We start from the raw sequence: 57671 nt of genomic DNA on the forward strand, positions 1-57671 counted from the left end.
TCGTACAGGCCGACACATCGGTTGAAGACAGGGACTGTTTAAGCGTCGTATTCTTTTTCATGGACTCGCCCTCGCTGCCGTTGGCTTCTTAGACTGCCACCGTGGCGCATTGACGCCTCGGCGTGGGCGAGTCCATCCAATTACAGGGGGATTATTTGCAGACTTCAGCAATGGCTTCGGCCAGCAAATCCAGACGTGTCGCATCAATCCCCGCCACGTTGGCCCGGCCGGAGTTGACCATGTACACGCTGTGATGATCACGCAGCTGTTTAACCTGCTCCGCCGTCAAGCCGGTGTAGGAGAACATCCCGCGTTGTACGCCAATGTGCGCAAAACGCTCGCGCAAACCATAGGGTTCCAGCGCTTCGACCAGACCGCTACGCAACTGGGCGATACGCAAACGCATGGCTTCCACTTCGTCGGCCCAGAGGCTTTTCAGCTCTGGATCGCCAAGAATGGTCGCCACTACGGCTGCACCGTGATCCGGCGGCGTCGACCACAGATTACGGGCGATGTTGGCCAGTTGGCTGCGGATGTCCACGAGCTTGTCAGCGGTTTTTGCGCAGACAATCAGCGCGCCGGTGCGGTCGCGGTACAAACCGAAGTTCTTCGAACACGAACTGGTGATCAGCACTTCCGGCAACGCGTCAGCGAACAAACGGGTCGACCAGGCATCCTGCTCCAGTCCATCACCGAAGCCTTGGTAGGCGAAGTCGATCAACGGCAACAGATCGCGACTGCGCACCACGTCCAGCACACGGCGCCAGTCGTCATGGGAAAGATCGAAACCGGTCGGGTTGTGGCAGCAGGCGTGCAGCAACACGACGTCGCCCTTCGGCGCTTCACTCAGTATCGCGAGCATGGCGTCGACGTCGAGGCGGTTGTCGCTGCCAACGTACGGGTAATGGCTGACCTTGACCCCGGCCGCCGCGAAAATGGTTTCGTGGATCGGCCAGGTCGGATTGCTCAACCACACGCCACGGCCCGGCAGGCACTGGGCGATGAAATCGGCGCTCAAGCGCAATGCACCGGTGCCGCCCGGGGTCTGGGTCGCCCCAGCGCGTTGCCCGGCGATCAGCGCGGAGTCCGCACCGAGCACCAGCTCGCTGATGGCTTTGCCGAACGCCGGTTCACCGTGACCACCGATGTAGGTTTTGGTGGTTTGACGATCCACCAGACGCTGCTCGGCAAGCTTCACCGATTGCGGAATTGGCGTCAGGCCCTGGGCGTCTTTATAGACACCCACGCCGAGGTCGAATTTGCGCGGGTTCGGGTCCTGCGCATAGGCTTCCATCAAACCGAGAATCGGATCGCCGGGGACTCGACCTATGGCGTCGAAATGCATTATTTGCGGCCCTCGGCGTCCTTGGCCACTTCATCAGTGCGCGCGGCCATGATGAAGTCGTTGCGGTGCAGGCCCTTGATGGAGTGGCTCCACCAGGTAACGGTGACTTTGCCCCACTCGGTCAGCAGGCCTGGGTGGTGACCTTCAGCCTCGGAGATTTCACCGACGGCGTTGGTGAACGCCAGGGCGTGTTTGAAGTTTTTGAACAGGAACTGTTTTTCCAACTGCATCACGCTGTCGCGGACTTCGATGTTCCAGTCCGGGATCTGCTTGATCAGTACCGGCAATTCTTCGTCGCTGACCTGAGGGGCATCGGCGCGGCAGGCTTCGCAGTGGGCTTGGTTCAATGTGGACATGATGAATTCCTGAAATCGAATTATTGGAAATCGGCCGTCAGTGTCACCACGCTAAACCAAAGCGTCGGTTCCTGACAGGCTCACTTGATTCTAAAAGCAGCGGATCACGCAGCCTTTGGCGGAAATTTTGGTGTGTGCAAGCCCAGCTGCATGCCTTGTTTGACCATGCTCATGATGTCTTCATGAGCCACATCAAACAGACGCTTGAGGTTCGGCAAGACAAAGTACAGCGGTTGCAGGATGTCGATGCGATATGGCGTGCGCATGCATTCCAGCGGATCGAAGGTCTGATGGTCAGGTTCGTTCGACAGGCAGTAAACGGTTTCTTTTGGAGAGGAAAGAATGCCGCCGCCGTAAATGCGCAGGCCTTCAGCTGTATCGACCAGACCGAACTCGATGGTCATCCAGTACAGGCGAGCCAGGTACACGCGTTCTTCCTTGGTCGCTTGCAGGCCAAGTTTGCCGTAGGTGTGGGTGAATTCAGCAAACCAGGGGTTGGTCAGCAGCGGACAGTGGCCAAAAATCTCGTGGAAAATGTCCGGCTCTTGCAGGTAATCCAGCTCTTCGCGGGTACGAATAAACGTCGCCACCGGAAACTGCTTATTGGCCAGCAATTCGAAAAAAGTCTGGAAAGGAATCAGCGCCGGGACTCGGGCCACTTGCCAGCCGGTGGTTTCACCGAGGACTTTGTTGATTTCACCGAGTTGCGGAATGCGGTCGTGGGGCAGACCGAGTTTTTCGATACCGTCCAGGTATTCCTGGCACGCACGACCCTCGATCACTTTCAATTGACGAGTGATCAGCGTGTTCCACACCGCGTGTTCTTCAGCGGGGTAGTCGATAAAACCTTGCGCATCGGGCTCGCGAGCCACGTATTGCGTCTGCTTCATGCTGCTCTCCTGCTAGGGGATTCGTTCTTGTTATGTACTGCTATTGACCTAGAAATACCCCAAGGAGTGCGGCGTTGCAGCAGGCGTTCTGCGCTTTGCGTAGGAATATTCGCCATTTTTCGTAAAGTATTCGTTACGGAATCACCGCAATGGCGCAGCTACTGAGATTTTCCGGTTTGAAAAGGCGTTGGGGTGTCACATAATCTTGACGACTACTTTGGCGCCAGCGCAGAAAAATTCTTGCGCGGGGCCTCGATTCCCCCTTTCTTTGGGCCTTTATATGCGTATCAAAGTCCACTGCCAGAACCGCATCGGTATCCTGCGCGACATTCTCAACTTGCTGGTGGAATACGGGATCAACGTCGCTCGTGGCGAGGTCGGCGGTGAGCATGGCAATGCGATCTACCTGCATTGCCCGAACCTGATCAACATTCAGTTCCAGGCCCTGCGTCCGAAATTCGAATCGATAGCCGGCGTATTCGGCGTCAAGCGTGTAGGGCTGATGCCCAGCGAGCGTCGGCACATGGAGCTCAATGCCTTGCTCGGTGCCCTGGAGTTTCCGGTGTTGTCGATCGACATGGGCGGCTCCATCGTCGCGGCGAATCGTGCGGCGGCGCAGTTGCTCGGGGTGCGGGTGGATGAAGTGCCGGGGATTCCGCTGTCGCGTTACGCCGAGGATTTTGATTTGCCGGAGTTGGTGCGGGCCAACAAATCGCGCATCAACGGGCTGCGGGTCAAGGTCAAGGGCGACGTGTTTCTGGCCGACATCGCGCCGTTGCAATCGGAGCATGACGACAGTGAAGCCATGGCCGGTGCGGTATTGACGTTGCACCGCGCTGACCGGGTGGGCGAGCGCATCTATAACGTACGCAAACAGGAACTGCGCGGGTTCGACAGCATCTTCCAAAGCTCGAAAGTGATGGCAGCGGTAGTGCGCGAAGCACGCCGCATGGCGCCATTGGATGCGCCGCTGTTGATAGAAGGCGAAACCGGCACTGGTAAAGAGTTGCTGGCGCGCGCCTGTCACCTGGCTAGCCCGCGCGGGCAATCTCCATTAATGGCGCTCAATTGCGCCGGTTTGCCGGAGTCGATGGCCGAGACTGAATTGTTCGGTTACGGCCCCGGCGCCTTCGAAGGCGCGCGTGCAGAAGGCAAGCTTGGGCTGCTGGAGCTGACGGCGGGCGGTACGCTGTTTCTCGATGGCGTGGGGGAAATGAGCCCGCGCTTGCAGGTGAAATTGCTGCGTTTCCTGCAGGACGGTTGCTTCCGGCGTGTGGGCAGCGATGAAGAGGTTTATCTGGATGTGCGGGTGATCTGCGCGACTCAGGTGGATTTGTCCGAGCTGTGCGCGCGGGGCGAGTTTCGCCAGGATCTGTATCACCGTTTGAACGTGCTTTCGCTGCACATTCCGCCACTGCGTGAATGCCTCGATGGTTTGACGCCGCTGGTGGAGCACTTCCTCGACCAAGCCAGCCGGCAGATCGGTTGCCCGTTGCCGAAACTGGCGCCGGCAGCGATGGAGCGGCTCAGTCATTACCACTGGCCGGGCAATGTCCGGCAATTGGAAAACGTGTTGTTCCAGGCGGTTTCGTTGTGTGAGGGCGGGACGGTCAAGGCCGAGCATATTCGCCTGCCGGATTACGGTGTGCGTCAGCCGCTTGGCGATTTTTCGCTTGAGGGCGGGCTTGACGAGATTGTCGGGCGTTTCGAGAAGGCTGTGTTGGAGAGGCTGTATTCCGAGCATCCGAGCAGTCGGCAACTGGGCAAGCGGTTGGGGGTTTCGCATACGACCATTGCCAACAAGTTGCGTGAGTACGACGTCGGCAAAGAACCGGGAAGCGCATAGACCCCTGTAGCAGCTGCCGAGCCTGCGAGGCTGCGTCCGGCGGCGAAGCCGTCGTGAGTTCAGGCACTGAGATCCTTCAGGTAAACCGCATACATAGGGTTTACGACTGCTTCGCAGCCGAACGCAGCCTCGGCAGCTGCTACAGGGATCCCATTGAGTTCATGAGGTCAAGCGTTGCCACCCACCGGCATAACACCGCCGGTTTTTCGACTTTGACACAATCTCTCATTCCTCTCTGAAACCCCTCAAGTCCTTTGTTTGCCGGGCCTGGCGCCGCAAAAAAAAAGTTGGTCTGCAAATTGCTTGACGCTCAGCAGTACAGCGGTGGGCGGCAAACGTCCGGCATGCAGAGGAAAGAGCGTGGACAAGTACCTTTATGTGGCAATGACCGGCGCCAGCCAGAATGCACTGGCGCAGAAGGCTCATGCCAACAACCTGGCAAACATCTCCACCAACGGTTTTCAGAAGGACCTGGAACAGGCCCGTTCGATGCCGGTGTTTGGTGACAGCTTTCCGGCGCGTGCGTTTGCCATGACCGAGCGCCCGGCCACCGACTTCTCCCCTGGTTCGCTGGTTGAAACCGGTCGCGACCTCGATGTCGCGGTGCAAGGCAACGGCTGGATCGCCGTGCAGACCCCCGATGGCGCTGAAAGCTACGTGCGCACCGGTAGCCTGAACGTGGACGCCCTTGGCGTGCTGCGTGCCGGCAACGGTATGCCGGTGATGGGCAATGGCGGACCGATCGCCGTGCCGCCCGAGCAGCAAATCGAAGTGGGTGAGGACGGCACCATCAGCATCCGTGCGATGGGCGAAGGCCCGCGCGTGATGGCTGAAGTCGATCGCATCAAGTTGGTCAACCCTGACCTGAGGAACATGACCAAAGGCCTGGACGGTTCGATCCACACCAAGGACGGCAAGCCGGCGCAAGCCGATTCCGGCGTCAAACTGGTGTCCGGGTTCCTGGAATCGAGCAACGTCAACGCCGTGGAAGAAATGACCTCGGTGCTGGCGCTGGCCAAGCAGTTCGAGCTGCACATCAAGATGATGAACGCCGCCAAAGACGATGACCAGGCCATGGCTCGGGTCTTGCAGATCAGCTAATTACCAGAACGTCGCGCCGTAAAACAGGCGCACGAGGAGAATCGAATGCTTCCGGCTCTATGGGTTGCCAAAACAGGTCTGTCCGCCCAGGACACTAACCTGACCACCATTTCCAACAACCTGGCTAACGTGTCGACCACGGGTTTCAAACGTGACCGCGCCGAGTTCCAGGACTTGCTCTATCAGATCAAACGCCAGCCAGGCGCCCAGTCGACCCAGGACAGCGAACTGCCGTCGGGCCTGCAAGTGGGTACCGGTGTGCGCATCGTCGGCACCCAGAAAAACTTCACCGCCGGCAGCCTGCAAACCACCGAGCAGCCGCTTGACTTGGCGGTCGACGGTCGCGGTTTCTTCCAGATCCTGCAGCCGGACGGCACCACGTCCTACACCCGTGACGGTACGTTCCACCTCGATTCCAACGGGCAGGTCGTCAACGCCAGTGGCTTCGCCCTGGAACCGGCCATCGTTATTCCCAACGAAGCACAGACCTTCACGGTCGGTCGCGACGGCACCGTGTCCATCACCGTTCCGGGTAACCCGGCCAGCCAGGTGATCGGCAACCTGCAAACCGCTGACTTCATCAACCCGGCCGGTCTGCAAGCCGTGGGTAACAACCTGTTCCTGGAAACCGCTGCCAGCGGCGCACCGCAAGTCGGTACACCGGGCCTGAACGGTTTCGGCACCACGCTGCAGAACACCCTGGAAACCTCCAACGTCAGCACCGTTGAGGAGATGGTCAACATGATCACCACTCAGCGCGCTTACGAGATGAACTCCAAAGTGATCTCTACCGCCGACCAGATGCTCTCGTTCGTAACGCAGAATCTGTAATCAAGTCTATGAGGCGGCCATGAGGTCGCCTGCAACACCGTGAGGTAGGGTCATGAATCGCTTTGTATCTGTTCTGGCACTGAGTGGGGCTGTTGTGCTCGCAGGCTGCGTCCCAACGACGCCCAAGCCCAATGACCCTTATTACGCCCCGGTGTTGCCGCGCACACCGTTGCCGGCGGCCGCGAACAATGGCTCGATTTACCAGGCCGGTTTTGAGCAGAACCTGTACACCGACCGCAAGGCGTTCCGAGTGGGTGACATCATCACCATTACCCTGAACGAGAGGACCCAGGCCAGCAAAAACGCCAACTCGCAAATTGGCAAGAACAGCAAGGCCAACATTGCCCTGACCTCGTTGTTCGGCTCCACACCCAACACCAATAACCCGTTCGGCAGTGGTGACCTGACGCTGGACGCCAGCTATGAAGGCGACCGCGCGACCAAGGGTGACAGCAAGGCGGCGCAGGGCAACACCCTCGTGGGCTCGATCACCGTTACCGTTGCTGATGTATTGCCCAACGGCATCATCGCAGTACGTGGCGAGAAGTGGATGACCCTCAACACCGGCGATGAGCTGGTGCGGATTGCCGGGCTGGTGCGCTCCGATGACATCTCGACCGACAACACTGTTTCGTCGACCCGTGTCGCCGATGCGCGCATCACCTACTCGGGCACCGGTTCGTTTGCCGATGCGAGTCAGCCAGGCTGGTTCGACCGTTTCTTCCTCAGCCCGCTGTTCCCTTTCTAGGTGGCTACGTTGAATTTCAAACACCTGATGGTGGCCGCCTTGTTGCTGTCTGCGGCGTTCAACGCGCAGGCCGAGCGGCTGAAGGATATCGCCAGTATTTCTGGCGTGCGCTCCAACCAATTGATCGGCTATGGCCTGGTGGTCGGGCTTAACGGCACCGGTGACCAGACGACCCAGACGCCCTTCACCCTGCAGACCTTCAACAACATGCTCTCGCAGTTCGGCATCAAGGTGCCGCCGAACTCGGGTAACGTGCAGTTGAAGAACGTTGCAGCGGTATCGATCAGTGCGGAACTGCCGGCGTTTGCCAAGCCGGGTCAGCAGGTCGACATCACCGTTTCCTCCATCGGGAACTCCAAGAGCCTGCGCGGCGGCACCTTGCTGCTGACGCCGCTCAAAGGTATCGACGGCAACGTCTACGCCATCGCTCAGGGCAACCTGGTGGTGGGCGGTTTTGATGCGGAAGGTCGTGATGGTTCGAAGATCACCGTCAACGTTCCGTCAGCGGGTCGTATCCCCGGTGGTGCGTCGGTCGAGCGTTCAGTGCCAAGCGGTTTCAACCAGGGCAATAGCCTGACGCTGAACCTCAACCGTTCGGACTTCACCACCGCCAAGCGCATCGTCGACAAGATCAACAACTTGCTGGGTCCTGGCGTTGCCCAGGCCATTGATGGTGGTTCGATTCGCGTCAGCGCCCCCCTTGATCCAAGCCAGCGCGTCGACTACCTGTCGATCCTGGAAAACCTTGAAGTCGATCCGGGTCAGGCGGTGGCGAAAGTCATCATCAACTCGCGCACCGGCACCATCGTGATCGGCCAGAACGTCAAGGTTTCGCCAGCCGCCGTGACTCACGGCAGCCTGACCGTGACCATCACCGAAGACCCGATTGTCAGCCAGCCTGGCGCTTTTTCCAACGGTCAGACGGCCGTTGTTCCGCGCTCGCAGGTTAACGCGGTGCAAGAAGCCAAGCCTATGTTCAAGTTCGGCCCGGGCACTACCCTCGACGAAATCGTCCGTGCGGTGAACCAGGTCGGCGCGGCGCCGGGTGACTTGATGGCAATCCTTGAAGCATTGAAACAGGCTGGCGCATTGCAAGCCGACCTGATCGTGATCTAAGGGCGGCTGTCATGGATATGCGCAAAAGTGGTCTGGTCAGCAGCAGCGACTCCGGTTCCTATTCGGACTTGAATCGCTTGAACCAGCTCAAGGTGGGCGACAAGAACAGTGACGGCAACATGCGTAAGGTTGCGCAGGAGTTCGAATCGCTGTTCCTTGGGGAAATGCTCAAGTCCATGCGTTCGGCCACCGAAGCGCTGGGCCAGGACAACTCGCTCAACACCCCGGCGGCCAAGCAATACCAGGAAATGTACGACCAGCAGTTGGCCATTTCCATGTCCCGCGAAGGCGGTGGTATTGGTCTGGCAGACGTGCTGATGCGCCAGATGTCGAAGAACAAACCGCTGGCGCCCGGTGAGGCGGCGGCCCTGTCTGCCGCCAAGCAGGAAGCGGCGAAATCGGCGGTGGCGACGCCGATCGCGGCAGGCACTGTGGCCACCGACGGTCCGCTGTCGCGGCTCAATGGTCAGCGTCCGTTGTGGGCATCGCGTTCGGTGAAAGCGCCGACAGGCGAGGGCGCGCATCGCAATGACATGGAGCTGATCAATCAGCGCCGTCTGGCCTTGCCGCCGAAACTGGCGGATCGCTTGCTCGCCGGTCTGGTGCCTTCGGCCACGACCACAGCGACTGCCAGCAAACCCTTGTTGCCTGAGCGAGACGCCGCGACGCCGACGGTCGCAACCGGTGCCGGCCCGCTGTTCAACGGCGATTGGCTGGCCTCGCAAACAGACACCAAATCGAGCGGGCGCCTGCAGATTTACGGCCGTGCCATGGCGCAGATTCCCTTGGCACCGCCAAAGAAAGCTTTCAGTTCCGCCGACGAATTCGTCAACACCATGCTGCCGATGGCCAAGGAAGCGGCCGAGCGTATTGGCATCGATCCGCGTTACCTAGTGGCCCAGGCCGCCCTGGAAACCGGTTGGGGTAAATCGGTCATGCGTGCCCAGGATGGCAGCAGCAGCCACAACCTGTTCGGCATCAAGACCGGTAGCAGTTGGAAGGGTGATTCGGCGCGGGCAATCACCAGCGAATTCCGTAACGGAGAGATGGTCAAGGAGACGGCCGAGTTCCGTTCCTATGACTCCTACAAAGACAGCTTCCATGACCTCGTGACTTTGTTGCAAAACAATAATCGCTATCAAGATGTCGTGAAGTCTGCCGACAACCCAGAACAGTTTGTACGCGAGTTGCAGAAGGCCGGGTATGCAACCGACCCGGATTACGCAAGCAAGATCTCGCAAATCGCCAGGCAGATGACGAGTTACCAAAACTACGCTGCGGCGGGCGCTTCCACCACGCCTTTATAGGCACAAGGCATAAGGTCTGAACCATGAGTTTGCTCAATATCGGGATGTCGGGTCTGGCCGCTGGCCAATCCTCGTTGATGATTACCGGCAATAACATTGCCAATGCCGACACCGCCGGTTACTCACGCCAGCAAACCGTACAGGGCAGCAAAGCCTCGAATCAGTTCGGCAATGTCTACATCGGCAGCGGCACGACCCTGGCCGATGTGCGTCGCGTCTACAACAGCTACCTTGATGCGCAATTGCAGACCACCACCTCGCTCAACAGCGATGCGGCCGCGTACGCCGGGCAGATCAACCCGCTCGACGCCTTGCTGTCGGACAGCGGCACCGGCCTCAATGGCGCGCTGACCAAGTTCTTTGCTTCGGTGCAGAACGTCAACGCCAAGCCGGGTGACGATGCGTCCCGTCAATTGCTGCTCAGCGATGCTCAGGCCTTGAGCAACCGTTTCAACTCAGTGTCCGCCCAGTTGACCACGCAGAACGCGAACATCAACGGCAACCTGTCGAACATGGCCGATCGGATCAACAACCTGGCCGCCACCGTGGCGCAGTTGAACCAGAAAATCTCCGAGATTTCCAAGGCAGGCGGCATGCCGAACGAGCTGCTCGACGCTCGCAACGAAACCGTGCGTCAGCTCTCCTCCTTCACTGGCGCGCAGGTCATCGAGCGCGATGGAAACCTTGATGTTTACCTGGGCAGCGGTCAGCCGCTGGTCATGGGCAACACTGCCAGCACCCTGGAAGTGGTGCCGAGCCAGGCCGATCCATCGCGCATGGGCATTCAGCTCAACCGTGGTTCGAGCACCGTCGACATCACCTCGGTGATGACCGGTGGCGAGATGGGCGGGCTGCTGCGCTATCGCAGTACCGTACTGGATCCGGCCATGAACGAACTGGGTCGCGTGGCCCTGGTCGTCGCTGATCAGATGAACAGCCTTCAGGCCCAGGGCATCGACAAGAACGGTGACTTCGGTTCGAACCTGTTCAATAGCATCAACAGTGCCGCACAGATGGCTAACCGCAGCGTCGCCACCGTCGGTAACAGCGCCGGTTCCGGCAACTTCGATGTGAGCATCGAGGACAGCGGCAAGCTGACCATCAACGATTACAAAGTCACCTTCACCAGCGGCACCGACTACACCGTGCAGCGTCTGCCGGAAGGTACGTCCATGGGCGCTTTCAGCACCCTGACCACGCCGCCACCGGTGATCGATGGGTTCTCGATGACGCTCGGCGGTGGTACAACTGCCGCCGGTGACACGTTCAAGATCACGCCGACCCGCAACGCCGCGACCAACATCAAGACCGAGATGACCGACTCCAAGCGGCTGGCGATCGCGGCACCGTTGGGTGCGGCCATTGCGCCGAGCGGCAGTGGCACGCTGACGATTCCAGCCAGCGGTCAGCCGACCCTGACTACGAAATTCGACATCTACGACGCGGCCACCACCACCGCGATGCAGAACGGCCTGAAAAACTCCACGCCGACCAAGGTCGTGTTTGGCGATGTTTCTGCCGACGGCACCAGCCAGACCTACCAGTTTCTGGATGCCAAGGGCGGGGTTATCAGCAGTGGCACCATCAAGCCTGGCGAGAACAACACCCTGAGTCTGACTGTTCCGCTCAAGGACGCCAGTGGGGCGCCGATCCCGCCTGCACCCGCCACGCAATACACCGTCAGCTTCGACATGACCGTGGCCGGCTCACCGGGCAAAGGCACCGCGATCAACGTCTCGCTCAGCCAACCGGGCAGCCTGGATAACCGTAACGGTACAGCGCTGGCCGATTTACAGACTGCAAAGACCGTGGACACCGGTTCGGCGAGCCAGGGTATTTCCCTGAACGACGCCTACGGCAAACTGGTCGAGGGTGTGGGTTCCAAGGCTGCCCAGGGCAAGCTCGACAGCGCGGCGACCGGCGCCATCCTGGCCAACGCTAAAGGGGCTCGCGATTCGTTGTCCGGTGTCGACCTCGATGAGGAAACCGGCAACCTGGTCAAATATCAGCAGTACTACACCGCGTCTTCGCAGATCATCAAGGCTGCGCAAGAAATCTTCAGCACACTGATAAACAGTCTTTAAGGAGTCGTAGCCCATGCGCATTTCTACCGCCCAGTTTTACGAGTCCTCGGCTGCCAACTATCAGAAGAATTTCGCCAACGTGGTCAAGAGCAGCGAAGAGGCCAGCAGCCTGGTTCGCATCAATACCGCGGCCGATGATCCGGTCGGCGCTTCGCGATTGCTGCAACTGGGTCAGCAGGCTTCGATGCTTGATCAGTACACGCTCAATACCAACACCATCAAATCCACATTGGGCACGACCGAATCGGTGATGACCAGTATCGGGAATGTGCTGCAGCGTGCCAGAGAACTGGCAATTGGTGCAGGCAATGGCGCCTATACCGACGCTGATCGCAAAGCCAATGCCTTAGAGTTAGGGCAGATTGAAGAGCAATTGCTGAGTTTGATGAACTCGAAGGATGAAAGCGGTAAGTACATTTTCGCCGGTTCCAAAGGCGACATTGCTCCGTTTTCACGCAATTCCGATGGCACCTACAGTTACAACGGAGATCAGACGACGCTGAATCTGCCTATCGGCGATACGATGTCGATGGCCACCAACAGCACGGGTTGGGAAGTATTTCAGCAAGCAATCAATACCAGTCGAAGCCAAACCGCACTGACAGCGCCGGTTGTTAATGATGGGCGAGTGCTTCTGTCTGACGGTTTGATCACTGAAAGTGCGACCTATAACAATCGCTTTAAAAGTGGTGAGCCATACAAGGTCGAATTTGTGAGTGGCACACAATTCAAGATCACTGACGCCTTAAACAATGATGTAACGTCTGAAGTCAGCAACAGTGGTGTCTTCAGTTCAAAAGACGCAACTTCGCAATCCTTCAGTTTTCGTGGTCTTGATCTGCGGCTGAATATTAATCTGCAATCCGGTGATACTGACCCGGATGCGGTGATCGCTGGGCATAGCTTCAGTCTGGCGAGCAAGCCCGACAGCTTCAACGTCACTCGCTCTCCGGGTAATCCGTCTTCTGCGCAGGTGACCGGCAGTACCGTAAGTAACTCGGCGGCTTACATCGGCAGCTTTCCATCGGGAGGCGCCATACTCAAATTCACCAGCGACAGTGATTACGAACTCTATGCGTCGCCGATTACGGCGAATAGCAAACCTGTTTCCAGTGGTTCTATGGCGGGGTTGAGCGCAACGGCAGGGGGGGTGGACTTCACGCTCAGTGGCGCGCCACAGGCGGGTGACCAATTTGTAATTGCCGTCAACAATCATCAAACACAGAGCATTCTGGATACCGTCAGTCAGTTGCGGGCATCCTTGCTTGCACCGATTGACACTGATCCGGTCCTTGCTCAGCGTTTCAGTGCGGCGCTTAACGCTGGCATCTCCAATTTGACAAGTGGCGCCGAGCAACTCTCCAGTGCTTTAAGTTCGGTGGGAGGACGCGCAGCGGCTCTCGATACTCAGAGCGAAGCGAACGCCAGTATCGCATTGGCTAATAAGCAAACGCAGTCGGCCATTCGCGACTCCGATCCGGCAGAGGTAATGACCCGCCTGACGTTGCAGCAAACCATGTTGCAGGCTTCGCAACTGGCGTTCAGCAAGATCGCGCAACTCGGCCTGTTCAATAAGATCTGAGTCCGGGCGTCCTGCAAAGGATGCTCTGAAAAAGGCGCCGTTCAGGAGAGTCTGTACGGCGTATTCACCTGAAAACTCTCGCCAGGCAGTGGCACAGCAGGGTTTTTGCCGCTTTTTAACCTGCTCCTTGCCCTAATCTAAAATTTTTTCCTGCCGCCAGACCGTGTTCGATCACTTCATCGGGCGGTGCCTCTCTTTCTGGTCACTGCCGCCCACAAAATCAGACAGAGAACCAAGTCAATGTGCTTGGGCTGTTTCCAGCGTATCAACAGGTTCTTATTGTCCATCGTTTTGGCGTCTGCCATGCGGAGCCTTCCATTCATTGCTTCGAGCGTGAGTACGGGAGGGCGTCGTGGCATCGTGGCTTTGCCCGGTCACGAGGCTCAAATATCCATTTCCGACCTTGACGCACTGACCCGAGTGCTTGCAGTTATGAGCTGGCTGTAGAGCCGAGTGGATTGTTGGCCGAAGAACGTCCAAGGGGGCAGATTCAGTAAAATAGAGTGACCTGCGAGTCATAACGCGCATCTTCACTGTATTGTATTAATCGGGAAGGTGGCGCCTGGTCGGTTTTTGGCCCAGTGATAGCCTTTTATTCTTCCCGCTGTCGCCTTGATGGGGCGACGTTTTCTCTGTTGGTCGGCGCCCCTCGATTCGTTGCGAGCGGTGGTATTGGGCTGTTTATTATTGGGAAGCCGTAATGATTGGCATAAAAAGCATTGCGAGCTACGTTCCTGTAGCCGGCGTGGACAATTACGCACAGGGTGCAAAATTCGAAAAGGATGAAGAATTCATCCTGGGTAAAATCGGTTCGGCTTTTCTGCCGCGTAAAGACGCCGGGCAGGAAACCTCGGACCTGTGTGTCGAAGCAGTCAATACGCTGTTCGCCAACAATCCTGATTTGAAACGTGAATCCATCGATGTGCTGATCGTCGTCACCCAGAACGGTGACGAAGAAGGCCTTCCGCACACTGCCGCCATCGTTCAGGACAAGCTGGGCCTGCCGATTACCGTCGCCGCGTTCGATATCTCGCTGGGATGCTCCGGTTATGTGTACGGCATCTACGCTATCAAGGGTTTCATGGAGGCTGCGGGCCTGAAGAATGGCTTGCTGGTCACCGCCGATCCGTATTCGAAGATCGTCGACCCGGAAGACCGCAACACCACCATGTTGTTCGGTGATGCGGCGACCGCCACGTGGATGGGCGAAGACGCACCATGGCAGTTGGGCAAGGCCAAGTTCGGCACCGACGGCTCAGGTGCACCGCACTTGAAGGTCTCCGACGGGGTGTTCTATATGAACGGCCGTCAGGTCTTCAATTTCGCACTGCTCAAAGTCCCGGCGCATTTGAATGAACTGCTCGCTGACTCCGGCCTTTCGGCTGATGATATCGATGCATTCTGCATTCACCAGGGCAGTGCGGCGATTGTCGATGCAGTGGCCCGACGCTTTGAAGGCGCGCCAGAGAAGTTCATCAAAGACATGGTCGAGACCGGTAATACCGTGTCGTCGAGCATTCCGCTGCTGTTGGAGAAGCACGTTTTGGACTCCAGCTGGAAACGCGTGGCATTGAGCGGATTTGGCGTGGGGTTGTCTTGGGGGTCGGCGATCATTTATCGCCCTTGAGTCATTAAGACCGGGCACAAAAAAAGCGTTCAAGGTTTCTCCTTGAACGCTTTTTTTTGTGCCCGATTTTTATGGGCAGAAATACACCTTTGACATTGCCTCCGACGGTCCCCTGGCGCCATTTTTTTATTCGTGGTGGTGTTAACCCATTGTTTTTGTTGGGGGTGGCAGTGTGATGGCAAAATATTTTCAAAAAGTCCTAAAGCAACCTGCCAACGCGACGATAACTATTACGAAGGTTCTCTAGGCCATACCCGGCGGTTGCCAGGGCCGGAAACCGCAGTACCCAACCAACGAGGAATTCGTCATGGCTTTAACCGTAAACACCAACACTGCATCGTTGAACGTTCAAAAGAACCTGAACCGCGCTTCCGATGCTCTGTCCACCTCGATGACTCGCCTGTCTTCCGGTCTGAAAATCAACAGCGCCAAAGACGACGCTGCCGGCCTGCAAATCGCTACACGCATGACCAGCCAGATTCGCGGCCAGACCATGGCGATCAAAAACGCCAACGACGGCATCTCGATGGCTCAGACCGCTGAAGGCGCTCTGCAAGAGTCCACCAACATTCTGCAGCGTATGCGCGAACTGGGCGTTCAGTCCCGTAACGATAGCAACGGCACATTAGATCGTACCGCACTGGACACAGAATATAAGGCGATGTCCGACGAGTTGGACCGTATCGCCAATAGCACTAACTTGAACGGCACCAAGCTGCTTACTGGCACGGCGGGCACTGGTGGCGTGCTTGAGATTCAGGTGGGTTCTGGCACCACTGTAGATGACACCATTAAATTGGATTTTGGTACCGTTCCAATGGATTCAACTGCAGGTGGTTTGGCTGTCGGCTCCCAGGACCTCACGTCTGCTGCCAACGCTAAAGGTGCTATTGATGCAATCGATCTCGCTCTGGACAAAGTCAACACCCTGCGTTCCAACCTGGGTGCCACGCAAAACCGCTTGAGCAGCACCATCTCCAACCTGCAGAACATCAACGAAAACGCCAGCGCTGCACTGGGTCGCGTACAAGATACCGACTTCGCCGCTGAAACCGCTCAGATGACCAAGCAGCAGACTCTGCAACAAGCGTCCACCGCTATCCTGGCGCAAGCCAACCAACTGCCTTCCGCTGTACTGAAACTGCTTCAGTAATCGCCGGTTGAATGTTGGCGGGAGAGTGCGCTGGCCGTGCTCTCCCGCTTTTTTGCTTTAGTGAGGTAATGGACATGGATATGAGCATCAAGCTGAACTTGTCTTACCCAGTTGGCAAATCCGCGACGCCTGTTGTGGAAAAACCGCTGGAAAAGCCTCGAACGAATGTGACGCCAGTCGTCGATGTCGAGGATCAAAGCAAAGGAAGCGAAACCGAGCAAGGCAGGCTGAAAGCGGCTATTCAGGAAATTGAAAAGTTCGTGCAATCGGTCAAGCGTAATCTGGAGTTCTCTATCGACGAGGCCTCCGGCCAAGTGGTGGTTAAGGTCATAGCCAGCGAGTCGGGAGAAGTGGTTCGCCAGATCCCCAATGAAGAAGTCCTGAAGCTGGCCAATAGCTTGAATGATGCGAGCAGCCTGTTGTTCAGCGCCGAAGCCTGAAGGCTGGCATGAAAAGTGTTACACCGTTCTTTGCGGCGCAGTAAGAGTCAAACGGCTGGCGACAAACTGAAGGGAGATGCACATGGCAAGTCCAATTCTACCGGGTGCTGGGCTGGGTTCCGGCCTGGACACCGGTGCTATCGTCAAGGCTCTGGTCGACTCAGACAAGGTAGCCAAGCAGACGCAGATCGACCGGCAGACAAAGATCACCACCGCGAGTCTTTCAGGCGTCGGGACCCTGAAGTCGGTGTTGGCGGCGTTTCAGACCGCGATGAAGAACCTCGGCAGTGCCACAACGCCGCAGTTCTCGGGCTTTGCTGCAAGCTCTTCCGATGTCAAGGTTGTGACCGCGACCTCCAATAATTCGGCGGTCAAGGGCAGCTACGTTATCAAAGTCGATAACCTTGCCACCTCGGCCAAAGTCGCCAGCGAAGTCTTTGCAGGTGCAAGCAGCGCTGTTACAGAAGGTCCTTTGACCATCACGCTCAACAGCAAGGACTACGTTCTTGATGTTCCGGCCGGTGCGACCCTGCAATCGGTCCGCGACCTGATCAACAGCAAGTTCCAGGGCGATGGCATCAACGCCAACATCATCACCGACAAAGACGGCTCACGACTGGTGCTGGGCTCTTCAGCCACGGGTGCGGGGTCTGAAATTTCCGTCAGTGGTGTGATGACAATTCACGGCGATCAGGCGATGGCCGGCGATCCTTTAGATCCGCTTGCTCCACCAGGTGCCGGGCGTATCGGCGTTGCGGCAACCGATGCGAAGTTCTCGGTCGACGGCCTGAGCATGACCAGTAAAACCAATACCATCGATAATGCCGTCTCGGGCTTGAGCTTCAATCTGTTGGCTGGGGGTGGGGCCACGTCGACGGTGACGGTGGCGACTAATACCGATGGCTTGAAGGCCTCGATCCAGAAGTTCGTCGATGCTTACAACGCGGTAGTCAGCAGCATTGGCACGCTGACCAAGCCCACGCTCGACAGTGATGGTAAGCCAACGGTCGCTGCAGCGTTGACCGGGGACGCGCTGCCGCGCTCCATTCTGGCGGCCATCCGTGGGCCGCTGACCGAGACCGGGGCAGGGGATAAGCTCACCGTGCTGGCGCAATTGGGTATCACCACCAATCAGAAGACCGGTGCATTGGACTTCGATAGCACCAAGTTCACTGCGGCAATGAGCGACAAGAGCCTGGGTGGTGAGGTTCAGGCGTTCTTTACCGGGACCGGTGGCTTGCTGGAGCGAATGGACAAGGCGATTGTCCCTTACACCCAAACGGGGGAGATCCTTGATACTCGCACCACCAATCTGAACAAGAACAAAGCCAACCTGGTCGAACAGCAAGCGGCCCTCGATCGTCGGGTAGCAACACTGACTGCGGTGTTGACCAAAAAATATAACGACATGGATTCTCTGGTGGGCAAGCTGAAAGCTACGGCCAGCAACATTACTTCGATATTTGAAGCCATGACGGCGCAGCAAAGAAACTCCTAGTGCTACTAGCGCATTGACGCAAAAGCCCGACAGTACGCTCCAGTCTGTCGGGCTTTTTACTTTGGGAATCGCCAAAAATAGACCAAGTGAAGCATGCGCTGCTCGGCCCCGGCACCCCGGCTAAAGTTTTTTGACGCGTGGTCGATACATTGATCATACGAACACTAGCGTTTTGATGAGGTACAACATGAATCCGATGTTAGCCCTTCGGCAGTATCAGAAGATTGGCGCCCAGGCGCAGACTTCCGAAGCCAGTCCCCATCGTCTTGTACAGATGTTGATGGAGGGTGGTCTGGATCGAATTGCTCAGGCCAAGGGTGCCATGGAGCGCAAGGATATCCCGAACAAAGGTGTTCTGATTGGCAAGGCCATCGGCATCATCGGTGGTCTGCGCGAAGGTCTGGATCTGGACAATCAGGCCGAAACGGTAGGCGAGCTGGATAGCCTCTACGAATACATGATGAAGCGCCTGACCGAGGCTAACGCCAAGACCGATCCGAAAATCCTCGACGAAGTCGCTGATCTGCTGCGTACGGTCAAAGACGGTTGGGATGCCATTGGTACGCCTGCTCCACAGTTCTGAAGGAGATCACCATGAGTCTTGTATTGCAGCGAATCGAACACACCCGCGAAGGCCTGGTCGGTGCATTGGCCGAGCGCAATTGGGAGACCATCGCTGAGTTGGATCTGGCGTGCCGATCCTGCATGGAAGATGTTTTGAGTGAAGCGTCGGTGGACGAGGCCGCATTGCGCGACAACCTTGAGGAGTTGCTGGGGGTGTACAAGCAGCTTCTTGAGGCCGCGACGGGGGAGAGGCAAGCGATAGTTGACGAGATGTCTCAGATCCATCAAGCACAGAACGCGGCAAAGGTTTACCATCTGTTCGGTTAATTAATCCTCAGTTAATCCAATGATAGTGCGCCATAAATTTGACTGTGCACGGTTTTTTGACTTAACTAGTGGCTGGTTCCAGATTTCAGTCGTCTTCAGGCATATCAGGCCTGCAAGCGTTTAGCTTGCCCCAGCATTTTGGGCATTGAGTTGACTAGGGAAGTTGCTATTGCATGTGGCGTGAAACCAAAATTCTGCTGATTGATGACGATAGCGTCCGCCGCCGCGATTTAGCGGTGATTTTAAATTTTCTTGGTGAGGAAAATTTACCCTGTGGTAGCCATGACTGGCAGCAGGCTGTCGGCTCTTTGTCTTCAAGTCGTGACGTGATCTGTGTCCTCATCGGGACGGTCAATGCTCCTGGCGCACTTGCGGGCTTGCTAAAGACACTCGCAACCTGGGATGAGTTCCTTCCGGTTTTGTTAATGGGCGATAATTCTTCCGTTGACTTGCCAGAGGACCAGCGACGTCGAGTGCTGTCGACCCTGGAAATGCCACCCAGCTACAGCAAATTGCTCGACTCCCTGCACCGTGCCCAGGTCTATCGCGAAATGTACGACCAGGCCCGCGAGCGCGGTCGTCACCGTGAGCCTAATCTGTTTCGCAGCCTTGTCGGCACCAGCCGGGCGATTCAACACGTCCGTCAGATGATGCAGCAAGTGGCCGACACCGACGCCAGCGTACTGATCCTTGGCGAGTCCGGCACCGGCAAGGAAGTGGTTGCGCGCAACTTGCACTATCACTCCAGGCGTCGTGACGCGCCGTTCGTTCCGGTCAACTGCGGGGCGATCCCGGCCGAGTTGCTGGAAAGCGAATTGTTCGGCCACGAGAAGGGTGCCTTCACCGGGGCGATCACCAGCCGTGCCGGGCGTTTCGAACTGGCCAACGGCGGCACCCTGTTTCTTGATGAAATCGGCGACATGCCGCTGCCGATGCAGGTCAAGTTGCTGCGTGTTCTGCAGGAACGCACCTTCGAGCGCGTGGGCAGTAACAAGACCCAAAGTGTCGACGTGCGCATCATTGCCGCGACCCACAAGAATCTCGAAAGCATGATCGAGATCGGCACGTTCCGCGAAGACTTGTATTACCGCCTGAACGTGTTCCCGATCGAGATGGCGCCCCTGCGTGAGCGTGTCGAAGACATCCCGTTGCTGATGAACGAGTTGATCTCGCGCATGGAGCACGAGAAGCGCGGGTCGATCCGTTTCAATTCCGCCGCGATCATGTCGTTGTGTCGTCACGGTTGGCCGGGCAACGTTCGCGAACTCGCCAACCTCGTGGAGCGCATGGCGATCATGCACCCGTACGGGGTGATTGGTGTGGTCGAGTTGCCGAAGAAATTCCGCTACGTCGATGACGAAGACGAACAGTTGGTCGACAGCCTGCGCAGTGATCTTGAAGAGCGGGTGGCCATCAATGGTCATTCCCCGGACTTCACCACCACTGCCATGCTGCCCCCGGAAGGCCTGGACCTGAAGGACTACCTCGGTGGTCTGGAGCAGGGCCTGATTCAGCAAGCGCTGGATGATGCCAATGGCATTGTGGCGCGCGCAGCTGAACGCCTGCGTATTCGTCGCACCACGCTGGTGGAGAAGATGCGCAAGTACGGCATGAGCCGTCGCGACGGTGATGAACAGGCAGATGATTGACGCCTGTTTTTCAAGTCCTTCATATTTGGGCGGTTTTTTTTAGGCACGGGTATTGCTAAGTCCCTCGCAACGTTCCGTTTAACTGACGGTCAGCCAAGCGAGAGAGCACAATGCCCCAAGCCGCCCAGTTGTCTCCTGTCCCTGACGCTTCGGGACAGTCGTCCGTAGAGCAGGCAAGCCGGCTTGGCCTTGAGCAGGCGTTTGCGCTGTTCAGTCAGATGTCGAGTCAATTGACCGACTCCTACAGCCTGCTTGAAGCCCGTGTCACCGAGCTGAAGGGCGAGTTGGCGGTGGTCAGTGCGCAGCGCATGCAGGAGCTGGCGGAAAAAGAACGCCTGGCTAATCGTCTGCAAAATCTCCTCGACCTGTTGCCCGGCGGCGTCATCGTTATCGATGCCCAAGGCATTGTGCGCGAAGCCAACCCGGCGGCGTACGAATTGCTCGGTCTGCCACTCGAAGGTGAGCTCTGGCGGCAGGTCATCGCCCGTTGTTTCGCGCCTCGCAAAGACGACGGTCATGAGATCTCTCTCAAGGACGGTCGGCGTCTGTCGATTGCCACTCGCTCGCTGGACGCTGAGCCGGGTCAGTTGGTGCTGCTGAACGACCTGACTGAAACCCGTCACCTGCAAGATCAACTGGCCCGTCACGAACGCTTGTCTTCCCTCGGCCGAATGGTCGCCTCGCTGGCTCATCAAATTCGTACGCCGTTGTCAGCTGCTTTGCTTTATGCCAGTCACTTGGCTGAGCAAGAGCTGCCAGTCGCTACGCAGCAGCGTTTTGCCGGTCGCCTGAAAGAGCGTTTGCATGAACTGGAACATCAGGTTCGCGACATGCTGGTGTTCGCGCGCGGTGAGCTACCGCTGACCGATCGCATCACGCCGAAACAGTTGATGCAATCGCTGCAAGCGGCAGCACTGACGCATGTTCAAGACCTGTCAGTCCGTTGGCAGTGCGACAGTCACGCTGGCGAGTTGCTGTGTAATCGCGACACGCTGATCGGGGCGATCCTCAATCTGGTCGAGAATGCGATTCAGGCGAGTGCCGGCGATGCCCGCTTGAAAGTTCACTTTTATACCCGTGAAAACACCCTGCGCGTGTGCGTCAGTGACAGCGGCAGTGGCATCGACAGCCACGTTCTGGCACGTCTGGGCGAGCCGTTTTTCACCACCAAAACCACTGGAACCGGGTTGGGTCTGACCGTGGTCAAGGCGGTGGCGCGTGCGCATCAGGGAGAATTGCAGCTGCGTTCGCGGCCGGGTCGGGGCACGTGTGCTCAAGTGATTCTGCCGCTTTTTTCGGGTGAAAAGCCCATTGCCCGGGGAGTGGAATGAAAGGCATGGCAATCAAGGTTTTACTGGTCGAGGATGACCGCGCGCTACGCGAAGCATTGGCCGATACGCTGATGCTGGCGGGGCACGATTTCAAGGCGGTCGGTTCGGCAGAAGATGCGTTGGCGGCGGTGGCAGTCGAGGCGTTCAATCTGGTGATCAGTGACGTCAATATGCCGGGCATGGACGGGCACCAGATGCTCGGTTTGCTGCGGGCGCGTCATCCGCAATTGCCGGTGCTGCTGATGACGGCCCATGGTGCCGTCGAACGGGCAGTCGATGCGATGCGCCAGGGGGCGGCGGATTATCTGGTCAAACCGTTCGAGCCCAAGGCATTGCTTGATTTGGTGGCGCGTCATGCATTGGGCAATCTCGGTGCGGTCGACGGCGAAGGGCCGATCGCGTTCGAACCGGCCAGCGCGCAATTGCTGGAGTTGGCCGCCAGAGTGGCACGCAGTGATTCCACGGTACTCATCTCGGGCGAGTCCGGCACCGGCAAAGAAGTGTTGGCGCGCTACATTCATCAGCATTCCCATCGCGCCAGTCAGCCATTTATTGCGATCAACTGCGCAGCGATCCCCGACAACATGCTTGAAGCCACGTTGTTCGGTCACGAAAAGGGTTCGTTCACGGGCGCCATTTCAGCGCAGGCCGGCAAGTTCGAACAAGCTGACGGCGGCACGATTCTGCTCGACGAAATTTCCGAAATGCCCCTCGGCCTTCAGGCCAAGTTGCTGCGCGTTTTGCAGGAGCGTGAAGTCGAGCGGGTGGGCGCACGCAAAACGATCACGCTGGACATTCGGGTCGTGGCCACCACCAACCGCGATCTGGCCGGCGAAGTGGCGGCGGGGCGTTTTCGTGAAGACCTTTACTATCGGCTGTCGGTGTTTCCGCTGGCCTGGCGTCCGCTGCGCGAGCGCACTGCGGACATCCTGCCGCTGGCCGAGCGACTGTTGGCCAAACACGTCAATAAAATGAAGCATGCAGCTGCGCGACTGTCGCCCGAAGCGCAGGCGTGCCTGATCGGTTATCCGTGGCCTGGCAATGTGCGTGAGCTGGACAATGCGATCCAGCGGGCCTTGATTCTGCAGCAGGGCGGTTTGATCCAGCCGCAGGATTTCTGTTTGTCCGGGCCGGTTGCGTGTGCGCCGTTGCCAACATGGGTAGTCGCACCGGTACGCGCCGTAGAAGTTGACGCTGAATCGGCCGGCGCACTGGGCGATGATCTGCGGCGCCGCGAATTCCAGATGATCATCGATACCCTGCGTTCTGAGCGCGGCCGTCGCAAGGAAGCTGCCGAGCGACTGGGCATCAGTCCGCGTACGTTGCGCTACAAGCTGGCGCAGATGCGTGATGCCGGAATGGATGTGGAAGCCTGTTTGTTCGCCACCTGAAGGTTTGGCGAACAACCATTCACGCTGCAACACAAACTTCTGTAGGAGCTGGCTTGCCAGCGAATCAATGGTGGCCGTGACGCCGACTTCGCTGGCAAGCCAGCTCCTACAGAAGTTTGTGTGAAGTCTGGAGAGGGCTTTTGTTTGGCGTGGTCGCGTAGCTGGCACCCTTGTTGCTAACACCTCACTACCCGCCGAGTGAGTGTCAAAAAATTGCGGGTCGTCAACGAGAGTGGATCATGAGCCAAGGTATTGAATTTAATCGGTTGATGCTGGATATGCGTTCCATGCAAATGGATGCCATGTCTGCGCCTAAATCGACTGCCGCAGTCCCTGAACTGGGTGGCAGCAGCTTTTCCGACATGCTCGGTCAAGCCGTCAATAAAGTGAACGACACTCAGCAGGCGTCCACTCAGTTGGCCAGTGCTTTCGAGATCGGCAAGAGCGGCGTCGACCTGACGGACGTCATGATTTCCTCGCAGAAGGCTAGCGTGTCTTTCCAGGCGTTGACGCAAGTGCGTAACAAGCTGGTTCAGGCTTACCAAGACATCATGCAGATGCCGGTTTAAGGACAAATTGAGTCATGGCAGAAGCAGTCGCCGATAACGTTCCGGCCAAGGTCACTCCAATAGACGGCAAACCGCCGCTGTTTGGGTTGTCCTTCCTGGAAAACCTCTCCGAGATGACCATGTTGCGTCAGGTGGGCCTGTTGGTCGGCCTGGCTGCGAGCGTGGCGATTGGTTTTGCCGTGGTGCTGTGGTCTCAGCAACCGGACTACCGGCCTCTGTATGGCAGCCTTGCCGGTATGGACGCCAAGCAGGTCATGGATACCCTGGCCTCCGCCGATATTCCTTACACCGTTGAACCGAACTCTGGCGCTTTGCTGGTCAAGGCCGATGATTTGTCCCGTGCGCGACTGAAGCTCGCGGCGGCTGGTGTCACTCCCAGCGACGGAAACATCGGCTTTGAAATCCTCGACAAGGACCAAGGCCTCGGGACCAGCCAGTTCATGGAAGCGACCCGTTATCGTCGTGGCCTCGAAGGCGAACTGGCGCGCACCATTTCCAGCCTGAACAACGTCAAGGGCGCCCGCGTGCACCTGGCGATTCCGAAAAGTTCGGTGTTCGTGCGTGATGAACGCAAGCCGAGCGCTTCGGTTCTGGTTGAACTGTATTCCGGTCGCTCGCTGGAGCCCGGTCAAGTGGTCGCGATCATCAACCTGGTCGCGACCAGTGTTCCTGAACTGAGCAAGTCGCAGATCACCGTCGTCGACCAGAAGGGCAACCTGCTGTCGGATCAGGCGGAAAACTCCGAACTGAGCATGGCCGGCAAGCAATTCGATTACAGCCGCCGCATGGAAAGCATGCTGACCCAGCGCGTGCACAACATCCTGCAACCGGTGCTGGGCAACGATCGTTATAAGGCTGAAGTGTCAGCCGACGTCGATTTCAGTGCCGTCGAGTCAACCTCCGAGCAGTTCAACCCTGATCAACCGGCGTTGCGCAGCGAGCAGTCGGTCAACGAACAACGCACTGCCAGCAATGGCCCGCAAGGTGTGCCGGGTGCCTTGAGCAACCAGCCGCCGTCGCCAGCCTCTGCACCGCAATCCACCGGTGGCACTGCTGCTTCGGCCGGCATGGTGCAGCCAGGTCAGCCGTTGATCGATGCCAACGGTCAACAAATCATGGACCCTGCCACCGGTCAGCCCATGCTGGCGCCGTACCCGGCAGACAAGCGTCAACAATCCACCAAGAACTTCGAACTCGACCGCTCCATCAGCCACACCAAGCAACAGCAGGGCCGACTGAATCGCCTGTCGGTGTCGGTGGTGGTGGACGATCAGGTCAAGGTTAACGCCGCCAACGGCGAAACTACCCGGGCACCGTGGACTGCCGATGAATTGGCGCGCTTCACCCGTCTGGTGCAGGACGCGGTCGGTTTCGATGCCAGCCGTGGCGATAGCGTCAGCGTGATCAACATGCCGTTCTCCGCAGAACGCGGTGAAGTGATTGCCGATATTCCGTTCTACTCGCAGCCGTGGTTCTGGGACATCGTCAAGCAATTGCTGGGTGTCTTGTTCATCCTGGTGTTGGTGTTCGGCGTGCTGCGTCCGGTACTCAACAACATCACCGGTGGCGGCAAAGATAAGCAACTGGTCGGCAGCGACGTCGAATTGGGTGGCATGGGCGGCCTGGACGGCGAACTGGCCAACGACCGCGTCAGCCTCGGCGGCCCGCAAAGCATCCTGCTGCCAAGCCCGAGCGAAGGCTATGACGCACAGTTGAATGCAATCAAGAGTCTGGTGGCAGAAGATCCGGGTCGCGTGGCCCAGGTCGTGAAAGAGTGGATTAACGCAGATGAGTGATAACCGAGCCGTTGCCGCCAAACTGTCCAAGGTCGACAAAGCCGCGATTTTGCTGCTGTCCCTCGGTTCGACCGATGCTGCCCAGGTATTGCGTCACATGGGGCCTAAAGAGGTCCAGCGCGTGGGTGTGGCGATGGCCCAGATGGGCAACGTGCACCGCGAGCAAGTCGAGCAGGTCATGAGCGAGTTCGTCGACATCGTCGGCGACCAGACCAGCCTGGGCGTCGGCTCCGACGACTACGTGCGCAAAATGCTTACCCAGGCCTTGGGCGAAGACAAGGCCAACGGCCTGATCGATCGCATCCTCTTGGGTGGCAACACCAGTGGCCTCGACAGCCTGAAGTGGATGGAGCCGCGCGCCGTCGCCGACGTGATCCGTTACGAGCATCCACAGATCCAGGCGATCGTGGTGGCGTATCTCGACCCGGATCAGGCCGGCGAAGTACTCGGAAACTTCGACCACAAGGTCCGACTGGACATCATTCTACGAGTCTCCTCGCTGAACACCGTGCAGCCGGCGGCCCTGAAAGAACTCAACCAGATTCTCGAGAAGCAGTTCTCCGGCAACTCGAATGCCTCGCGCACCAACCTGGGTGGCATCAAGCGCGCGGCCGACATCATGAACTTCCTCGACAGCTCGATCGAAGGTCAGCTGATGGACTCGATCCGCGAAGTTGACGAAGACCTGTCCGGTCAGATCGAAGACCTCATGTTTGTGTTCAACAACCTGTCCGATGTCGACGACCGCGGGATTCAGGCGTTGCTGCGCGAAGTGTCCTCCGACGTGCTGGTGCTGGCCCTCAAGGGGTCGGACGAAGGCGTCAAGGAAAAGATCTTCAAGAACATGTCCAAACGGGCGGCCGAACTGTTGCGCGACGACCTCGAGGCCAAAGGCCCGGTGCGTGTCAGCGATGTGGAAACCGCGCAGAAAGAAATCCTCACCATTGCCCGCCGTATGGCCGAAGCCGGAGAAATCGTTCTCGGCGGGAAGGGCGGCGAAGAGATGATTTAAGGTCACTATGTCGTCCAAACATGATGAGTCCCAGACCGACCTGATTCGTGGCAAGCACGTTGCCGCTTTCGACGTCTGGGCGCTGCCCAGTTTCGACCCTTTCGTGCCAGAGCCCGAGCCTGAACCTGAGCCCGAACCACCGGAGATGGAAGAAGTGCCGCTGGACGAAGTCCAGCCACTGACCCTCGAAGAACTCGAAGCGATTCGACAGGACGCCTACAACGAAGGCTTCGCCGTGGGCGAGAAAGAAGGTTTTCACAGCACCACGCTCAAGGTTCGTCAGGAAGCCGAAACGGCACTGGCGCCGAAAATCGCGGGGCTGGAGCAACTGATGGTCAACCTGTTCGAGCCTATCGCCGAGCAGGACACCCAGATTGAAAAGTCGCTGGTCGACCTCGTGCAGCACATCACCAAACAAGTGATTCAGCGCGAACTGGCCATCGATTCGACGCAGATTGAACACGTCATGCGTGAAGCGCTCAAGCTCTTGCCTTTAGGCGCGGGCAATGTGCGCTTGTACATCAATCCGCAGGACTTCGTACAAGTCAAAGCGTTGCGCGAACGCCATGAAGAAACCTGGCGCATCGTCGAAGACGAGTCGCTGTTGCCTGGAGGTTGCCGCGTCGAGACTGAACACAGCCGAATTGACGCCACCGTCGAAACCCGCGTTGCCCAAGTCATGGCCAAGCTGCTCGATCAGCTGCACGATCAGGCGTTGCACCCGTCTGCGCCGGATTTGAGCCTGGAATTGCCGGTCGACGAAACGCCTGCTGTCGAGCCGCAACTGGACGACCCCGATGCGCCTTGATCGCACCAGCTTCGCCAAGCGCCTGGGCGGTTACGCCGAGGCCACGGAGCTTGCCGGCGCGCCGGTTCTGGAAGGCCGCTTGCTGCGCATGGTCGGCCTGACCCTCGAAGCTGAAGGCTTGCGCGCTGCCATGGGTAGCCGCTGCATAGTCATCAACGACGACAGCTATCACCCGGTGCAGGTCGAAGCCGAGGTCATGGGTTTCTCCGGCAGCAAAGTCTTCCTGATGCCTGTAGGCAGCGTTGCCGGCATTGCCCCCGGTGCCCGGGTGGTCCCGCTGGCCGATACCGGCCGCTTGCCAATGGGCATGAGCATGCTGGGTCGGGTGCTCGATGGCGCCGGTCGTGCGCTGGACGGCAAAGGCGGGATGAAAGCCGAAGACTGGGTGTCGATGGACGGTCCCACCATCAACCCGCTCAAGCGTGAACCGATCAGCGAACCGCTGGATGTGGGTATTCGCACCATCAACGGTTTGTTGACGGTCGGTCGCGGCCAGCGGCTCGGGCTGTTCGCCGGTACCGGTGTCGGTAAATCGGTGCTGTTGGGCATGATGACTCGCTTCACCGAGGCCGACATTATCGTGGTTGGGCTGATCGGTGAACGGGGTCGCGAAGTCAAGGAATTCATCGAGCACAGCCTCGGTGAAGAAGGGCTCAAGCGTTCCGTGGTTGTGGCGTCGCCGGCCGACGATGCGCCGCTGATGCGTCTGCGCGCGGCGATGTACTGCACGCGCATCGCCGAGTATTTCCGCGACAAGGGCAAGAACGTCCTGTTGCTCATGGATTCCCTGACCCGTTTCGCCCAGGCCCAGCGGGAAATTGCCCTGGCCATTGGCGAACCGCCGGCCACCAAGGGGTATCCGCCGTCGGTATTCGCCAAGTTGCCAAAACTGGTGGAGCGCGCCGGTAACGCCGAGAAGGGCGGTGGTTCGATCACGGCGTTCTATACCGTGTTGTCCGAAGGCGATGATCAGCAGGACCCGATTGCCGATGCCGCGCGTGGCGTGCTCGACGGGCACATCGTGTTGTCGCGCCGACTGGCTGAAGAGGGTCATTACCCGGCCATCGATATCGAAGCGTCCATCAGCCGGGTCATGCCGTCGGTGGTCAGCCCGGAACACATGACTCGCGCGCAGATGTTCAAGCAGTACTGGTCTCGCTATCAGCAGAGTCGTGATTTGATCAGTGTCGGTGCTTATGTGCCGGGCGGTGATCGTGAAACCGACACGGCGATTTCGCTCCAGCCGGCCATGGTCACTTACCTGCGTCAGGGTTTGAACGACAACATCGGCATGGGCGCCAGCGTAAACCATCTCGCTTCCATCTTCGCTCCGGCAGCGGGCGGCTAACCGACCATGGCCGTGAGTCGAGCCGCGCGCCTGGCGCCGGTGGTGGACATGGCCGAAAAGGCCGAGAAAACCGCCGTCCTGCGCCTCGGGCATTTTCAGGGCCAGGTGCGCGTGGCAGAAAGCAAGCTCGCCGACCTTGAAGCCTTCCGCCTCGAATACCAGGAACAATGGATCGTGCGCGGCAGCAGTGGCGTTTCCGGCCAGTGGCTGCTGGGGTATCAGGGCTTTCTGGCGCAACTGGGCACCGCCATCGATCAGCAGCGCCAAAGCCTGAACTGGCACCAGAACAACCTGAGCAAGGCGCGCGACACCTGGCAGCAGGCATTCGCGCGTGTCGAAGGCTTGCGAAAACTTGTACAGCGTTACAGAGATGAGGCGCAGCAGTTGGAGGACAAGCGCGAGCAGAAATTGCTGGATGAGTTGTCGCAGCGCTTGCCCAGGCATGATCCGTATTGAACAATCGGAAGCGGTTAAATGACAGTCCATAAAGAAGTCTCCCAGGATGGGAAAAAGCTGACGATTTCGATCAAGGGACGATTCGATTTCACCAAGCATCGGGAGTTTCGTGAGTCTTACGAAGATAAGGCGCTCTCGGCGGTCGTCGTCGACTTGAAAGAAGCGACCTACCTCGATAGCTCGGCGCTGGGCATGTTGCTCCTGCTGCGGGATCACGCCGGTGGCGACGATTCCGATATTCGCGTGGTCAACTGCAGTTCGGACGTGAGGAAGATCCTCGCCATCTCCAATTTCGACAAACTGTTCGGCATCAGTTGACTGCCATGCAGTCACTCGAACCCCTGACGATCCTCATCGCCGAAGACAGCGCGGCCGATCGCATGCTGCTGTCTCACATCGTCCGCCGCCAAGGTCATGACGTGTTGACGGCCGCCAACGGTGCGGAGGCGGTCGACGCATTTCGTGAGCAGCGACCGCACCTGGTGTTGATGGACGCCATGATGCCGGTGATGGACGGTTTCGAGGCCGCGCGGCAGATCAAGTTGCTGGCCGGGGAAACCCTGGTGCCGATCATCTTCCTGACCTCGCTCAGCGAAAGCGAAGCCCTGGCCCGATGCCTGGAGGCTGGCGGCGATGACTTTCTGGCAAAGCCGTACAACCCGGTCATTCTGGCGGCCAAGATCAAGGCGATGGATCGCTTGCGCCGCTTGCAGGCCACCGTGCTGCAGCAGCGTGACCAGATCGCCAAACATCACGAGTATTTGCTCAATGAACAGCGGGTGGCCAAGGCGGTATTCGACAAGGTCGCACATTCCGGCTGTCTGAGTGCGCCGAACATCCGCTACCTGCAATCGCCTTACGCGCTGTTCAATGGTGATCTGCTGTTGGCCGCCTTCACCCCGGCCGGTGATATGCATGTGCTGTTGGGGGACTTCACCGGCCATGGTTTACCAGCGGCCGTGGGCGCCATGCCACTGGCCGAAGTCTTCTACGGCATGACGGCCAAGGGCTACGGCTTGCCTGAAACCCTGCGTGAGATGAACGCCAAGCTCAAACGCATCCTGCCGGTGGACATGTTCTGCTGCGCCACCTTGCTGTGTTTGAGCTTTCAACGACGCTCGGTGGAGGTCTGGAATGGCGGAATGCCGGACGGCTATTTGCATACTATCGCCACGGGGGAGCGCAAGCCGCTGACAGCGCGTCACCTGCCACTGGGCGTGCTGAGCCCGCAAACCTTCGATGACCGCACCGAAGTGTTCCCGATGGCTGTCGGGGATCGAGTGTTCCTGCTGTCCGACGGGGTCATCGACACGTGTGATGGCGATGAACAATTGTTTGGCGTGGAGCGGTTGCGGCAGGTGTTTGCGGCCAATCGTCAGCCTGACACGCTGTTCGAGGAAATCGAACAGGCCCTGCGGGATTTTGGTGGCGAAGCCCGCGATGACGTGAGCATGGTCGAGGTCAGTCTGCTGGAGGCGGCGCTACTGACCCCGCCTGCGCTGGTGTACTCCGACAGCGGCCAGTCCTGTCCACTGGACTGGTCGGCAAGTTTTGAGTTCCGCGCCGCTACCCTCAAGCGTTTCAATCCGTTGCCCTACCTGTTGCAGTTGCTGCTTGAGGTTCACGGGTTGCGGGCTCAAAGCGGCGCGCTCTACAGTGTGCTCGCCGAGTTGTATTCCAATGCACTGGAGCACGGCGTGCTGGGTCTGGATTCAAGCCTCAAGAGCGATGCATCGGGCTTTGCACGCTATTATCTTCAGCGCAACGAGCGGCTGGATGCATTGCAGGACGGTTATGTGCGGGTGCATTTGCAGGTCACGCCAGAAGGCAAGGGCGGTTGCCTGACTGTTCGGGTTGAAGACAGTGGCAATGGTTTTGACGTGGCGCGGGTGCTGGAGCGGTCGCTTGATAGTGTCCGTCTCTCGGGCCGTGGCGTCAGCCTTGTCCGCCAGTTGGGCCGTAATGCGAGCTGGTCTGACGAGGGGCGCAGTGCGTGCGTGGAGTTTTTCTGGGACGCTCTGGCATAATTCACGGATTCTTGATCAAGGAGTGAACAAGTGGCTGACACACATCTGGACTGTGACGTGCTGAGCGCGTTGCAGGAAATTATGGGAGACGGGTATCCAGAATTGCTCGATACCTTTCTCGCCGATTCCGAAGAGCGCTTGAGTCTGCTGCGGCAGGCTGACGATGCCGAACGGTTAGGCGCCACTGCGCACAGTTTCAAGGGCAGCAGCAGCAACATGGGCGCCGTTCGCCTGGCTGCGCTGTGCCATGAGCTGGAGCAGCATGCCAAGCAAAAAAATTTGGCGGAGATTGAAAAACTGGTTCAAAGCATCGACGGCGAATTCGCCATCATCCGGCCGCTTTATGAGGCTGAAAGGCAGCGATCTCTGTCCGGTTAATCCGACCATTCGATGCTTTTAACGCCGCTTTGGTCATGATGGCCCGACCCTTGCAGTCAACTCACTCAACTGTACCTACGATCCAGTGCAGCGGAGACCGTTTCATGCCCGTTACCCCAAATTCCCTTCTTCAGGCCAGCCCAGCGGCCAAGACACTCGCCGTTTCCGCCAATACCCCGGCGGCGGCTGCTGAGCCCGGGGACAAGGCGTCCAGCTTCGCTAAGGTTTATGCCAATCAGGCTCAGGACAAGCCTGCTGCGGGCGCGAATAAATCCGCCACGCCGGCAACTGACACCGCTGCACAAGGCACCGCAAAATCCGACGTCAGCAACGACAACGCTGCCGCCCCGGAACCTGCGGTTGCCGATAGCGGCAACTCCTTGCCCGCCGAAAAATCGGCGTCGGCCGAGGATGCCAGAGATCTCGCGCCGGATACCATTGAGGCGCCGGTGGTCGACACCACCCCAATGGATCCGTCCCTTGCCCCGGCCTTGATGGCGGCAGTGCAACCGCAGGTCGCGGCGCCTGTAGCTGCCGTTTCGGTGCCAGCCACTGCAACCACCGACAGCGACTTCGATCCTGAAGCCGATCCGCTTGATGCACTGCCGGCAGTGCGTTTGGCCATGGAGCAAAGTGGTCACGTTTCCGCTTCCAGCCAGGCCCAGCCCAAACCATCTGCGACCCAGGCCCAGGCTGACAGCGAACCGACCTCGGTGCAGAGCTTTGCTGCCGGCATGGTGAACATGCTCGACGTACAAACCGACAAGGACAGCACCCGTCAAGGCGGCGAGAACGCGTTCAGCGGTCTCATCGATGACGGCCTGAAAGACCTGAAATCCGCCAGCAGTGATACCCGTGTCGATGACTTCGCCAACCGTCTGGCGGCATTGACTCAAGCGGCCACACCTAAAACGGCCAACGCGTTGCCGGTGAATCAGCCAATCGCCATGCATCAGAGTGGCTGGACCGAAGAAGTGGTCAACCGCGTCATGTACCTCTCCAGCGCCAACCTCAAGGCGGCCGATATTCAGTTGCAACCGGCCGAACTGGGTCGCCTCGACATTCGGGTGAACATGGTTCCGGACCAGCAGACCCAGGTCACCTTCATGAGCGCCCATCCAGGCGTACGCGAGGCGCTGGACAGCCAAATGCATCGACTGCGTGACATGTTCACGCAACAGGGCATGGGGCAGGTCGACGTCAACGTGTCTGATCAGTCGCGTGGCTGGCAAGGCCAGGGGCAAGATCAGGCCCAGCAGGGGCCGGGTGGTCGCACCAGCGCCAGCGGTGGTCGCGTCGACTCGATGGATGAAGACCTCGCGATCTCTGTTACTGAAACAGACGTCGACACCACCCAAGTGATCGGCTCCAGCGCGGTCGACTACTACGCCTGATCCAGTGCAACACCCCTTGTAGGAGTGAGACCGGCAAGCCGGTCTCACTCCTACATTTGTTTTGTGTGTCCCTGAAATCCCCACCCAGCGCCCTCCCGACACTTCTGGCATAACACTTGCTCTTGCCTTGCCGTGCGACTGTGAAAACCCGAATAGTGACGGATTATTGGCATGGCGAAGAGCGACGCAGCAGTAAAAGCCCCCGCAACCAAAGGCAAGATCAAGCTGATCATTTTGATCGTGGTGGCCTTGCTGCTGGCGATCGGCATGTCCGTGGGGGCGACCTGGTTCTTCATGCACAGCGCCCAGAGCAAGCCTGCCGCGGTGGAAACCGCAGTGGTCGGCAAGCAGCCAGCAATTTTTGAGCCCTTGGCGCCGGCCTTCGTGGCCAACTTCAACCAGAATGGCCGTCAGCGCTACATGCAGGTGAGCATCACCATGCAGGGTCGCAATCAGGCCGATCTGGAAGCGCTCAAAGTGCACATGCCGGTGATCCGCAACAACCTGGTCATGCTGTTCTCCGGTCAGGATTTCACCACCCTGGCCACGCCGATTGGCCAGGAAATGTTGCGTCAGAAGGCCACGGCCAGCGTGCAGGAAGTGGCGCAGAAAGAGCTCGGCAAAGTGGTGATCGAACAGTTGCTTTTCACTAATTTCGTACTGCAGTAGGAACACGACATGGCCGTGCAGGACCTGCTGTCCCAGGATGAGATCGATGCGCTGTTGCATGGCGTCGACGATGGTCTGGTACAGACCGATGACGCTGCTGAACCCGGCAGCGTCAAAAGCTACGACCTGACCAGCCAGGATCGCATCGTTCGCGGACGCATGCCGACCCTGGAGATGATCAACGAGCGCTTCGCCCGTTACACCCGCATCAGCATGTTCAACATGCTGCGCCGCTCGGCGGACGTTGCCGTCGGTGGTGTGCAGGTGATGAAGTTTGGCGAATACGTGCACTCGCTGTACGTACCGACCAGCCTCAACCTGGTCAAGATCAAGCCGTTGCGCGGTACCGCACTGTTCATCCTCGACGCCAAACTGGTGTTCAAACTGGTGGACAACTTTTTCGGCGGCGATGGCCGTCACGCCAAGATCGAGGGGCGTGAATTCACCCCGACCGAACTGCGCGTGGTGCGCATGGTGCTGGAGCAGGCCTTCGTCGATTTGAAGGAAGCCTGGCAGGCAATCATGGAAGTGAACTTCGAGTACATCAATTCGGAAGTCAACCCGGCCATGGCCAACATCGTTGGCCCGAGCGAAGCGGTGGTGGTGTCCACGTTCCACATCGAACTCGATGGCGGTGGCGGCGACCTGCACGTGACCATGCCGTACTCGATGATCGAGCCCGTGCGCGAAATGCTCGACGCCGGTTTCCAGTCGGACCTCGACGATCAGGACGAACGCTGGGTCAATGCCCTGCGTCAGGACGTGCTGGATGTCGACGTGCCGATCGGTGCCACGGTTGCCCGTCGCCAGTTGCGCTTGCGCGACATCCTGCACATGCAGCCGGGGGACATTATCCCGGTCGAGATGCCGGAAGAAATGATCATGCGCGCCAACGGCGTGCCTGCCTTCAAGGTCAAGATGGGCTCGCACAAAGGCAACCTCGCGTTGCAAGTGATCGAGCCGATCGAGCGCCAATGACCGGCGCTCAACCTCCTTTGTTTCAACAGACTGCTACTCACTGAATTTTTGCCCGCCGAGGACAAATGATGAACGACGATATGAACGCCATGGACGACCAGGCACTGGCTGATGAGTGGGCTGCGGCCCTGGAAGAAACCGGTGACGCCGGTCAGGCCGATATCGACGCCTTGCTGGCTGCCGATCGCGCTGGCTCGTCGTCCAATCGTCTGCCGATGGAAGAGTTTGGCAGCGTGGCGAAAAGCAAAGATCCGGTCAGCCTGGAAGGTCCGAACCTGGACGTGATCCTCGATATCCCGGTTTCGATTTCCATGGAAGTGGGCAGCACAGACATCAACATCCGTAACCTGCTGCAACTCAACCAGGGGTCGGTGATTGAGCTGGATCGCCTGGCCGGCGAGCCGCTGGACGTACTGGTCAACGGCACGCTGATCGCTCACGGCGAAGTGGTGGTGGTCAACGAGAAGTTCGGCATCCGCCTGACCGACGTGATCAGCCCAAGCGAACGCATCAAGAAGCTGCGCTAAGTGAAAAAGGTTCTGGGGTTTGTGCTGTCGATGCCGTGCAGTGTGCTGGCTGCCGAGCCGGTAGCGACCGCTACTGCGGCTGCCGCGCCGGCGGTCAGCAGTGGTGTGGCCGGGCAATTGACGCAATTGGTATTCGGCTTGCTGCTGGTGCTGGGGTTGATCTTCTTCCTCGCCTGGTTGTTGCGCCGGGTTCAACAAGCCGGGCCGGCTGGCAAAGGGCAGGTGATCGAGCTGATCGGTTCCCGCGCGCTGGGTCCTCGCGACCGTTTGATGCTGGTGCAAGTCGGCAACGAGCAGATCCTGCTCGGCCTCAGCCCTGGCACCATCACCGCGCTGCATGTGCTAAAGGAGCCGGTGCAAGTGCCGGGCGGAACTGAAAAAGCGACTCCGGAGTTTGCCCAGCGTCTATTGGAGATGCTCGGCAAGGATCAGAAGGATAAGAAGTAATGGGTGCGTTACGCATCGTCTTGACGCTGGCCCTGATGCTGGCCGCACCGCTGGCGTTCGCCGCCGATCCGTTGTCGATCCCGGCGATCACCTTGGGCACCAATGCCAATGGCGCTCAGGAATATTCGGTCAGCCTGCAAATCCTGCTGATCATGACCGCGCTGAGTTTCATTCCGGCGTTCGTCATGCTGATGACCAGCTTCACCCGGATCATCATCGTCTTCTCGATCCTGCGCCAGGCCTTGGGCCTGCAGCAGACGCCGTCGAACCAGATCCTTACGGGTATGGCGCTGTTTCTGACGCTGTTCATCATGGCGCCGGTGTTTGACCGGGTGAATCAGGACGCCTTGCAACCGTATCTGGCGGAAAAACTCACCGCTCAGGATGCCGTGGCCAAGGCCCAGGTGCCGATCAAGGACTTCATGCTGGCGCAAACTCGCAGCAGCGATCTTGAGCTGTTCGTGCGCCTGTCCAAGCGTACCGATATCGCCTCGCCGGATCAGGCGCCGCTGACCATTCTGGTGCCGGCGTTTGTCACCTCCGAGCTGAAAACCGCGTTTCAGATCGGCTTCATGATCTTCATTCCGTTCCTGATCATCGACCTGGTCGTGGCCAGTGTGCTGATGGCGATGGGGATGATGATGCTCTCGCCACTGATCATTTCCCTGCCATTCAAGATCATGCTGTTCGTGCTGGTGGATGGCTGGGCGTTGATCATCGGCACTTTGGCGAGCAGCTTCGGCGGTGTGTCGCCATGACGCCGGAAGTGGCGGTAGACATCTTTCGCGAAGCGCTGTGGCTGACCACCATGATGGTCGCTGTGCTGGTGATTCCCAGCCTATTGGTCGGCCTGTTGGTGGCGATGTTCCAGGCGGCTACGCAGATCAACGAACAGACCCTGAGCTTCTTGCCGCGCTTGCTGGTCATGCTGGTGACGCTGATTGTTGCTGGTCCGTGGCTGGTGCAGACGTTCATGGAATACATCCTGCAGCTGTACGGCAGTATTCCTCAGGTCATCGGCTAAATCATGCCGTCGCTGTTGCAGCTGACCGACACACAGATCAGTACCTGGGTGGCGACGTTTATGTTGCCGCTGTTTCGCATCGGTGCACTGCTGATGGTCATGCCGGTGTTCGGCACGACCCTGGTGCCCAAGCGTGTGCGTTTGTACTTCGCGCTGGCGATCACCGTGGTGATTGCGCCGGGCCTGCCGCCGATGCCGCCGGTCAATGCGCTGGACTTGAGCGGGCTGCTGCTGATTGCCGAACAGATCCTGATCGGCGCGGTGCTGGGCTTTTCCTTGCAGCTGTTCTTTCAGGCCTTCGTGGTCGCCGGGCAGATCGTCTCCATTCAGATGGGCATGGGCTTCGCTTCGATGGTCGACCCCACCAACGGCGTTTCCGTGGCGGTGATCGGGCAGTTCTTCACCATGCTGGTGACGCTGTTGTTCCTGTCCATGAACGGGCATCTGGTGGTCTTCGAAGTCCTCACTGAAAGCTTCACCACCATGCCGGTCGGTAGCGGGTTGATGGTCAATCATTTCTGGGAGCTGGCCGGCAAGCTCGGCTGGGTCCTGGGTGCCGCGCTGTTGCTGGTGCTGCCAGCAATTACGGCGCTATTGGTGGTCAACATTGCGTTCGGCGTGATGACCAGGGCCGCGCCGCAGCTGAACATTTTCTCTATCGGTTTCCCGCTGACCCTGGTGCTCGGGCTGTTCATCGTCTGGGTCGGGCTGGCGGACATCATTAATCAGTATCAACCGCTGGCCACCGAGGCTCTGCAGTTTTTACGCGAACTGGCACGGGCGCGCTGAGTCATGGCTGAGAGCGAAAGCGGTCAGGACAAAACAGAAGACCCCACGGAGAAACGCAAAAAGGACTCCCGGGACAAGGGTGAGATAGCGCGCTCCAAGGAGCTCAACACCTTGGCGATCATGCTCGCCGGTGCCGGCGCACTGCTGATTTTCGGCGGTGCCCTGGCACAGGAGATGATGGAGCTGATGCGCATGAACTTCACGCTCTCGCGGGAAGTGATACTGGATCAGCGCAACATGGGCACTTTCCTGCTGCATTCGGGGCAGATTGCGCTGGTGGCGATTCAGCCGGTGATGATCACCTTGCTGTTGGCCGCGTTGATCGGTCCGATTTCCCTCGGTGGCTGGTTGTTCGCGGCGGGCTCGATGGCGCCCAAATTCAGTCGAATGAACCCTGGCGCGGGGCTCAAGCGGATGTTCTCGGCCAAGGCCATCGTCGAGTTGCTCAAGGCATTAGCGAAGTTTCTGATCGTGCTGTTCGTGGCGCTCGCCGTGCTGTCTTCCGACATCGACGACTTGATGCGCATCGCGCACGAGCCATTGGAGATGGCGGTCGTTCACAGCCTGCAAGTGGTCGGCTGGAGCACCTTGTGGATGGCCTGCGGGCTGATCATCATCGCCGCCGTCGACGTGCCGGTGCAGCTATGGGAGAGCCACAAGAAACTGCTGATGACCAAGCAGGAAGTGCGCGACGAACACAAGGATCAGGAAGGGCGGCCCGAGGTCAAGCAGCGCATTCGCCAGTTGCAGCGCGAGATGTCGCAGCGGCGGATGATGGCGACCATTCCCGAGGCCGACGTGGTCATCACCAACCCGACGCACTATGCCGTCGCCCTCAAATACGATCCGGATAAAGGCAGTGCGCCGGTGTTGCTGGCCAAGGGTAGCGATTTCCTGGCCTTGAAAATCCGTGAAATCGCCGTGGCCAACGACGTGCTGCTGCTCGAATCGCCAGCGTTGGCGCGTTCGATCTATTACTCCACTGAACTGGAGCAGGAAATTCCTGGCGGGCTGTATCTGGCGGTCGCTCAGGTATTGGCCTACGTCTACCAGATCCGCCAGCACCGTGCGGGCAAAGGCAAACCGCCTGAGCCGCTCAAGGATGACTTGCCGATCCCGCCGGATTTGCGCCGCGACTCCTGACCCCTGTAGCAGCTGCCGAGCCCGCGAGGCTGCGTTCGACTGCGAAGCGGTCGCGCGGTCAAGAATCTACGACTGCTGCGCAGCCGGACGCAGCCTCGCGGGCTCGGCAGCTGCTACAGGCCGGTGTCCGAATCCCGCTCGTCTGAAAGCCCTGCCTACCTGTTAGTTCTGACAGTAGACAGGTCGTGCTCTCAAGCGCTGTCATTACCCTGGTAATTCTCCCGGCAATGTCCCTTCAGTAGCAGCTCTGGTCATCCGGCGCGAGCGTCAGGGATCTGTGCCTTTGTCTGGTCTAAGAGGCTGCAATCATGGAAGCGCAACCGTTTAAAAAGCTGCAAGGCATGGAGATGGAATTTGTCTCGGGAGCGTTGGAAGCGTATCCGCGTGATCGCGCAATCGGTTACTCCGTCACTTTTAAATTGATGCTGGATTTCACGCATTTTGTGCAGATGGCAAATGTCTTCATTCCGGGCTATCTGGGAGAGTCGACTAACGCGATTCGTCCTGAATTGGGAGGGTTGGCTTATCACAATACCTACAGTCCGTTTAACAGTGCTGCCGGGAACATCATCAACAACGCAAAACTCTTCGAACTCTTCACGAGTCCGGATTTATACATGGAAGGCTGGATCAGCGGAGCAATGGAAAGGCGATATCACCGGCCCGAGTTCAAAATAGAGGGCGATCTGTTGTTGATTACGGCCAGGCAGGATTTTCGTTGGGAAGAACCTGTGCGCCAGATCGAGATCAAAGATCTTGTGATCATTCCCTTCCATTGGGCGCTGACCCTGATAGTACAAATCAAGAAGGAGCCTGAAATAGTAACCCCCGTTTCTATCGTGACGCTCATGTATACGCAGGAAGAGGTTGTGATCGTCGACGGTGTCGCAGTGCTTAAGGGCGCACGCTACATCAATGGCAAGACATTGAGTTTTGGTCCAATCACTGACAAACAGGTTCTGACCGCGGGCTAATCAATCGAATCTTCCCTCGACAGCTGCAACAAAACCCTAATCGATCCCTCTATTTACCACCTTTGCAAAAGTTGGAAGGCTTCTTGCAGTAGCCGCCCTGCGCCTGCTTCATGCGTCAAAAGTTTGCTTTAAAGGAACGGGGGAAACCGGTGGATCGCTCTCAGTTATTCAACAATGCCCGCACAAACGTTGCCGACTTGAGTCGGGGCAATCTGGGTGTGCCGTTGTTGTTGCTGGTCATGCTGGCCATGATGATGCTGCCGGTGCCGCCGTTCCTGCTCGACGTGTTCTTCACGTTCAACATTGCGCTGTCCATCGTCGTGCTGCTGGTCTGCGTCTACGCCTTGCGGCCACTGGATTTTGCGGTGTTTCCGACCATTTTGCTGGTGGCGACGCTGCTGCGGCTGGCGCTGAACGTGGCTTCCACGCGGGTGGTGATGCTCCATGGTCAGGACGGTCACGCCGCTGCCGGCAAGGTGATCCAGGCCTTCGGTGAGGTGGTGATTGGCGGTAACTATGTCGTCGGTATCGTGGTCTTCGCGATTTTGATGATCATCAACTTCGTCGTGGTGACCAAGGGTGCCGGGCGGATTTCCGAGGTGAGCGCGCGATTCACCCTCGATGCGATGCCCGGCAAGCAAATGGCAATCGACGCCGATTTGAACGCCGGCCTGATCGATCAGAACCAGGCCAAACTGCGCCGGATGGAAGTGGCCCAGGAAGCCGAGTTCTATGGTTCCATGGACGGTGCCAGCAAATTTGTGCGCGGTGACGCCATCGCCGGTCTGCTGATTCTGTTCATCAACCTGATTGGCGGCATCGCCGTCGGTATCTTCCAGCACAACATGAGCTTCGCCGACGCCGGCAAGGTTTACGCGCTGCTGACCATCGGTGACGGTTTGGTGGCGCAATTGCCATCACTGCTGTTGTCCACCGCGGCGGCGATCATGGTGACCCGTGCTTCCGGTTCGGAAGACATGGGCAAGCAAATCAACCGCCAGATGTTCGCTTCGCCCAAAGCGCTGGCCGTCGCAGCGGGTTTGATGGCGGTGATGGGGCTTGTGCCGGGCATGCCGCACTTCTCCTTCCTGAGCATGGCGGCTGTCGCTGCCGGTGGTGCGTACCTGTTCTGGAAGAAGCAGAACGTGGTCAAGGTCCAGGCCCAGCAAGAGGTCAAGCGTCAGCAGGAACTGCTGCCTTCGCCAGCCCGCGCCATGGAAACCAAAGAGCTTGGCTGGGACGACGTCACGCCGATCGACATGATTGGTCTGGAAGTCGGCTATCGCCTGATTCCACTGGTGGACCGCAATCAGGGAGGTCAACTGCTGGCGCGGATCAAGGGCGTGCGCAAGAAGCTGTCCCAGGACCTGGGCTTCTTGATGCCGACGGTGCATATACGTGACAACCTCGACCTGGCGCCGAGTGCCTATCGCCTCACGTTGATGGGGGTGATCCTTGCCGAGGCGGAGATTTACCCTGATCGCGAACTGGCGATCAACCCGGGGCAGGTCTACGGCACGCTTAATGGCATAACCGCCAAAGATCCGGCTTTCGGGTTAGAGGCGGTCTGGATCGAAATCAGCCAGCGCGCGCAGGCGCAATCCCTTGGTTACACCGTGGTCGATGCCAGTACGGTCGTGGCCACCCACTTGAACCAGATTCTGTACAAGCACTCCAGCGAACTGATCGGTCACGAAGAAGTCCAGCAACTCATGCAATTGCTGGCCAAAAGCTCGCCTAAATTGGCTGAGGAGTTGGTGCCGGGCGTGGTTTCGCTGTCGCAGTTGCTCAAGGTGTTGCAAGCGCTGCTGGCCGAGCAGGTTCCCGTGCGAGACATTCGCAGCATCGCCGAGGCGATCGCCAACAATGCCGCCAAGAGTCAAGATACTGCCGCTCTGGTGGCCGCTGTGCGCGTCGGCGTGTCCCGCGCAATCGTCCAAAGCATTGTAGGCACTGACTCTGAGCTACCAGTGATCACTCTGGAGCCAAGGTTGGAACAGATATTGCTCAATAGTATTCAGAAGGCAGGACAAGGCTCGGAGGAGGGCGTTCTGCTGGAGCCAAGCATGGCTGAGAAACTGCAGCGCTCGTTGATCGATGCCGCGCAGCGTCAGGAAATGCAAGGTCAACCGGTGATTCTGCTGGTGGCCGGCCCGGTTCGCGCCATGTTGTCGCGATTCGGCCGACTGGCAGTCCCGGGTTTGCATGTGTTGGCTTATCAGGAAATTCCTGACAACAAGCAAGTGACCATCGTTGCGACAGTAGGGCCCAACGGCTGAGGTAGTGGTTTATGCAAGTTAAGCGTTTTTTCGCCGCCGATATGCGTCAGGCCATGAAGCTGGTTCGTGATGAGCTGGGCGCTGATGCCGCCATTATTGGCAATCGCCGGATTGCCGGTGGTGTCGAGTTGACGGCTGCGCTGGATTACAAATTGTCGGCGCTGGCCCCGCGTGTTCCGAACATGGAACTCGAGGATGAGCTGCGCAAGACCCAGTCGCGCATCGTGACTGCACAGGCCGAATTGAGCCTGCGTGGCGACGGCGAAACCGAAGGCGACAAGACCACCAATCGCCAGTTGTTCGCCGGCCTGCCACTCACTGCTGCCGAGCCGCTGATCGAACCGACCTACGCCGAACCGCGTCGCGTGCAACCCGCCCCGGCACCTGCCGCCGGTGGCGTTGACCCACGTGCGTTCGACTCGATGCGTTTCGAGCTCAATAGTCTGCGCGAACTGATGGAAGTACAGCTCGGCTCGCTGGCCTGGAATCAGCTGCAAGGCAGCCGTCCGGCTCAGGCCAACCTTTGGCGTCGCCTGCAACGCATCGGCCTGTCCGGCCCGTTGTCCCGCGATTTGTTGGCTATGATTCCCGACATTGATGAGCCTCGTCAGGCTTGGCGCATGTTGCTGGCGCACTTGGCGCGGATGATCGCCACACCGGAAATCGAACCACTGGAAGAGGGCGGCGTGATTGCCATGGTCGGTCCTGCCGGCATGGGCAAGACCACCACCCTGGCCAAGCTCGCCGCCCGCTACGTGCTCAAGTACGGCGCGCAGAATATCGCGCTGGTGAGCATGGACAGCTTTCGCATTGGCGCCCAGGAGCAGCTCAAGACGCTCGGGCGGATTCTCAATGTGTCGGTGACCCACGTCGATCCGGGGCAGTCCCTCGTTCAGGCAATGGAACCACTGCTGCGTAAACGCGTGGTGCTGATTGATACTGCGGGTCTTCAGGCCAGCGATCCGGCACTGCGCATGCAACTCGAAAGCCTGGCCGGACGTGGCATCAAATCAAAAAATTATCTGGTGCTGGCAACCACCAGCCAGAAACAGGTTCTAACGGCCGCTTATCATAGTTACAAGCGTTGCGGGCTCGCTGGCTGCATCCTGACTAAACTGGATGAAACGGCAAGTCTGGGCGAGGTGTTAAGCCTGGCGATCAGTCATGAGTTGCCGGTGGCCTATCTGACCGATGGCCCGCGGATTCCGGATGATTTGCATCTGCCGCGTCGTCATCAGTTGGTCAGCCGCGCCGTCAGTGTGCAAATGCAGGAAGAACCCAGCGAAGAAGCCATGGCTGATATGTTCGCTGACATTTACCACAGCCCGACCAAGCAGGTCGGCTAAGGTAGTAATGAACAGTTTTTGTACCTACATCGATGGCCTGCCATGCATTGTTCCTTTAGCGAACGCGCAGCCAGTAATGTGGCCTCCGTCTATGCAAGACAAGGTAAAGAAATAACATGGGCAGCATGCATCCCGTACAGGTGATCGCGGTGACCGGCGGCAAAGGTGGCGTCGGCAAGACTAACGTGTCAGTGAATTTGTCACTGGCCCTGGCCGAACTCGGCCGTCGCGTCATGTTGTTGGACGCTGACCTGGGCCTGGCGAATGTCGACGTCCTGCTGGGACTGACACCCAAAAGGACCCTGGCTGACGTGATTGAAGGCCGCTGTGAGCTGCGCGACGTTCTGTTGCAGGGCCCAGGCGGTATTCGAATCGTTCCGGCGGCCTCCGGCACACAGAGCATGGTTCATCTGAGTCCGGCTCAACACGCCGGCCTGATCCAGGCCTTCAGCGACATTGGCGACAACCTCGACGTCCTGGTGATCGACACCGCCGCGGGTATAGGTGACTCGGTAGTCAGTTTCGTTCGTGCAGCGCAAGAAGTCTTGCTGGTGGTCTGCGACGAACCGACTTCGATTACCGACGCCTACGCCCTGATCAAACTGCTTAACCGCGATTACGGCATGAACCGCTTCCGCGTCCTGGCCAACATGGCCCAGAGCCCGCAAGAAGGTCGCAACCTGTTCGCCAAGTTGACCAAGGTCACCGATCGCTTCCTCGACGTCGCCCTGCAGTACGTCGGCGCGGTGCCTTACGACGAAAGCGTGCGCAAGGCCGTCCAGAAGCAGCGCGCCGTTTATGAAGCCTTCCCGCGTTCCAAGTGCGCCCTGGCGTTCAAGGCCATCGCGCAAAAAGTCGATACCTGGCCATTGCCTGCCAACCCGCGTGGGCACCTGGAGTTTTTTGTCGAGCGGCTCGTGCAGCAGACCGCGGGACCCGTCCTATGACAGCCAGTGGCTACAACCTCTACAAGATGTCGGCACGTGACGCGCAGTACGAGCTGATCGAGCGTTACGCGCCACTGGTCAAACGCATTGCATACCACTTGCTGGCCCGTCTGCCAGCCAGTGTCCAGGTTGAAGACCTGATCCAGGCCGGGATGATCGGCCTGCTTGAAGTGTCGACCAAATACGACGCCAGCAAAGGCGCGAGTTTCGAGACGTACGCGGGCATACGAATCCGCGGCGCCATGCTCGATGAAGTGCGCAAGGGGGACTGGGCACCGCGTTCGGTCCACCGAAATACCCGCATGGTCAGTGACGCGATTCGCTCTATTGAAGCTAAAACCGGCCGTGACGCTAAAGATCACGAGGTTGCGGCCGAACTCCAATTGAGTCTCGACGATTATTACGGGATTTTGAACGACACCCTGGGCAGCCGTTTGTTCAGTTTCGACGATCTGTTGCAGGACGGCGAACACGAAGGGCTGCACGAGGATGGCGCGAGTGCTCATCTCGAGCCGTCACGCGACCTGGAAGATGAACGCTTCCAGGCTGCGCTGGCGGACGCGATTGCCAATTTGCCGGAGCGTGAGCGACTGGTGTTGGCGCTGTACTACGACGAAGAGTTGAATCTCAAGGAAATCGGTGAGGTCCTGGGGGTCAGTGAATCGCGGGTCAGCCAGTTACACAGCCAGTGCGCGGCCCGTTTGCGGGGGCGTTTGGGGGAGTGGCGAGCGCGCTGAAGGCAGTGTGGGGACACTGCGAACGAGACTGGTGTGGTTTTGAACGGCACCGGTCGCGATCTGTTGTGCTCCAGACAGTCATCGAATGCATTGCCGGATTGATTGAAATGGCGCGTCCAGGTGCTGGGCGCGTTTAAGACTGCTTGGAGGTCGAATTGGACAAGAACATGAAAATCCTCATCGTTGATGACTTCTCAACGATGCGGCGGATCATAAAAAACCTGTTGCGTGACCTTGGGTTCACCAATACGGTCGAGGCCGACGATGGCACTACTGCCATTCCGGTTCTCAACAGCGGAAGCATCGACTTTCTGGTGACCGACTGGAACATGCCTGGCATGACCGGTATCGACTTGCTGCGCCACGTGCGCGCCGATGAAAAGCTCAAGCACCTGCCGGTGCTGATGGTAACTGCTGAAGCCAAGCGCGAGCAGATCATCGAAGCGGCCCAGGCCGGTGTAAACGGCTATGTGGTCAAACCCTTCACGGCCCAGGCGTTGAAAGACAAAATCGAGAAGATTTTCGAACGCATCGGTTGATCCACTGCGCCACGGGGGAGCTATGGAGCATAAAGAATCTTCACAGGGCGATTTCGAAACGACCCTGAAAAAACATGCTGTCGAACTGGTCGAGAGCCTTGAAAAAGGCAGGTTCGGCGACGCTGTGCAATTGATCCATGAGCTCAATCAGACCCGTGACCGCGGCCTGTACCAGGAAGTGGGCAAGCTCACTCGCGAGCTGCACAGCGCGATCGTCAATTTCCAGATTGACCCGAACATGCCGCAAGCCGAGGAAGTGTCGCAGATCACCGATGCCACCGAGCGTCTGGGATATGTGGTCAAGCTGACCGAAGCCGCGGCCAACCGCACCATGGATCTGGTGGAAAACGCCACGCCGCTGGTCAATAGCCTGGCTGACGAAGCCCGGGCGTTGAGCACGGATTGGGGACGGTTCATGCGCCGCGAAGTTGGCGCTGAAGAGTTCCGCGAACTGGCTCGCCGGATCGACGGTTTCCTGGCACGCAGCACCGAAGACAACCGCAGGGTGTCGAGCAACCTCAACGACATTTTGCTGGCTCAGGATTACCAGGACCTCACCGGTCAGGTCATCAAGCGCGTGACCCAATTGGTCACCGAAGTTGAAAGCAACCTGCTCAAGCTCGTACTCATGGCCAGCCAGGTAGACCGCTTTGCGGGTATCGAACATGACCGTGAATCGATGCGGGCTGAAAAAGATCCGCAAAAACATCTCTCTCAGGGTGAAGGTCCGCAGATTCATGCCGATAAAAGAGAAGACGTTGTGTCCGGCCAGGACGATGTGGACGATTTGCTATCCAGTCTTGGATTTTAGGTTTTTTAGGTTTTTAAACCTGTTAGGAGCACCCCCTTAATGAGCTTCGGCGCCGATGAAGAGATCCTTCAGGATTTCCTGGTTGAGGCCGGCGAGATTCTAGAGCAACTGTCCGAACAGCTGGTCGAGCTTGAAAGCCGACCGGATGATGCGGACTTGCTCAATGCAATTTTTCGCGGTTTTCACACTGTAAAAGGGGGCGCCGGCTTCCTCCAGCTCAACGAGCTGGTGGAGTGCTGCCACATCGCCGAGAACGTATTCGACATCCTGCGCAAGGGTGAGCGTCGCGTTGATTCGGAACTGATGGACGTGGTCCTTGAAGCGCTGGACGCGGTGAACAGCATGTTCGGCGAAGTCCGCGAGCGTAGCCCGGTTACGGCTGCGACACCTGAATTGCTGGCGGCTCTGGCCCGTCTGGCCGAGCCGCAAACAGCTGATGAACAAGCATCGGTTGCTGACGTGGCGCAAGCACCTGCCGCTGACAGTGAATCGGACGACATCACCGATAACGAATTCGAACAACTGCTGGACTCGCTCAACGCCGTCAAGGCTGAGGCCGAAGCTCCGGTTACTGCACCAGCGCCGGTCAACGATGCCGCTGCCAGCGACGAAATCACCGATGCCGAGTTCGAGTCGTTGCTCGATCAGCTGCACGGTAAAGGCCAGTTCGCTGTCGACGCGGTGGCCGCTGCGCCAGCCGCACCAGCCGCACCTGCAGCCCCGAAAGCAGCAGGCGACAGCTCCGACATTACCGACGACGAGTTTGAAGCACTGCTCGACCAGCTGCACGGCAAAGGCAACTTTGCGGTGGATGCGCTGGAGTCGGCCATTGCCGCCGTCCCAGCTCCGGCTGCGCCAACCGCTAAAGCGGCCGGCGGCGATCTGATCTCCGATCACGAGTTTGAAGCGCTGCTCGACGAATTGCACGGCAAAGGCAAGTTCAGCGAAGTCGGCACAGGTTCTTCCACCTCTTCCGTCGCCGCCCCAGTCGCCAAGGCAGTCGCACCGGCACCGGCACCGGTTGCCAAGGCGCCTGAGCCGAAAGCCGAAACGCCGAAACCGGTCGCCGCCGCTGCTCCGGTCCCGGCCCGTGCTCCCGCCGCGCCGCCACCGGAAAAACCGGCCAGCGAAGCCGAGACCACGGTGCGGGTCGATACCGCGCGTCTCGACGAAATCATGAACATGGTGGGTGAATTGGTACTGGTGCGTAACCGCCTGGTTCGCCTGGGTGCCAACAGTGCTGATGAGGCCATGTCCAAGGCTGTGTCGAACCTTGACGTGGTGACGGCTGACCTGCAAACCGCGGTCATGAAGACCCGGATGCAACCGATCAAGAAGGTTTTCGGGCGCTTCCCGCGTCTGGTTCGCGACCTGGCTCGCCAGCTCAAGAAAGAAATCAACCTGGAGCTGGTTGGCGAAGAAACCGACCTCGACAAGAACCTCGTCGAGGCTCTGGCCGACCCGCTGGTCCACTTGGTGCGCAACGCGGTCGACCACGGCATCGAGTCGCCGGAAGAACGCGAAGCGTCGGGCAAGTCCCGTGGCGGCAGGGTGATCCTTGCGGCGGAACAGGAAGGCGACCACATCCTGCTGTCGATTTCCGATGACGGCAAAGGCATGGACCCGAATGTCCTGCGCTCCATCGCAGTAAAACGCGGTGTGATGGACAAGGACGCAGCGGATCGCTTGAGCGACACCGAATGCTACAACCTGATTTTCGCGCCAGGGTTCTCGACCAAAACCGAGATCTCCGACGTGTCGGGTCGTGGCGTGGGCATGGACGTGGTGAAAACCAAGATCTCCCAGCTCAATGGTTCGATCAACATCTACTCGACCAAGGGCCAAGGCTCAAAGATCGTCATCAAGGTCCCGTTGACCCTGGCGATCATGCCGACGCTGATGGTCATGCTCGGCAACCAGGCGTTTGCGTTCCCGCTGGTGAACGTCAACGAGATCTTCCACCTCGATCTGTCGACCACCAACGTGGTGGACGGCCAGGAAGTGGTCATCGTGCGCGACAAGGCGCTGCCACTGTTTTACCTCAAGCGCTGGCTGGTCAGCTCCGCCGCTCACGAAGAGCAGCGCGAAGGCCATGTGGTGATCCTTTCGGTGGGCACACAGCGGATCGGCTTTGTCGTCGATCAGTTGGTGGGCCAGGAAGAAGTGGTCATCAAGCCATTGGGCAAAATGCTCCAGGGAACCCCGGGCATGTCGGGCGCCACCATCACCGGTGACGGCCGTATTGCGCTGATTCTCGATGTACCGAGCATGCTCAAGCGTTACGCCACGCGGCGTATTTGATTCTGGTGGAGCGGGGCGACTGAGCCTCGCTCCGTCTAATGGAGTGTTTATGGCAGTCAAGGTCCTGGTGGTGGACGATTCGGGGTTTTTCCGCCGCCGCGTCTCGGAAATTCTTTCAGCGGATTCGAATATCCAGGTCGTCGGTACGGCGACCAACGGAAAAGAGGCGATCGATCAGGCCCTGGCCCTCAAGCCGGACGTGATCACCATGGACTACGAGATGCCGCTGATGGACGGCATCACAGCTGTTCGACACATCATGCAGCGCTGCCCGACGCCCGTGTTGATGTTCTCGTCGCTGACCCACGAAGGTGCCCGGGTCACCCTCGATGCGCTGGACGCCGGCGCCGTCGATTTCCTGCCGAAGAATTTCGAAGACATTTCCCGTAACCCGGAGAAGGTCAAGCAACTGCTGTGCGAAAAGATTCTGAGCATTTCGCGCAGTAACCGTCGCGCCAATACCTACAGCGCACCGACCCCTGTCGCCGTGCCAGTCCCGACGCCAGCGCCTGTGCCTGCAAGCGTCAGCAGTTACGGCAGCAGCGCACCGTCGCGCCCAGCGCCGGCACCGATACTGGCCCGCACACACACCACCGCTCCGTCTGCCCCCTCGTTGCCCGCACCGAAACGCAAAGCCTACAAACTGGTTGCCATCGGCACGTCCACCGGCGGTCCGGTTGCGCTGCAACGGGTCCTGACCCAGTTGCCGGCCAACTTCCCGGCGCCGCTCGTGTTGATCCAGCACATGCCGGCGGCGTTCACCAAAGCCTTCGCCGAACGCCTGGACAAGCTCTGCCGCATCCGCGTCAAGGAAGCCGAGGATGGCGACATCCTGCGCCCTGGCCTGGCGTTGCTGGCACCGGGTGGCAAGCAAATGATGATCGACGGCCGTGGCGCGGTGAAAATCCTGCCGGGCGACGAGCGTCTGAATTACAAACCGAGCGTGGACATCACTTTCGGTTCGGCCGCCAAGTCCTACGGCGACAAAGTTCTGGCGGTCGTTCTGACCGGCATGGGCGCCGACGGTCGCGAAGGTGCTCGCTTGCTCAAGCAGAGCGGCAGTGCGATCTGGGCTCAGGATGAAGCCAGTTGCGTGATCTACGGCATGCCGATGGCCATCGTCAAAGCCGACCTCGCGGACGCGATCTACGGGTTGGAAGATATTGGCAAGCACCTTGTCGAGGCCTGTATCTGATGGATGTTTTAAGCCTTATCGGCATCATCATGGCGTTCGTCGCCATCATTGGCGGCAACTACCTTGAAGGCGGCCACCTCGGCGCACTGGCCAACGGACCGGCAGCGCTGATCGTCCTCGGTGGGACCATCGGCGCAGCGTTGCTGCAATCGCCGATGAGCGCCTTCAAGCGCGCCATGCAAATCCTTGGCTGGATTCTGTTTCCGCCTCGCGTTGACCTGGCCGGCGGCATTGATCGCGTGGTGAACTGGAGCCTGACCGCCCGCAAGGAAGGTTTGCTCGGCCTGGAAGGGGTGGCTGATGCCGAACCCGACAGCTACTCGCGCAAAGGCTTGCAACTGCTGGTTGACGGTGCCGAACCGGAAGCGATTCGCAGCATTCTGGAAGTCGATTTCTACACCCAGGAAAGCCGCGATATCGAAGCCGCCAAAGTTTTCGAAAGCATGGGCGGCTATGCGCCGACCATCGGCATCATCGGTGCGGTAATGGGCCTGATCCATGTCATGGGCAACCTGGCCGATCCGAGCCAACTGGGCAGCGGCATTGCCGTGGCCTTCGTCGCCACCATCTATGGCGTGGCCAGTGCCAACCTGGTGTTGCTGCCGATTGCCGCCAAGCTCAAGTCCGTCGCCTTGCGCCAGTCGCGTTATCGGGAAATGTTGCTGGAAGGGATCCTGTCGATTGCCGAAGGTGAAAACCCTCGCTCTATTGAGTTGAAGCTTCAGGGCTTCATGGATTGAGGGAGTGATGGACTATGGCTCGTCGCAGGCAACCTGAAGAACATGTAAACCATGAACGTTGGCTCGTTTCCTACGCTGACTTCATTACTTTGCTCTTCGCATTCTTCGTGGTGATGTACTCGATTTCTTCGATCAACGAAGGCAAGTACAAAGTCATCTCGCAAGCGTTGATCGGGGTCTTCACCGACGCTGATCGCGCTCTCAAGCCGATCCCGATCGGCGAAGAGCGGCCGATGACGGTGACGCCGGCCAAGCCTTTGGTGAAGGACAGCGAACAGGTCGATGCCGGTGTCGCCGGCTCCACCGACCCGCTGAAAAGCATCGCCGATGACATCAGCGCGGCGTTCGGTGACCTGATCAGATCCAATCAGATGACCGTGCGTGGCAATGAGTTGTGGGTTGAGATCGAGCTCAATTCCAGCCTGTTATTTGGCAGTGGCGATGCCATGCCCAGTGACATCGCGTTCAATATCATCGACAAGGTGGCCCGGATCCTGAAACCGTTCGACAACCCGATTCATGTCGAAGGCTTTACTGATGATCAGCCGATCCGAACCGCGCAGTACCCGACCAACTGGGAACTGTCTTCGGCTCGTTCCGCGAGCATCGTGCGCATGCTGGCGATGCAGGGCGTAAACCCCGGGCGCCTGGCGTCCGTGGGATACGGCGAATTCCAGCCGGTGGCCAACAACGCCACCGCTGAAGGCCGCGCTCGCAACCGTCGAGTGGTGCTGGTGGTTTCGCGCAATCTCGATGTACGCCGCAGCCTGACCGGCACCGGTACCGCTCATGCGCAACCGGATGCCGCGTTGAAGCGTGCTGGCACACAAACTGCACCAACCCCGCTCAAGTCGCCGGGACGAGAGAGCGCCGTCAATTCTCCGTCACCCGCATTAACACGTTGAGCTATTTCTCGGTCGATCCTGTCGACCGAGCGGAACCCTTCGAATGAGAGTCTGGGCAGTTGCCAATCAAAAGGGTGGTGTTGGTAAAACCACTTCCTCTATCGCTTTAGCCGGTTTGCTGGCCGAGGCGGGCAAACGCGTGGTTGTGGTCGATCTCGACCCGCACGGCTCCATGACCAGCTACTTTGGCTACGACCCCGACACTCTGGAACACAGCAGCTACGACTTGTTCCTGCACAAGGGCAGTGTGCCGCAGGGCTTGCCCGGTCAGTTGTTGTTGCCCACCAGCCACGAAAGCATTTCGCTGTTGCCCTCCAGCACCGCGCTCGCCACGCTTGAGCGTCAGTCGCCGGGGCAGAGTGGTTTGGGCCTCGTCATCGCCAAGAGCCTGGCGCAGTTGTGGCAAGACTTCGATTACGCCGTGATCGACAGCCCGCCGTTGCTCGGCGTACTGATGGTCAATGCCTTGGCGGCAAGCCAGCAATTGGTGATCCCGGTACAGACCGAGCACCTCGCCGTCAAAGGTCTGGAACGCATGGTCAATACCCTGGCGATGATCAACCGCTCGCGCAAGCAGGCGCTGCCGTTCACCGTCATCCCGACCTTGTTCGACCGCCGCACCCAGGCTTCCCTCGGGACCCTGCGGGTGCTGCGCGACAAGTACCCGGAAGAAATCTGGCAAGGCTACATCCCGGTCGACACCCGCTTGCGGGATGCGAGCAGGGCCGGACTTACGCCTTCGCAGTTTGACGGCAAGAGCCGCGGCGTTCTCGCGTACCGCGCACTGCTCAAGCATTTGCTGGTGCAGCAATCTGTTGTGCAGGTGGCTTGAGATGAACCTTCCTTGCGGGGTGCTTAAATGAATCGGCCGGTGAAAATCACCTCTCGGCCGCAGCTCGCGCTCCAGAATTACCTGGACGGCTTGCTGCAGGACGCGACCGAGGAGCTGGCGCCGCACATCGAAGCGCTAGTCGAGGTGGGCGAGCCAGAAAGTACCCTGGATGAGTTTCAGTTGGCGGTGCTCGAAGAGCAGGCCCGGGATGCGCGCCCTGTGGCGGTGGTTGCAGCCCCTGTGATTGCGTCGCAGGCCAAAGCGCCAGCGCTTGTCCTGGAGGTGCCGGCACCTGTCCTGGCGCCGGTATCGACCGTCGAACCATTGCTGCAAACGTTGGTGCCGCCGGTCGTCGACGTTCACTTGCCACCGAGCAACTCTCCGCCTCCGGTGGAAACCGATGGTCGTCCATCATGGGCCGCCGAGCCCTTCGAGTGCCTGTTGTTCGACGTCGCTGGCCTGACACTGGCGGTGCCATTGGTGTGCCTGGGGTCGATTTATTCCTTGGCTGGTCACGAGCTGACGCCGCTGTTCGGTCAGCCAGAATGGTTCCTCGGGATTCTGCCGAGCCAGGCTGGCAACCTGAAAGTATTGGACACCGCGCGTTGGGTCATGCCTGACCGCTACCGTGATGACTTCCGTCAAGGCCTGCAATACGTCATTTCGGTTCAGGGTTATGAGTGGGGGCTGGCGGTGCATCAAGTCAGCCGCTCGTTGCGCCTGGACCCCAACGAAATCAAATGGCGCAGTCACCGTGGTCAACGGCCATGGCTGGCGGGCACCGTAATTGAACACATGTGTGCATTGCTCGACGTTTCCGCGCTGGCTGAGCTAATCGCCAGTGGCGGCGCAAAGCACCTGAGCAGTGTTAAAAAGCCGGCTCACAAACCAACATAAAAACACGCGACGGCAGTGACTGCCGACGTACAGAACACACACCGCCAGGGCGGTTTTTTGAGGGGTCAGGGTATGAATGAAAAGGCGACGGCTGCAAAGGGTTCCGAAGATCCGATCCTGCAATGGGTAACCTTCAAGCTGGACAATGAAACCTACGGCATCAACGTGATGCGCGTTCAGGAAGTCCTGCGCTACACCGAAATCGCCCCGGTTCCGGGTGCTCCGAGCTACGTCCTGGGCATCATCAACCTGCGCGGTAATGTGGTCACCGTGATCGACACCCGTCAGCGCTTCGGCCTGATGAACGCCGAGATCAGCGACAACACCCGTATCGTCATCATCGAAGCCGACAAGCAGGTTGTCGGGATCATGGTCGACAGCGTGGCTGAAGTGGTTTACCTGCGTCAGTCGGAAATCGAAACCGCGCCAAACGTCGGTAACGAAGAGTCCGCCAAGTTCATTCAAGGCGTGTGCAACAAGAACAACGAATTGCTGATCCTGGTCGAGCTGGACAAGATGATGAGCGAAGAAGAATGGTCGGATCTGGAGAACATCTGATTGATTCTTGAGGTTGCGGTCATTGTCCTGTTCCTCTTCTGGGCGGGCACGCTGGCGATGTTTCTGGCGTATATACGCGGTCAACGACTGATCGCCGCACAACAGGCTCAGGGCGATGCGCTACGGGATCAGCGCATCAAAGACCTGGCCAAACGCGTGGACGACTACCAGAACGGCAACGTGCGCATGGGTGAAGACCTGCATGAACTGCGCGCGGTGGTCCGCCCGTTGCCGGACAAACTGGCTCAACTGGAGCAGCGCGACCCGACGAGCCTGTCGTTCGCCCAGGCGGCACGACTGGTGGGGATGGGCGCTACAGTTGATGAACTGACTCAGTCCTGCGGGTTGACCCAGGCTGAGGCGGAGTTGATGCGTAAGCTGCACAAGAACTGAACTGATCAAAAGATCGCAGCCTCGTTTCACTCGACAGCTCCTACACAGTAATGGCGTACGCCCTGTAGGAGCTGTCGAGTGAAACGAGGCTGCGATCTTTTTGCATTCAACAAAGATTCAGTAATCATCCCCGCGTTCCGTGACATCCTTCTTTATCTTGGATTTTTCGCGGTTTGGCCCGGCTTGTGATTGCCGACCACCCTCGGTAACGTGAACGCCGCTGATAAACGACGCCTGTTTCAGACATTGCAGTGCCAGGGAGGCCTATGCTCGACATTCTGCGTGGTACACCGCTATGGGTTTATGCAGTCTTTTTTATCCTGACTTACTACGGTGTAAGTGCGTGTTTCAAAAGGCATGAGTCGAAGAGGTCGTTGCAGATCACGCCGGCTATATTTATTGCCATTTCCCTGGCCTCGCTGAAGTTCTCCCAAGGAACTGCGATCCCGCTCTCGATGTATGCGCTGGGATTACTGGCAGGCTGGATTCTGGCGTTGCGCTTTTACTCCTACCAAAGTGTAGAGCGCGATGGGAACCGCCTACTTTTGGGCGGCACAATCAAAGTATTGATGGTGTATTGGTGTTTCTTTGCTTGGCGTTATTACAACGGATACCAGGCGGCCATGCATCCGGAAATGGCTGAGGAAGTGTCGGCGGTGGCATGGTCAGCATTGGGGGCTGGCCTTATCAATGGCTTGATTGTCGGTCGCAGCCTCAGGCTTTTGCGTTTTTTCAAAACTGAGGGCGAGACGACGGTGGCGCTGGCGGACAAATTGCCTAAGAGCTGATTTTTGTGATTCGGCTGAGATTGTTATCGCGAGCAGGCTCACTCCCACAGGGGATCGGTGGCGAACGCACAATGTGTGAGCGCCTCCAATTCATTGTGGGAGTGAGCCTGCTCGCGATGGCGTCCTCGAAAACTCAGTAATCATCCCCGCGATCTGTGACGTCCTTCTCCACCATTCCCACCTCCGAATCATGCCCCGCCGGAAACTTGCCCTTCAAATTCCACGCAAACGCAATAATCTCGGCAATCGTGCGGTACAACTCCTCGGGAATACTGTCCCCCAATTCCATCTTCGCCAGCAGCCTCACCAGCTCGGGGTTTTCGTAGATCGGCACGTCGTAGTCGCGGGCGATCCGTAGAATCTCTTCAGCCAGCTCTTCGTCACCCTTGGCCGTGAGGGTAGGGGCGTGGCTGCCGTCGTATTTGAGGGCGATGGCCTGGCGTGGGGCGTGGGGGCTTTTCATGCGGTTTCGTCGACCCAGCGTTGTTCGAGGCGGGTTTGCAGGCCTTGGGGCGGCTTGCCCAGGTGGCAATCCAGATCGCCGACGTTCAGGCCCGATGCGAGCAGGCGTTCGCGCAGTCCGGCCAGGTTATTTTCGATCAGGGTGGCGGTGTATGGGCGTTCGGCCCAGAGCTGACTGGACAGGCTGCCCTTGATCAGCTGCGCCTGAATCTGCAGCGGGCCCAGCGGCTCCATGTCGAACGCGAGGTCGACGCGCCACAGTGGCAGTTTCGGTTCGCGTTCGTCGCGACGTTCGTGCGGTTGTTCTTTCTCAGGGGCTTCTTCGCGTTGGAACTTGACCTGCAACGGCACGATGTCCTGTGCGTTGCGCATCGGAATTTCCAGCTGCCAGGTGCTGAGCAGGCGGCCATCGTCCGTCACGCCGGTTTGCTCCAGGCTCGACAGTTGATGGCTTTGCAGACGCGAAACCGCTGCCGCTGCCAGACGCAGCAAATGCTCCAGATCACCTTCGCCGTCCTGGCTTTGCAGCAGTCGTTCGGGCAGCGGGAAATGGGTCGGCAGCGGTTTGGCGCTGACCTGGCCGAGCATGCCGAGGGCGCTGCGCACGAAACTCGGCATTGCCTGCACCAATGTGTTGGCGGCGATGATTGCGTTGAGGTTGGTATTGGCTGGCAGGCCTGGCGTCATTTGGGCGATCAGCTTGAGCAGGTCACCTTTCATGTCGGGCGCCAGCGTCGGGTTTTGTCCGGTCAGCAATTTGGATTCGAGGAACAGGCCGCTATTGGCCAACGCCTGGGCCAGGCCTTTGGGTGTACTCAGTTGCTGAATGTCTGGCAGGCCGGCGAGCAATTTGTCCACGGCGGCGCGCAGGTCGCTGGAGGTCTGATCCGACGGCGGCAAGTTTTGCAGGACTTTGATCAAGCCATCCAGAGAACCCTGGCGATTTTGCTGGCTGACCAGTTGCTGCGTCACGGCCAATTGTTCCTGACGGCCGCTCAACGGGACAAATTTCAGCGTCTGGGTGTCTTGCACCATTGCACTTAACAAGGTGCCGATGCGCAGGGGCGTCGGGCTGTCGATGCTCAGTGTGCTGCCGTTCAGCACTGTGTTCAGCAAGCTCACCATCGAGCGAAACACCGTCGGTTGCCCCGGCACCTGTGGCATCACCTGGGAGGTCAGCACTTTGCCTTGCAACAATGTCCCGACCGGCAGTTTCGCGGTGTCGATGCGGGTGAGGGTGGCGATGCTTGTGGCAATGGCCTGTTGCACGGTGATGGCCAGGTTGGTCGCCGACGGTTGGGTGATCGCCAGGCGGGTGCCTTGGGGCAGCGGTTGAGTGCTGGTGGCTTGGACCGTGCTCTGGCGACCGCTGTCGAGGGTGACTTGGAGCAACAGTTGAAAGGTCTGATCCGTCTGCTTGAGCGACAGCACTTCAGCCTTGGCGGTCTGCCCGACGGCGATCAGGCCCTCCATCGGCGTCAGCAACTTCAGCTGGTTGTCACTGACCATCAACGGCCGCGAAGTCGCGGGTGTAGTCTGCGGCAGTGGGAGTATGTTCATTTCGCCTGTCATACGCGGTCACAACCTGAGGAAAATGCACTCTTTAGAGTAGGGGATGGCATGTATAATGCCGCCCGTCTTTCGGGGAGTGGCGAAAACATTGCAATTGTTTGACGCAGCTCTCTAGAACAGACCGCCAATGCATCTATGCTGCATCTCTTTAGCGGCCGCTTCGCCGCCGACTTGAACCGCAAAAGGCCCGTGATCCCTTGACCAGCCCTGTCCTGCAAACCGTTGCCCTCGCTTGTGAGCGAGACCTTCGGCTGCTCTTCGAAAATCTCGATTTGAGACTGGCCAGTGGCGAAATGTTGCAAATTAGCGGCCCCAACGGCAGTGGCAAGACCAGCCTGTTGCGCCTGCTGTGCGGCTTGATGCAGCCGACCGCCGGTCAGGTGCTGCTCAACGGCCAGCCGCTCCATGAGCAACGTTTCGAGCTGGCGCGCAACCTGCTGTGGATCGGTCATGCCGCCGGCATCAAGGAGCTGCTGACGCCCGAGGAAAACCTCAGCTGGCTCTGCGCCCTGCATCATCCGGCGTCCCATGAGGCGATCTGGCAGGCATTGGCGGCTGTGGGGCTGCGCGGTTTCGAGGATGTTCCCTGCCACACGCTGTCTGCTGGCCAGCATCGTCGTGTGGCGCTGGCGCGGTTGTACCTGGACAGCCCGCCGCTGTGGATTCTCGATGAGCCATTCACCGCACTCGACAAGCAAGGCGTGGCGCAGCTCGAAGAACACCTGGCCACACACTGCGAGCAGGGCGGCATGGTCGTTTTGACCACGCACCATACGCTGACCCGGATGCCGGGCAGCTATCGCGACATTGATCTGGGGAATTGGGCCGTATGAGTGTTTTCGGC

The 57671-nt window shown here is 58.8% G+C and carries 58 protein-coding genes (1 of these 58 running past the window's edge); 53 read left to right on the forward strand and 5 right to left on the reverse strand.

What is annotated here, in order from left to right; all coding sequences use genetic code 11:
* Window positions 1-151 precede the first annotated feature (151 nt).
* The 3 genes from KGB06_RS15090 to phhA all read right to left on the reverse strand — a co-directional run bounded on the left by KGB06_RS15090 (window position 152) and on the right by phhA (window position 2591).
* Entirely contained in the window at window positions 152-1345 is a 1194-nt protein-coding gene (locus tag KGB06_RS15090) for an amino acid aminotransferase (RefSeq protein WP_263288278.1), read from the reverse strand.
* Window positions 1345-1701, reverse strand: coding sequence for a 4a-hydroxytetrahydrobiopterin dehydratase (locus tag KGB06_RS15095; protein WP_223517021.1), 357 nt, complete (start codon window positions 1699-1701; stop codon window positions 1345-1347). The genes KGB06_RS15090 and KGB06_RS15095 overlap by 1 nt, the downstream gene beginning before the upstream one ends.
* Before the next feature lie 104 nt (window positions 1702-1805).
* Complete coding sequence (gene phhA, locus KGB06_RS15100) at window positions 1806-2591, reverse strand: phenylalanine 4-monooxygenase (RefSeq protein ID WP_223517023.1); 786 nt, start codon at window positions 2589-2591, stop codon at window positions 1806-1808.
* 280 nt (window positions 2592-2871) lie between these two features.
* Here phhA and KGB06_RS15105 point away from each other — a divergent pair, with 280 nt between their 5' ends.
* The 51 genes from KGB06_RS15105 (at window position 2872) to KGB06_RS15355 (ending at window position 54793) form a co-directional block, all read left to right on the forward strand.
* Window positions 2872-4437 (forward strand): sigma-54-dependent transcriptional regulator, encoded by a 1566-nt coding sequence (locus KGB06_RS15105; protein ID WP_223517025.1) that lies wholly within the window; start codon window positions 2872-2874, stop codon window positions 4435-4437.
* A 360-nt stretch (window positions 4438-4797) separates the two neighbouring features.
* Complete coding sequence (locus KGB06_RS15110; RefSeq protein ID WP_223517027.1) at window positions 4798-5538, forward strand: flagellar basal body rod protein FlgF; 741 nt, start codon at window positions 4798-4800, stop codon at window positions 5536-5538.
* A 45-nt stretch (window positions 5539-5583) separates the two neighbouring features.
* Complete coding sequence (gene flgG, locus KGB06_RS15115; RefSeq protein WP_223517029.1) at window positions 5584-6369, forward strand: flagellar basal-body rod protein FlgG; 786 nt, start codon at window positions 5584-5586, stop codon at window positions 6367-6369.
* A 52-nt stretch (window positions 6370-6421) separates the two neighbouring features.
* Window positions 6422-7117, forward strand: a complete 696-nt coding sequence (gene flgH, locus KGB06_RS15120) for a flagellar basal body L-ring protein FlgH (RefSeq protein ID WP_223517031.1) — start codon at window positions 6422-6424, stop codon at window positions 7115-7117.
* 27 nt (window positions 7118-7144) lie between these two features.
* Window positions 7145-8233, forward strand: a complete 1089-nt coding sequence (locus KGB06_RS15125; protein WP_223517153.1) for a flagellar basal body P-ring protein FlgI — start codon at window positions 7145-7147, stop codon at window positions 8231-8233.
* Window positions 8234-8244: 11 nt separating this feature from the next.
* Window positions 8245-9540, forward strand: coding sequence for a flagellar assembly peptidoglycan hydrolase FlgJ (flgJ, locus tag KGB06_RS15130; RefSeq protein ID WP_223517033.1), 1296 nt, complete (start codon window positions 8245-8247; stop codon window positions 9538-9540).
* Window positions 9541-9563: 23 nt separating this feature from the next.
* Complete coding sequence (gene flgK, locus KGB06_RS15135) at window positions 9564-11624, forward strand: flagellar hook-associated protein FlgK (protein WP_223517035.1); 2061 nt, start codon at window positions 9564-9566, stop codon at window positions 11622-11624.
* A gap of 13 nt (window positions 11625-11637) precedes the next feature.
* Window positions 11638-13206, forward strand: a complete 1569-nt coding sequence (locus KGB06_RS15140) for a flagellar hook-associated protein 3 (RefSeq protein ID WP_223517037.1) — start codon at window positions 11638-11640, stop codon at window positions 13204-13206.
* Between the two features lie 700 nt (window positions 13207-13906).
* Window positions 13907-14833 (forward strand): ketoacyl-ACP synthase III, encoded by a 927-nt coding sequence (locus tag KGB06_RS15145; RefSeq protein WP_223517039.1) that lies wholly within the window; start codon window positions 13907-13909, stop codon window positions 14831-14833.
* Between the two features lie 307 nt (window positions 14834-15140).
* Window positions 15141-15986 (forward strand): flagellin domain-containing protein, encoded by an 846-nt coding sequence (locus KGB06_RS15150; protein ID WP_223517040.1) that lies wholly within the window; start codon window positions 15141-15143, stop codon window positions 15984-15986.
* A 74-nt stretch (window positions 15987-16060) separates the two neighbouring features.
* Window positions 16061-16426 (forward strand): flagellar protein FlaG, encoded by a 366-nt coding sequence (locus tag KGB06_RS15155; protein WP_223517042.1) that lies wholly within the window; start codon window positions 16061-16063, stop codon window positions 16424-16426.
* A gap of 82 nt (window positions 16427-16508) precedes the next feature.
* Entirely contained in the window at window positions 16509-17924 is a 1416-nt protein-coding gene (gene fliD / locus KGB06_RS15160; protein WP_223517044.1) for a flagellar filament capping protein FliD, read from the forward strand.
* Window positions 17925-18111: 187 nt separating this feature from the next.
* Window positions 18112-18507: a flagellar export chaperone FliS gene (gene fliS, locus KGB06_RS15165; RefSeq protein ID WP_126046789.1), complete on the forward strand. Its 396-nt coding sequence runs from the start codon at window positions 18112-18114 to the stop codon at window positions 18505-18507.
* Between the two features lie 11 nt (window positions 18508-18518).
* Window positions 18519-18815: a flagellar protein FliT gene (locus KGB06_RS15170; protein ID WP_223517046.1), complete on the forward strand. Its 297-nt coding sequence runs from the start codon at window positions 18519-18521 to the stop codon at window positions 18813-18815.
* A 173-nt stretch (window positions 18816-18988) separates the two neighbouring features.
* Window positions 18989-20464: a sigma-54 dependent transcriptional regulator gene (locus KGB06_RS15175; RefSeq protein ID WP_223517048.1), complete on the forward strand. Its 1476-nt coding sequence runs from the start codon at window positions 18989-18991 to the stop codon at window positions 20462-20464.
* 110 nt (window positions 20465-20574) lie between these two features.
* Complete coding sequence (locus KGB06_RS15180) at window positions 20575-21795, forward strand: sensor histidine kinase (protein WP_223517049.1); 1221 nt, start codon at window positions 20575-20577, stop codon at window positions 21793-21795.
* Between the two features lie 5 nt (window positions 21796-21800).
* The gene (locus KGB06_RS15185; protein WP_223517051.1) at window positions 21801-23186 is read left to right on the forward strand and encodes a sigma-54-dependent transcriptional regulator; all 1386 of its coding nucleotides are present in this window, start codon (window positions 21801-21803) and stop codon (window positions 23184-23186) included.
* Window positions 23187-23425: 239 nt separating this feature from the next.
* Complete coding sequence (gene fliE, locus KGB06_RS15190) at window positions 23426-23755, forward strand: flagellar hook-basal body complex protein FliE (protein WP_007948901.1); 330 nt, start codon at window positions 23426-23428, stop codon at window positions 23753-23755.
* Window positions 23756-23769: 14 nt separating this feature from the next.
* On the forward strand, window positions 23770-25551 hold the full coding sequence (gene fliF, locus KGB06_RS15195; protein ID WP_223517053.1) for a flagellar basal-body MS-ring/collar protein FliF: 1782 nt from the start codon (window positions 23770-23772) through the stop codon (window positions 25549-25551).
* Window positions 25544-26563, forward strand: coding sequence for a flagellar motor switch protein FliG (gene fliG, locus KGB06_RS15200; RefSeq protein ID WP_223517055.1), 1020 nt, complete (start codon window positions 25544-25546; stop codon window positions 26561-26563). The genes fliF and fliG overlap by 8 nt, the downstream gene beginning before the upstream one ends.
* Window positions 26564-26570: 7 nt before the next feature.
* Window positions 26571-27371 carry a flagellar assembly protein FliH gene (gene fliH, locus KGB06_RS15205; RefSeq protein ID WP_223517057.1) on the forward strand — a complete coding sequence of 267 codons (801 nt, stop codon included), beginning with the start codon at window positions 26571-26573 and terminating at the stop codon, window positions 27369-27371.
* Window positions 27361-28719 carry a flagellar protein export ATPase FliI gene (fliI, locus tag KGB06_RS15210; protein WP_223517059.1) on the forward strand — a complete coding sequence of 453 codons (1359 nt, stop codon included), beginning with the start codon at window positions 27361-27363 and terminating at the stop codon, window positions 28717-28719. The genes fliH and fliI overlap by 11 nt, the downstream gene beginning before the upstream one ends.
* Before the next feature lie 6 nt (window positions 28720-28725).
* Complete coding sequence (fliJ, locus tag KGB06_RS15215; protein ID WP_223517061.1) at window positions 28726-29175, forward strand: flagellar export protein FliJ; 450 nt, start codon at window positions 28726-28728, stop codon at window positions 29173-29175.
* An 18-nt stretch (window positions 29176-29193) separates the two neighbouring features.
* On the forward strand, window positions 29194-29493 hold the full coding sequence (locus tag KGB06_RS15220; protein WP_223517063.1) for an STAS domain-containing protein: 300 nt from the start codon (window positions 29194-29196) through the stop codon (window positions 29491-29493).
* A gap of 5 nt (window positions 29494-29498) precedes the next feature.
* Window positions 29499-31202, forward strand: coding sequence for a fused response regulator/phosphatase (locus KGB06_RS15225; RefSeq protein ID WP_223517065.1), 1704 nt, complete (start codon window positions 29499-29501; stop codon window positions 31200-31202).
* 30 nt (window positions 31203-31232) lie between these two features.
* Window positions 31233-31580 carry an Hpt domain-containing protein gene (locus KGB06_RS15230; protein WP_223517067.1) on the forward strand — a complete coding sequence of 116 codons (348 nt, stop codon included), beginning with the start codon at window positions 31233-31235 and terminating at the stop codon, window positions 31578-31580.
* A gap of 104 nt (window positions 31581-31684) precedes the next feature.
* Complete coding sequence (locus tag KGB06_RS15235) at window positions 31685-32974, forward strand: flagellar hook-length control protein FliK (protein WP_223517069.1); 1290 nt, start codon at window positions 31685-31687, stop codon at window positions 32972-32974.
* A 171-nt stretch (window positions 32975-33145) separates the two neighbouring features.
* A complete protein-coding gene (gene fliL / locus KGB06_RS15240) occupies window positions 33146-33643 on the forward strand; it encodes a flagellar basal body-associated protein FliL (RefSeq protein ID WP_223517071.1) in 498 nt (165 codons plus the stop codon).
* 9 nt (window positions 33644-33652) lie between these two features.
* The gene (fliM, locus tag KGB06_RS15245; RefSeq protein ID WP_223517073.1) at window positions 33653-34621 is read left to right on the forward strand and encodes a flagellar motor switch protein FliM; all 969 of its coding nucleotides are present in this window, start codon (window positions 33653-33655) and stop codon (window positions 34619-34621) included.
* A gap of 68 nt (window positions 34622-34689) precedes the next feature.
* Window positions 34690-35148, forward strand: a complete 459-nt coding sequence (fliN, locus tag KGB06_RS15250; protein WP_411741852.1) for a flagellar motor switch protein FliN — start codon at window positions 34690-34692, stop codon at window positions 35146-35148.
* The gene (fliO, locus tag KGB06_RS15255; RefSeq protein ID WP_223517077.1) at window positions 35149-35595 is read left to right on the forward strand and encodes a flagellar biosynthetic protein FliO; all 447 of its coding nucleotides are present in this window, start codon (window positions 35149-35151) and stop codon (window positions 35593-35595) included.
* Window positions 35595-36353 (forward strand): flagellar type III secretion system pore protein FliP, encoded by a 759-nt coding sequence (gene fliP / locus KGB06_RS15260; protein WP_223517078.1) that lies wholly within the window; start codon window positions 35595-35597, stop codon window positions 36351-36353. The genes fliO and fliP overlap by 1 nt, the downstream gene beginning before the upstream one ends.
* The gene (gene fliQ / locus KGB06_RS15265) at window positions 36350-36619 is read left to right on the forward strand and encodes a flagellar biosynthesis protein FliQ (RefSeq protein WP_007948918.1); all 270 of its coding nucleotides are present in this window, start codon (window positions 36350-36352) and stop codon (window positions 36617-36619) included. Before fliP ends, fliQ begins: the two co-directional genes overlap by 4 nt.
* A 3-nt stretch (window positions 36620-36622) precedes the next feature.
* On the forward strand, window positions 36623-37408 hold the full coding sequence (gene fliR, locus KGB06_RS15270; RefSeq protein WP_223517080.1) for a flagellar biosynthetic protein FliR: 786 nt from the start codon (window positions 36623-36625) through the stop codon (window positions 37406-37408).
* 3 nt (window positions 37409-37411) lie between these two features.
* Window positions 37412-38551 (forward strand): flagellar biosynthesis protein FlhB, encoded by a 1140-nt coding sequence (gene flhB / locus KGB06_RS15275; RefSeq protein WP_223517082.1) that lies wholly within the window; start codon window positions 37412-37414, stop codon window positions 38549-38551.
* A gap of 308 nt (window positions 38552-38859) precedes the next feature.
* Window positions 38860-39525 carry a hypothetical protein gene (locus tag KGB06_RS15280; protein ID WP_223517083.1) on the forward strand — a complete coding sequence of 222 codons (666 nt, stop codon included), beginning with the start codon at window positions 38860-38862 and terminating at the stop codon, window positions 39523-39525.
* Between the two features lie 149 nt (window positions 39526-39674).
* Complete coding sequence (flhA, locus tag KGB06_RS15285; RefSeq protein WP_223517086.1) at window positions 39675-41804, forward strand: flagellar biosynthesis protein FlhA; 2130 nt, start codon at window positions 39675-39677, stop codon at window positions 41802-41804.
* Window positions 41805-41815: 11 nt separating this feature from the next.
* Entirely contained in the window at window positions 41816-43150 is a 1335-nt protein-coding gene (gene flhF / locus KGB06_RS15290; RefSeq protein WP_223517087.1) for a flagellar biosynthesis protein FlhF, read from the forward strand.
* Window positions 43151-43266: 116 nt separating this feature from the next.
* Complete coding sequence (gene fleN, locus KGB06_RS15295) at window positions 43267-44097, forward strand: flagellar synthesis regulator FleN (RefSeq protein WP_003222917.1); 831 nt, start codon at window positions 43267-43269, stop codon at window positions 44095-44097.
* The gene (gene fliA, locus KGB06_RS15300) at window positions 44094-44834 is read left to right on the forward strand and encodes an RNA polymerase sigma factor FliA (protein ID WP_223517089.1); all 741 of its coding nucleotides are present in this window, start codon (window positions 44094-44096) and stop codon (window positions 44832-44834) included. The genes fleN and fliA overlap by 4 nt, the downstream gene beginning before the upstream one ends.
* A gap of 167 nt (window positions 44835-45001) precedes the next feature.
* Entirely contained in the window at window positions 45002-45373 is a 372-nt protein-coding gene (locus tag KGB06_RS15305) for a chemotaxis response regulator CheY (protein ID WP_024012118.1), read from the forward strand.
* Window positions 45374-45395: 22 nt separating this feature from the next.
* Window positions 45396-46184 (forward strand): protein phosphatase CheZ, encoded by a 789-nt coding sequence (locus tag KGB06_RS15310; protein WP_223517091.1) that lies wholly within the window; start codon window positions 45396-45398, stop codon window positions 46182-46184.
* 39 nt (window positions 46185-46223) lie between these two features.
* On the forward strand, window positions 46224-48485 hold the full coding sequence (locus tag KGB06_RS15315; protein ID WP_223517093.1) for a chemotaxis protein CheA: 2262 nt from the start codon (window positions 46224-46226) through the stop codon (window positions 48483-48485).
* A 49-nt stretch (window positions 48486-48534) separates the two neighbouring features.
* On the forward strand, window positions 48535-49680 hold the full coding sequence (locus KGB06_RS15320; protein WP_223517095.1) for a chemotaxis response regulator protein-glutamate methylesterase: 1146 nt from the start codon (window positions 48535-48537) through the stop codon (window positions 49678-49680).
* A complete protein-coding gene (locus KGB06_RS15325; protein WP_223517097.1) occupies window positions 49680-50420 on the forward strand; it encodes a flagellar motor protein in 741 nt (246 codons plus the stop codon). The genes KGB06_RS15320 and KGB06_RS15325 overlap by 1 nt, the downstream gene beginning before the upstream one ends.
* 14 nt (window positions 50421-50434) lie before the next feature.
* Window positions 50435-51325, forward strand: coding sequence for a flagellar motor protein MotD (motD, locus tag KGB06_RS15330; protein ID WP_223517099.1), 891 nt, complete (start codon window positions 50435-50437; stop codon window positions 51323-51325).
* 43 nt (window positions 51326-51368) lie between these two features.
* Complete coding sequence (locus tag KGB06_RS15335; RefSeq protein WP_223517101.1) at window positions 51369-52157, forward strand: ParA family protein; 789 nt, start codon at window positions 51369-51371, stop codon at window positions 52155-52157.
* A gap of 27 nt (window positions 52158-52184) precedes the next feature.
* Entirely contained in the window at window positions 52185-53054 is an 870-nt protein-coding gene (locus KGB06_RS15340; RefSeq protein ID WP_223517102.1) for a CheW domain-containing protein, read from the forward strand.
* A gap of 72 nt (window positions 53055-53126) precedes the next feature.
* Window positions 53127-53612, forward strand: a complete 486-nt coding sequence (locus tag KGB06_RS15345; protein WP_223517104.1) for a chemotaxis protein CheW — start codon at window positions 53127-53129, stop codon at window positions 53610-53612.
* Window positions 53613-54005: a DUF2802 domain-containing protein gene (locus KGB06_RS15350; RefSeq protein WP_223517105.1), complete on the forward strand. Its 393-nt coding sequence runs from the start codon at window positions 53613-53615 to the stop codon at window positions 54003-54005.
* A gap of 266 nt (window positions 54006-54271) precedes the next feature.
* Window positions 54272-54793 (forward strand): hypothetical protein, encoded by a 522-nt coding sequence (locus KGB06_RS15355; protein ID WP_223517107.1) that lies wholly within the window; start codon window positions 54272-54274, stop codon window positions 54791-54793.
* Between the two features lie 133 nt (window positions 54794-54926).
* Here the strand turns inward: KGB06_RS15355 and KGB06_RS15360 are convergent, their stop codons facing one another.
* Window positions 54927-55256: an EscU/YscU/HrcU family type III secretion system export apparatus switch protein gene (locus tag KGB06_RS15360; RefSeq protein WP_223517109.1), complete on the reverse strand. Its 330-nt coding sequence runs from the start codon at window positions 55254-55256 to the stop codon at window positions 54927-54929.
* The gene (locus tag KGB06_RS15365) at window positions 55253-56827 is read right to left on the reverse strand and encodes a flagellar hook-length control protein FliK (protein WP_223517110.1); all 1575 of its coding nucleotides are present in this window, start codon (window positions 56825-56827) and stop codon (window positions 55253-55255) included. Before KGB06_RS15365 ends, KGB06_RS15360 begins: the two co-directional genes overlap by 4 nt.
* Before the next feature lie 197 nt (window positions 56828-57024).
* Between KGB06_RS15365 and ccmA the strand changes: the two genes are divergently transcribed.
* Window positions 57025-57660 (forward strand): cytochrome c biogenesis heme-transporting ATPase CcmA, encoded by a 636-nt coding sequence (gene ccmA, locus KGB06_RS15370; protein ID WP_223517112.1) that lies wholly within the window; start codon window positions 57025-57027, stop codon window positions 57658-57660.
* Window positions 57657-57671, forward strand: partial view of a heme exporter protein CcmB gene (gene ccmB / locus KGB06_RS15375; RefSeq protein ID WP_223517113.1) — the 5' end (the start) only. Its footprint extends 654 nt past the window's final position; 15 of the gene's 669 nt are visible here — the first part of the coding sequence; its start codon is at window positions 57657-57659; its stop codon lies off the right edge, out of view. Before ccmA ends, ccmB begins: the two co-directional genes overlap by 4 nt.

Source organism: Pseudomonas sp. GL-B-19, assembly GCF_019956415.1.
GTDB lineage: Bacteria > Pseudomonadota > Gammaproteobacteria > Pseudomonadales > Pseudomonadaceae > Aquipseudomonas.

Coding starts and splice junctions, on each gene's coding strand:
- fliR (WP_223517080.1), top strand. CDS start 36,623: ATGCCGTCGCTGTTGCAGCTGACCGACACACAGATCAGTACCTGGGTG.
- KGB06_RS15170 (WP_223517046.1), top strand. CDS start 18,519: ATGAGTCTTGTATTGCAGCGAATCGAACACACCCGCGAAGGCCTGGTC.
- KGB06_RS15355 (WP_223517107.1), top strand. CDS start 54,272: ATGCTCGACATTCTGCGTGGTACACCGCTATGGGTTTATGCAGTCTTT.
- fliF (WP_223517053.1), top strand. CDS start 23,770: ATGGCAGAAGCAGTCGCCGATAACGTTCCGGCCAAGGTCACTCCAATA.
- KGB06_RS15145 (WP_223517039.1), top strand. CDS start 13,907: ATGATTGGCATAAAAAGCATTGCGAGCTACGTTCCTGTAGCCGGCGTG.
- fliS (WP_126046789.1), top strand. CDS start 18,112: ATGAATCCGATGTTAGCCCTTCGGCAGTATCAGAAGATTGGCGCCCAG.
- fleN (WP_003222917.1), top strand. CDS start 43,267: ATGGGCAGCATGCATCCCGTACAGGTGATCGCGGTGACCGGCGGCAAA.
- KGB06_RS15180 (WP_223517049.1), top strand. CDS start 20,575: ATGCCCCAAGCCGCCCAGTTGTCTCCTGTCCCTGACGCTTCGGGACAG.
- KGB06_RS15365 (WP_223517110.1), bottom strand. CDS start 56,827: ATGACAGGCGAAATGAACATACTCCCACTGCCGCAGACTACACCCGCG.
- fliP (WP_223517078.1), top strand. CDS start 35,595: ATGGGTGCGTTACGCATCGTCTTGACGCTGGCCCTGATGCTGGCCGCA.
- KGB06_RS15280 (WP_223517083.1), top strand. CDS start 38,860: ATGGAAGCGCAACCGTTTAAAAAGCTGCAAGGCATGGAGATGGAATTT.
- KGB06_RS15235 (WP_223517069.1), top strand. CDS start 31,685: ATGCCCGTTACCCCAAATTCCCTTCTTCAGGCCAGCCCAGCGGCCAAG.
- KGB06_RS15325 (WP_223517097.1), top strand. CDS start 49,680: ATGGATGTTTTAAGCCTTATCGGCATCATCATGGCGTTCGTCGCCATC.
- phhA (WP_223517023.1), bottom strand. CDS start 2,591: ATGAAGCAGACGCAATACGTGGCTCGCGAGCCCGATGCGCAAGGTTTT.
- fliM (WP_223517073.1), top strand. CDS start 33,653: ATGGCCGTGCAGGACCTGCTGTCCCAGGATGAGATCGATGCGCTGTTG.
- flhF (WP_223517087.1), top strand. CDS start 41,816: ATGCAAGTTAAGCGTTTTTTCGCCGCCGATATGCGTCAGGCCATGAAG.
- flhB (WP_223517082.1), top strand. CDS start 37,412: ATGGCTGAGAGCGAAAGCGGTCAGGACAAAACAGAAGACCCCACGGAG.
- fliD (WP_223517044.1), top strand. CDS start 16,509: ATGGCAAGTCCAATTCTACCGGGTGCTGGGCTGGGTTCCGGCCTGGAC.
- fliQ (WP_007948918.1), top strand. CDS start 36,350: ATGACGCCGGAAGTGGCGGTAGACATCTTTCGCGAAGCGCTGTGGCTG.
- fliG (WP_223517055.1), top strand. CDS start 25,544: ATGAGTGATAACCGAGCCGTTGCCGCCAAACTGTCCAAGGTCGACAAA.
- KGB06_RS15140 (WP_223517037.1), top strand. CDS start 11,638: ATGCGCATTTCTACCGCCCAGTTTTACGAGTCCTCGGCTGCCAACTAT.
- KGB06_RS15320 (WP_223517095.1), top strand. CDS start 48,535: ATGGCAGTCAAGGTCCTGGTGGTGGACGATTCGGGGTTTTTCCGCCGC.
- KGB06_RS15310 (WP_223517091.1), top strand. CDS start 45,396: ATGGAGCATAAAGAATCTTCACAGGGCGATTTCGAAACGACCCTGAAA.
- KGB06_RS15360 (WP_223517109.1), bottom strand. CDS start 55,256: ATGAAAAGCCCCCACGCCCCACGCCAGGCCATCGCCCTCAAATACGAC.
- fliJ (WP_223517061.1), top strand. CDS start 28,726: ATGGCCGTGAGTCGAGCCGCGCGCCTGGCGCCGGTGGTGGACATGGCC.
- flgJ (WP_223517033.1), top strand. CDS start 8,245: ATGGATATGCGCAAAAGTGGTCTGGTCAGCAGCAGCGACTCCGGTTCC.
- KGB06_RS15125 (WP_223517153.1), top strand. CDS start 7,145: ATGGTGGCCGCCTTGTTGCTGTCTGCGGCGTTCAACGCGCAGGCCGAG.
- flgK (WP_223517035.1), top strand. CDS start 9,564: ATGAGTTTGCTCAATATCGGGATGTCGGGTCTGGCCGCTGGCCAATCC.
- flgG (WP_223517029.1), top strand. CDS start 5,584: ATGCTTCCGGCTCTATGGGTTGCCAAAACAGGTCTGTCCGCCCAGGAC.
- fliN (WP_411741852.1), top strand. CDS start 34,690: ATGAACGACGATATGAACGCCATGGACGACCAGGCACTGGCTGATGAG.
- KGB06_RS15155 (WP_223517042.1), top strand. CDS start 16,061: ATGGATATGAGCATCAAGCTGAACTTGTCTTACCCAGTTGGCAAATCC.
- KGB06_RS15335 (WP_223517101.1), top strand. CDS start 51,369: ATGAGAGTCTGGGCAGTTGCCAATCAAAAGGGTGGTGTTGGTAAAACC.
- KGB06_RS15095 (WP_223517021.1), bottom strand. CDS start 1,701: ATGTCCACATTGAACCAAGCCCACTGCGAAGCCTGCCGCGCCGATGCC.
- KGB06_RS15225 (WP_223517065.1), top strand. CDS start 29,499: ATGCAGTCACTCGAACCCCTGACGATCCTCATCGCCGAAGACAGCGCG.
- KGB06_RS15340 (WP_223517102.1), top strand. CDS start 52,185: ATGAATCGGCCGGTGAAAATCACCTCTCGGCCGCAGCTCGCGCTCCAG.
- fliH (WP_223517057.1), top strand. CDS start 26,571: ATGTCGTCCAAACATGATGAGTCCCAGACCGACCTGATTCGTGGCAAG.
- fliL (WP_223517071.1), top strand. CDS start 33,146: ATGGCGAAGAGCGACGCAGCAGTAAAAGCCCCCGCAACCAAAGGCAAG.
- fliE (WP_007948901.1), top strand. CDS start 23,426: ATGAGCCAAGGTATTGAATTTAATCGGTTGATGCTGGATATGCGTTCC.
- KGB06_RS15305 (WP_024012118.1), top strand. CDS start 45,002: ATGAAAATCCTCATCGTTGATGACTTCTCAACGATGCGGCGGATCATA.
- fliA (WP_223517089.1), top strand. CDS start 44,094: ATGACAGCCAGTGGCTACAACCTCTACAAGATGTCGGCACGTGACGCG.
- KGB06_RS15315 (WP_223517093.1), top strand. CDS start 46,224: ATGAGCTTCGGCGCCGATGAAGAGATCCTTCAGGATTTCCTGGTTGAG.
- flgH (WP_223517031.1), top strand. CDS start 6,422: ATGAATCGCTTTGTATCTGTTCTGGCACTGAGTGGGGCTGTTGTGCTC.
- KGB06_RS15150 (WP_223517040.1), top strand. CDS start 15,141: ATGGCTTTAACCGTAAACACCAACACTGCATCGTTGAACGTTCAAAAG.
- KGB06_RS15345 (WP_223517104.1), top strand. CDS start 53,127: ATGAATGAAAAGGCGACGGCTGCAAAGGGTTCCGAAGATCCGATCCTG.
- KGB06_RS15185 (WP_223517051.1), top strand. CDS start 21,801: ATGGCAATCAAGGTTTTACTGGTCGAGGATGACCGCGCGCTACGCGAA.
- KGB06_RS15105 (WP_223517025.1), top strand. CDS start 2,872: ATGCGTATCAAAGTCCACTGCCAGAACCGCATCGGTATCCTGCGCGAC.
- motD (WP_223517099.1), top strand. CDS start 50,435: ATGGCTCGTCGCAGGCAACCTGAAGAACATGTAAACCATGAACGTTGG.
- KGB06_RS15175 (WP_223517048.1), top strand. CDS start 18,989: ATGTGGCGTGAAACCAAAATTCTGCTGATTGATGACGATAGCGTCCGC.
- fliI (WP_223517059.1), top strand. CDS start 27,361: ATGCGCCTTGATCGCACCAGCTTCGCCAAGCGCCTGGGCGGTTACGCC.
- KGB06_RS15090 (WP_263288278.1), bottom strand. CDS start 1,345: ATGCATTTCGACGCCATAGGTCGAGTCCCCGGCGATCCGATTCTCGGT.
- KGB06_RS15220 (WP_223517063.1), top strand. CDS start 29,194: ATGACAGTCCATAAAGAAGTCTCCCAGGATGGGAAAAAGCTGACGATT.